Raw genomic sequence first — 56,554 nt, 5'->3', positions numbered from 1 at the left:
CCAGGCGTTGTCCAGCGGGCAGATGGCGTCGTAGCGGCCATGCACGATGATGCCCGGCAGGTGGGCGATCTTCGGCATGTCACGCAGCAACTGGTTGGGCTCCAGGAAGGCGTCGTTGACGAAGTAGTGGCACTCGATGCGGGCGATCGACAGCGCGCGCAGGCTCTCGGCGAAGCGCTCGACCACCTGGGGGTTTGGCCGCAGCGTGGCGGTACGCCCTTCCCAGCATGACCAGGCCTTGGCGGCGTGCATCTGGGCGATCTGGTCGGAGCCGGTCAGGCGCTTGTAGAACGCCTGCATGAGGTCGCCCTGCTCTTCGGCGGGAATCGGCGCCAGGTAGTCCTGCCAGTAATCGGGGAACAGCCGACTGGCGCCCTCCTGGTAGAACCATTTGAACTCCTGGGGGCGGCACAGGAAGATGCCGCGCAGAATCAGCGCATGCACGCGGTCCGGGTGTTTCTGCGCGTAGGCCAGCGACAGGGTCGAGCCCCAGGACCCACCGAACAGCACCCATTTGTCGATACCCAGGTGCTCGCGGATGCGCTCCATGTCGGCAACCAGATCCCAGGTGGTGTTGTTCTCCAGGCTGGCGTGGGGCGTGGAGCGTCCACAGCCGCGCTGGTCGAAAGTGACGATGCGATACAGGGTCGGGTCGAAGTAGCGGCGGCTGGCCGCATCGCAGCCGGCGCCGGGGCCACCATGCACGAACAGCACCGGCAGACCGTCCGCCGAGCCGCTTTCGTCCACGTAGAGAACGTGCGGCGCCTGAACCGCCAGTTCGTGGCGGGCGTAGGGTTTGATCTCCGGATACAGCGTCTGCATGGTGCCCTCCTGAGGAAGAATTGAGATAGGCTCGGGCCGCTCGCGCGTGGCGGGCTAATGCACTCGTTCGGGCATCATAACCATGAAAAGGAAATTCGGCATGCCGATACGGAAATTTGCCACGCCCCTGCTGCTGTTCGCCGTTCTGCTCAGCGGCTGCGGCGCCAAGGACGACCCGCAGGCCAGGCTGGAAGCCGCCGTGCAACAACTGCAGGAAAACCTCGAAGCGAAGAAGACTGCGGCGGTGATGGATCAACTGCACAGCGAGTTCCGCGCCCAGCAGGCCAACGACCGCGACTGGGCCAAGCGCACCATGACCTTACTGTTCCTGCGCCACAACAACGTCAAGGTGCTGGCCCTGAACAAGAACAGCCGCGTGGACGTGACCTACCGCGACAAGGGGTACACGGACGCACAGGTGGGCCTGACCGGAGCTGAAGGACTGATCCCCGATAGCGCCCGGCATTACGCCGTGAAGCTGGAATGGTGGCAGGACGACGGCGAGTGGAAACTCGCGCGGCTGGATTGGAAATAGAGTCCCGCGCGGCATTGGCCGAAACGCGGTGATGGATGACGCAGCACCTCACAACTGCATCGCCCGGCAGACGGCCGCCTGGCGCTGCTCTACCCATTAGGACGCGGTTAAACGTAGGGTGGGTGGAGGCATTAACGGTCTGAGGGAGTCTCTCGATCCCCGCCGCCGCAACCCACCATCTGCGCACGCCGAATGCTGATCGGCTACGCAATGGTGGGGCTCGCGGCCTCTACGAAATACGGCCGATCACTGCGCCGGCTTGGCGCCGTCGCGCCAGATCAGCTCGCTGGTGTCATAGCCCTGGGCGCGAGCCACGGCCAGCAGCTCGTCACGCACTTCGTTGGAAATGGTCGGAGTACGCGATAGCAGCCATAGGTATTTGTGGTTGGGGTGGCCGACCAATGCAGTCTGATAGTCGTCGTCCAGATCCAGCACCCAGTACTCGCCCTTGGTCACGCCGGGCAGCAGGCGGCTGAACCAGTTGTCGAAGGTCACCCACAACTTGTCGGTTTTGCCTTCGACCTGCGGCACGGCGCGGCCCTCGACCTGATTCCACTGGCCATCGACCTCGCGGCAACGGTTGGTCACCGCCACGCTGCCGTCATTCTGCAGGCGGTAGTGCGCCTCGGACTCCACACAATTGCGCTGGAAGAACATCGGCAGGCGCGCGATCTCGTACCAGGTGCCCTGGTAGCGCTCGAGATCGACCGAGTCGACGGTCTTCGGCGGCGCTATACCGGTGCCCGAATTGGCGCAGCCGGTCAGCAGCAACGCGCCCAGTGCCATGGCGCCTAGAATACGTTTGCTCATCACTTCAATCCTTTCGAAGAAAACATGATCACCTTGTCACCGGCGTACTGGACGCTGATGAAACTCACCTGGTCGCCCCAGGTGCAGCTGGACATGCCCAGCGCGCCCGAGCACTCGGTAGGCTTGCCGAGCAGGTTCTCGACCTCGGCCTTGTTCATGCCCGAATAGAGCTTGGCGTAGTTTTCCTGATTGACCTTGCCGCAGGCGGCCAGCATGACGCAGCCTGCCAGCAACGCAAAAACGCGCAGACGCATGGGATATCTCCAGTGTCCTGTGAGTGCCGGATGCCGGTTCGACGTCAGAAGCGTGAGCCCGGTTCCGCGAGAAAGCGCAACTCGTCTGCGCTGCTGACGCGCCCGAGAATCTCGTTGCGATGAGGAAAGCGACCGAAGCGCTCGATGACCTGCTGGTGACGCACGGCGTAGTCGAGAAAGCCGGCGAACAGCTCGCGTTCGGCCTCGCTGGCCTGCTTGGCGAGGTCGCCGAACAGCTGCACGGCGCGGGTCTGCTGCAGTGGATTCTCGGCATGTTCCAGCACCAGGTAGATGAACACCCGCTGCAACGGCGACAGTTCGCGATCCCAGCCCAAGGTGATGCCCTGCTCGACCAGCTCGCGTGCCCGCGCATCGCCGGCAAAGGCCAGCGGCGTGTCGCGGTGGATCATGCGCGGCAGTTGGTCGAGTAACAGCACCTGGGCGAGCCAGCCGTGGGGATCGGCCGACCAGCCCTGCAGCTCGCCGGTGATTGCCTGCTCGACCAGCAAGCCGAAGCGCTCAAGTGCTTCGGCATCCTGCGCGTCACGCTTGCCGAACCACAGCTTGTGCTTCTCGGCAGCGCTCTGCACAGCCGTACTCGCCGGGCCGAACCACCAGTCGAGCAACGGCTGCCAGGGCGTCATCGGTCAGCCCTTGTGGTAGCCGGTAACGCGCTCGACTTCTTCCTTGGAACCGAGGAACACCGGCACACGCTGGTGCAGGGAGTCGGGCTGGATGTCGAGGATGCGCTGCACGCCATCGGTGGCGGCGCCGCCAGCCTGCTCGATGATGAAGGACATCGGGTTGGCTTCGTACATCAGGCGCAGCTTGCCAGCCTTGTCCGGCTCACGGCTGTCACGCGGGTACATGAACAGGCCGCCGCGGGTCAGGATGCGGTGCACATCGGCGACCATCGAGGCGATCCAGCGCATGTTGTAGTTCTTGCCCAGCGGGCCTTCCTTGCCGGCCAGCAGTTCGTCCACATAGCGTTTGACCGGAGCTTCCCAGTGGCGCTGGTTGGACATGTTGATGGCGAATTCGGCGGTACTTTCCGGCACGCTGATGTTGTCGTGGGTGAGCACGAAGCTGCCCAGCTCGCGATCCAGGGTGAAGCCCTTGACGCCGTTGCCCAAGGTCAGGATCAGCATGGTCTGCGGGCCGTAGATGGCGTAACCGGCGGCAACCTGCTGGGTGCCCGGCTGCTGGAAGGCCTTTTCATTGAGGCTTTCATTCTGCGAGAGGTACTCGCTGGGGCAGCGCAGTACCGAGAAGATGGTGCCGACCGAGACGTTGACGTCGATGTTCGAGGAGCCGTCCAGCGGGTCGAATACCAGCAGGTAGGCACCCTTGGGGTACTTGCCGGGGATCTGGTAGGCGTTATCCATTTCCTCGGAAGCCATGCCGGCCAAGTGACCGCCCCACTCGTTGGCTTCGAGCAGGATGTCGTTGGAGATCACGTCGAGCTTCTTCTGCACTTCGCCCTGTACGTTCTCGGTGCCCATGCTGCCCAGCACGCCGCCCAGGGCGCCCTTGGAAACGGCATGGCTGATCTCCTTGCACGCACGCGCCACCACTTCGATCAGGAAGCGCAGATCGGCCGGGGTGTTTTGACTACGGGTCTGCTCGATGAGGTAACGGCTCAGGGTAACGCGGGACATGAAGGACTCCGGGAAGGAAGGTAATCGGAAGGAGTTTAACCCTTTCCAGAAACAGGCGCCTCAGCGGCGGAGGCCAACCGCGGCAGCGGGCTGCATACGCGGTTACGACCACGGCGTTTGGCTTCGTACAAGGCGGCGTCGGCAGCCTGCAGCAACTCGTCGAGCGCTCTGCCCTGCTCGGGCCACAGCGCCAGGCCAGCCGAGAGGGTCACGTGGCGCACGCCACTGCGGGTTTCGATCGATTTTTGCGCCAGTCCCTGGCAGATGGCCTCGAGGCGTTTGGTCGCTTCGCGGGCATCGGCACCGGGAAGAATGACAAGGAACTCCTCACCGCCGATACGAAAGACCGTATCGGAACTGCGCAAGTTCACCAGCAGATACTGGGCGACGCTCCTGAGCACATCGTCGCCATCCAGATGGCCGTATTGATCGTTGAGCTGCTTGAAATGATCCAGATCGATCAACGCCACTGCCAGCGGGGCGTTCTCACGACGCGCACGGGCCAGCTCACGACCGAACAGCTCGTCCAGATAACGCCGATTGTAAAGGCCGGTCAGCGGGTCGCAGAGTGCCTGTTCACGTAGTTGCTCGTGCAGACTGGTAATGGTGCGCAGGCGTTCCTCGCTCAGCGCGAGGGCTTCAGCGAGCTTGAGTTTGGCGCGTTGGCGCTGGGTCACGTCGCGCAGATAGAGCAACTGGCCAAGTACCAGAATGCCGTGGCGAGTCAGCCGCTCGATGGGGCGCGTGCGTACCTCGAAGTAATGCTCGGCATCGCTCTGGATCAGCAACGGCTCACGCAGCTCACCCTGTTCCACCAACTGCACCGCCAGCTCGCCGCCGAAACCCGGCCAGTCCTGCAGGCGACGCCCCTGCCAGTCGTTCTTCAACCCGCCAAGCTTGAGCGCCGCCTGGTTGGCCTCGATCACCCGCCACTGGGTGTCGACCACCATCACCGGATCGGGCAGCGCTTCGAGTAGCAGATGACGAGCCACCGGCACCATGTCGAACAGCCGTACGCCGAGGATCAGCCAGGAAAACGCCGCCAGGGTGAACACGAAACTGAAGGGCGTCGGGTCGACGCCGAACACCACGAAACCAAAGCCGACATAGGCGATGTTGGCCGACCAGGGCACCGCGGTGATCAGCACGAACGCCAGGTAATGGCGCCGGTGCACGCCATGGCTGATCAGCGCGGCGCGCAGCACCACCACCAGGCTGAAGCTCATGAACAGATAGACGTACACCGCCGCGGCATAGAACAGCGGGCCGTGGTCGAAGCGGATCGGCGCGCCCGGCTCGCCGGAAACCGGCCCCGTGGCGGCGCCATAGAACAGGCCGTGCCAGGGGTTGCTCAGCACCACCAGCCAGATCAGCAGCGGCATGAGGATCATGCCCAGCATCGAGCGGCGCCCCAGGGGCTGGCGCACGCTGCTCACGTACTGCCAGAGAAACACCGCCCAGAAGGTCGGCACGCTGATGATGCCCGGCCACGACATGGTGGCCCAGAGCATCTTGCACTCGGGCGCCACGGAGGCCACTTCCAGGCCGGCCATGAACATCCACCACATGCTCGCCAGGTGCATCAGGATGAAGGTGTCACGCCCCGGGAAATCGCGCTGATTGATCACCCAGCGTGCCAGCAGCACACCGCCGATACAGACCACTGCGGTGACCAGCACCGCGATGTCGAGGCGCCAGGCGTTGACCAGGCAGGAATTCATGCGTCTGCCCCGCCCGCCCGGCGGCAGAAAACGGCCGGGCACGACGCAGCGCGACGCGAGACACGGGCAAGCATGGAGGACGTATCCATTCCGACAGGCTCAGGATAGAGGCCAGCGCAAAGCGCCTGGCGACCTAAAATCCAGCCGAGCCGCGAGCCAATGAGGGCAGACAGGGAGGGCGGGAATTTTCGCCGCTACAATACTGCAATTCGCTGCATTCTCCGCAGCTTTTTATCGGACCAGTGCAGGGAAAAACGCCGAAGTGGAGCCGCCGGCCGGCAGATAATTGTTCACTATTTCCCCAACATGGCTATGATCGCGCGCCGCCAAACCATGCGAACCTCCCCGAGATGAAAAGCAACCTGATCGCCGCCGCGGAAATCGACCGCCTCGACACCTGGGCACGCTACACCGCCGACATGTGCCACAGCTGCATTTCCAGCTGCTGTCAGCTGCCGGTCGAAGTGCGTATCAATGACCTGATCCGTATCGGCGTGGTCGACGAATTCGAGCGTGGCGAACCGCCGCGCAACATCGCCAAGCGCCTGCAGAAAGACGGCCTGGTGGAGCGCTTCAACCAAAAGTCCGGAATCTTCACCCTGACACGCATGAGCAACAACGACTGCTATTACCTGGATCGCAAGACCCGGCTGTGCACCATCTATGACCGGCGCCCGGACACCTGCCGTAATCATCCCAAGATCGGCCCGCGCCCGGGCTACTGCGCCTGGCGGCCTAAGTAAGGCTGCAACGTCTGGTTACCCGGACGCCTGAACACCGCGCTTCGCTGATCCCTCGAATCCTCCACACCGGCCCGCACCGCCACCCGGAGGATTCCCATGCGCTCCCGCTTTCTTGCACACGCCCTGTTTGCTGCTCTCGCCGCTGCACTGGCAGGCACTGCAACGGGCGACAGCGCGCGGCCTGACTGGCAGCAGCCGCTGCTCGAACGCCTGCAGGCAATTACCGCCAAACAGAACGGCGAGCTGGGCGTCTACGTCAAGGATCTACACAGCAACCTGGCGGTCACCCTGCGTGCTGAAGAACGTTGGTATATGGCCTCCGGGATCAAGGTGCCGGTGGCCATTGCGGTGCTGCGCGGTGTCGAGCGCGGCGACTGGCAGCTCGACACACGCCTGTCGCTTGCAGCCAACGATTTTGTCGATGGTGCCGGCAGCACCAACCAATACGGGCCCGGCGAGCGCCTGAGCGTGCGCTTCCTGCTCGAGCAGATGATCATCTACAGCGACAACACCGCCACCGACCGGCTGATTCGCCTGGTCGGCCTGGATGCCGTAAACGGCTTGGTGCGCGAACTGGTGCCAGAGGGCTTCGAGCCGATCACCACCTTGGGTGACGTGCGCCGGCATATCTATGCCGAATTGCACCCGGCGGCGGCGAAGCTCGGTGGCCGCGACCTGCTGCGTCTGCGCCAGGCACGCCAGGACGACGCGCGCCTGAACCGCCTGGCCGAGCTACTCGGCGTCCCACGTTCGGCCCTGGCACCGATCAGCCTGGGCAGCGCTTACACCGCCTACTACCGCAGCAACCTCAACGCCGCCACGCTATCGGCCTATGGCGAGCTGCTCGAACGGCTGGCCACCGGCCAGGCATTGGGCAATGAGCAGACCGCCTACCTGCTGTCGGTGATGAGTCGGGTCAAGACCGGCAGCAAACGCCTGATCGCCGGCCTGCCAAAGGACGCCCGCCTCGCCCACAAGACCGGCACCCAGCGTGCGCGTATCTGTGACTCGGGGCTGATCGAAACACCTCAGCGTGGCGCCGCCGAGCCGGTACTGATCGTCGCCTGCGTGCAGGGCGAACTGTCCCTGAGCAAGGCCGAACGCACCTTGCGGCAGGTAGGCGAAGCCCTCACAGACTCTGGAGTGCTGAGCCGTGACGCAACCAACTGAGGGCCTGGCCATGAAGATCCTGTTCGCGGGCCTCGCCCTGCTTGGTTGTGCGGCGCTGTCTCTGTGGCTGTGGGCTGCCCCCCAACGAGACGCGCGTTTCGACGCTTTGGCCGAGCGGCTGCGCGAACTCGACGAGGCCTCGCCCGGTCAGTTGGGCGTCTATCTGCTGCGCACTGCTGACGGCAGCGAGCTGAGCCATCACGCCGAGCGCAGCTGGTACCTGGCCTCGGCGACCAAGGCGGCAATCGCCATCGCCGTGCTGCAGGAAGTCGACGACGGCAAGCTGCAGCTCGACCAGCCGATCACCCTCGAAGAAGGCGACCGGGTCGACGGCTCCGGTGGCCTGGTGTGGGAAGACGCCGGCGCCCGTTACAGCGTCGGCGAACTGCTGCGCGAGATGCTGCAGGAGAGCGATAACACCGCCGCCGACATGCTGATCCGCGCAGCCGGCCTGGAGCGCATCAACGAGCGTATCACTGCAGCCGCCGGCGGCGACTTCGGCAAGGTGACCCGTCTGCTGGACGTGCGCCGCGACCTGTACGGGCAGCTGCACTCCGACGCCCGCTCAATTGAAAATCGCCAGATCGTCGAAATCGCCGCGGCGCCGCTCGGCCCGCAGCGAGTCGAGGCGGTAGCCAATGCCCTGGACATGAAGCCCGAGCAGCTGGAAACCCGCGACATCGACCAGGCCTACCGGCGCTATTACGAGAGCGGCCTGAACAGCGCCACGCTGGTCGCCTACGGGCAGCTGCTCGGCAAGCTGGCCAAGGGCGAATTACTCTCCCAGCCCAGCACCGAACTGCTCTACGACATCATGGGCCTGGACAGCTACGAGGCCTATCGCCTGGAAGCCGGCCTGAGCGAACAGCTGCCCTTTATTCAGAAAACCGGCACCCAGCGCGGCCGCGCCTGCCACATGGGCATCGCCAACCCAGAGGGCGAAGACGCCCTGGTCATCCTCGCCTGCGCCGAGGCGCTCGATGAGGACGCCGAAGCCGGCAAGCTGTTCGAACGGGTCGGCGAGGCGATTCAGGAGCTGGTGCTGGACGCGCCTGCCGAAACGGCCTGAAAGCCCGCAGTATTAGCCGCAGGGGCGCTTGCGCTCAGGCGCGTCCGTTGGCCGCACGCAACACGCTGAGCGCCATCAGCACCAGTACGCCGACACCGATCAACAGCACGGCCCACAAACCGGCGCGCTTCCAGTCGAAGCCAGGTTCCGCCGGCAGGGCCGCAGGCTCCAACTCAACCTGCGCAATCCGGCCATCGATGACCGCCTGCCCCATGCCCGCCAGGCGCTGTGCATCGAAACCGGGCACCAGGGTGGTGACGGGCAGGCTCCCCGCCTGTGCATCCGTCCGGCCAAGGGCCAGCTGATAAGGCGGATTGCCGCGAACCAGAAACAGCAGCTCAGTCGCGCGCATGGCGACGTGCATCCGCGGCTCGCTCAATCCCAGGCCACCGCCACGGCCGTCGACCTGCAAGCGCAACTGGCTGACCGGCAGGGGCGGCAGCTCGATCTGATCCTGCACCAGCTCGTGACCATCACCAGGCAGTCGGTAAAGAACCGAGTTCGCCAGCGGCGCCCACGGCCCTTTGCTGTCGCGTCGCCCCTCCAGCATCACCGGAGCCAGGCTGTTGGCCTGCTCGATCTCGACGCGCACGCGCTCCAGTGGCAAGGCCAGCGGCAGGGTCCAAGTAACACCCTGCTCATCCACCTGCCCCTGCAGCGCAGCCGACCAGATAAGCTCAGCAGGTTCAGCCTTACTGCGTGTGCCGCTGACACTGGCAGCGCTGAGGTTGGCCGCCTGCTCCGGCGCCAGCCACAGCAGGCGCAGGTAGCGCGCCCGGATAGTCGGCAGCTCCACTTCGCTCTTGTCGATGCGTTCGCCATTGAAGCTCAGGCGGGCGACCTGCCCCTCGCCCACGGGCCGCCAATGATCCAGATCGTCACTGGCCTCGATGCTGAAGCGCTGGAAGCCTTCGCTCTCGGCCTGCCACTCCAGGTAGAGACGCTGCAGGGAAAAGTCGGTGGCGCAGGCGTCCAACAACCAGCCGCGCAACACCTCGGCAGTGGCGCTCGGCTCGGCAAGCTCGATGATCGAGCCATCATCGCCACGCTGCACACGCAAGGTCGGCACGGCATCGCGGCGTCCTGCCGGACCACGCAGCGGGAACAGCCGCAGATCGGCGCGCTGCTGGCTCTCGGCAAAGCGCTCGGCGCCGGGGATCAGGCTGTAGGCCAGGCGCTCGCCTTCGCCATTGAACAGGCGCAGGTCGCGAAAGTCGGCGTGGTGGGCAGCAAGCTGAGCTTCCATCGGCAACTGCATCCGATACCAGGGGCCCTCGCCACTGAGGGTCAGCGGTACGCTCACGGCATAGTCCAGGGGACGCTCGGAAAGCTCGGCCGCGGCCACCAGAGGCGTGCCCAGCGCAAGCAGCGCCAACGCGATATTCAGCTTCATGCCGGCACCTACGCTCTGGCTTCTCGGCGTGGCGGCAGCGGGGCGAAATAGCCCACCACCAGCAGGAGCACGCCGACGCCGATAAAGGAAATGATCCGCTCCAGGCTACCGCTGTTGCCCAGGTCGACGAAGAACAGCTTAACGACCACCACACCGATCAGCGCCGCGCCGACCATCCACAGATCACGCCGCACGCGCAGATGCCCGGTGATGGTCAGACCCAGAGCGATCAGCGTCCAGACGATGGACAGGCCGGCCTGCACCAGCTGCGATCCGACCAGTGCATCGGCCTGAAACGGCACCTGCCCCCAATGGAAGGCGGTACGACAGACCATCATGGTCAGCAGCGCGAACAGCGAAGCGCCGATCACTACCTGGGTAGCCTGGCGCATTTGCTCCGGTTTGATCGCCAAAATGGCCAGGCCATCCTGGGCCCAGCGCTGCACGGTGAAGAGCACGATCAGCATGCCCAGCTCCAGCGGGTTGATCAGCGGCACGTAGGGCAGCGGCTCGGCGGAGCCGTCACTGAACAGATTGACCAGCCAGAACCACGCCAGCAAAAGAACGGCGATTGGCAAGGCCGCATAGCTGCGGTACTCACGCGGATAGGCCGCAATTGGCCAAGGTAGCGCCCGACGCACGCTCATCAGCATCAGGAAGGCGCACGGCACCAGCACCCAGCCCAGCCAGCGCCAGGCGTTGTAGTGTTCGGCCAGGGCAGCGAACAGGAAGCGCAGCTCCAGCGCCACGACGCCGAGCAGCAACCAGCAACCAAGCACATGACTGCTGCGCACCAGCACCTCCGGCGCCAGCCCGACAACGCGCCGCAGCATCAGCAAATGCACGATGAACAGCGCCGGCCAGGCCAGCCAGCCAAGCTCAGCCGGCGGGTGATAGTCCAGATGCCAGGCGAACGGCAAGGTAGCAAAGCCCAATGGCACCAGCGCCAGGCTGAGCACCGCCAGTGCCGGCCAGCGCTGATGCAGAGCGAACAGGGTAGTGGCGGCCAGACTGATCACCGCGACCAGCAGGAATACGTGCGCCTGCAGTGGCTCCTGAACGAAGCGCGCTATCTCGCTGAACGCTGCCAGCAGCCACCAGGCGGCGAACCAGCACAGCGCCACATTGGATAGCTCCTGCAACGCCATAGACCGCAGGTCGGCACGGCTCAAGCGCCCGGCAAGGTGCAGGCGCCAGGCGCAGAACAGGCCCGCCAGCGCCAGCAGCACGGGCGCCCAGAACGACAGGTGGGCGAGCGGCCGTTGGGTTTCGTCTACCAACGCCTGGTAGAGACCATCACTGAAAATCAGGTAGATGATGCCGCCCAAGGCCTGCACCACTAAAGCGCCGGTCAGCAGGCTGCGCGCGCCCAGCGACAATCCGGCGAACAGTGTCGCGGCCCCTGCCACAGCCCAGGCAGCGGCCGTGGCGTAGGGCCCGAAACACAGCGGAGCGAGCAAATAGAGGAAGGCCAGGCCGCCATAGGCCAGGGCCGGCTGAAGCTTGCGCTCGCGATCCGTAACGGCATCTCCCGCGCCGCGCAGCTGCAGGAAGCTGAAAAGCAGCGCTACTCCGAGCATCAGCGCACCGAGTGCCGAGCCGGTGAGCAAGGTGTCGTAACCGAAGCGTACGTCCCACAGATAGGCCGCCACGGCAGCCACTTGCAGCAGCAGGGCGAACAGGCGCGCGAACAAACGCTGCTGACGCAATGCCAGCCAGTACAGGCCAGCGCCCTCGACCGCCCAGGCGGCGGAAGTCCAGCGGGCATCCAGCCCCAGCGGAATGGCCAGGGTGGCGAATATCACGCCCAGCGCCAGACAGGTTTCCATCAATAGCACGGCACGCCCCGGTGCACGGGCAACCAGCACCCGGGCCAGTACCATGTACAGCAGGCCCATGGCCAACGCGCTGAACGCCGGCCCCAAGGGCAGGTGCTGAACCACCGCGTACTGCAATCCGAAGCCCACCAGCGGTGTGCCGAACAGCACGCTGCCATCGACATAACCTGCCTGGCGCGCCGACCACTTGAGCAGGGCCTGGCGGGAGTCGTTCTCCGGCTCGCTCGGCGCCTCGAGCAGACGGCGACGGGCGAACAGCAGGCCGATGGCCACGTACATCAGGAAGAACAGCAGCAGGAACGCCTGGGTGCTGAGCCACAGATCCGGCGTGTAGGAACGCAGGCCCCAGGCCAGACCGATACCGAAGGTGCCGACGAAACCGATCAGGTTGAGCTCACGCCAGGCCTTGAACCAGACGATGGCGAAGATCCCGGCGTTGAGCAGAGCGAAATAGCTGAACAGCGCAACATGGCTGCCACCGCCGCTGGAGGCCAGGATCGGCGCCGCGAAGCCGCCAAGCGCGGCCGCTGCGGCCAGGCCATGCGCGTCCTGCAGGATAGCCAGCACGGCGGAGCAGAGCGTTACCATCACCAGCAGCACCATCGCGACCTGCGGCGAGAGCAAGGGGTGCAGGCGCATGGCCGCGAATACCGTCAGGTACAGCACGGCGATACCGCCGCCCTGCATCAGCAGGGCATAGGCCGGGCGCCGCCGGCGCAGCCACCAGCCCAGGGCCAGCAGCGCAATCGCCGCCAGCGCCACACCGGCGTAACGTAATTCGATGGCGACTACCACCCGCTCGGAGGCATAACGCAGCAGAAAGGCCAGCCCCAGAAAGAGCAGCACCAGGCCCACACGCAGCACGGTATTGCCGCCCAGCAGCCAGTCCCGCGCCGCGGTGATACCACGTTCCAGAAGGCCTGGCGCTGGCGGCTCGGTAACGCGCGCAGCTGCCGGGACAGGCGGCACGTCAGGAAGCTCCAAGACAGGCTCCGGGCTCGACTGTACCGCCGGCTCGCCAGGCGAGGCGGTGGGCAGTTCCAGCTCGAGCTCCCACTCAGGCTCCGCCGCTGGTTCTACCGGCGCCGCAGCAGCTTGCTCGACAGCAGGCTGCGCAAGTGGCTCTTCATGGGGCTCGACCGCGACATCGGTTTGTGGCGGCGCTTCCGTCTCCAGCCGCAGCAGGCGCTCATGCAGATCGCCCGTGCCCTGGTTGAAGCGTTCGATCAGCCCTGCCAGCGACTTGCGCAGCGCCTCGTGCTGAAGCCTCAGCGCCTGCAGCGCGATCGCCTGCCCTACCGCCAGCCCGACGAAAGCGCCCAACAGCGCGCCGGCCATCGCTTCGCCACTCACGGCGCCCAGCACCAGGGCACCGAGTACCAGCCCGATCAGCATGAAAATCCACTGCATGCGTTCGAATCCTTGAAGAGAAGATCATCCATGCCGGGCACTGGCCTGGCAGAGCGCGAATTATAGGGGCTGCGCGCACCGGTTGGATGATGCAGTCGATCACAAATGTGGCAGACGAACATCAGGCCGAACCCGGCGGCTCGCCTGCGCATCGGCACAGACAACACAGAAGCGGATTGTTCCTGGCAGCCGGCAAAAAATGCTCGATTTTGGCGACTCTGCCTGCATTGCCAGCACCCACAAAAAAGCCCCCGCCGGTTCACACCGGCGGGGGCTTGTTCAGTCAGCTAGAACGAGATCAGTTCTTGGCTTTCTTGGCAGCGCGGGTGCGCTCGCCTTCGTCGAGGATCTTCTTGCGCAGACGGATCGACTTCGGCGTCACTTCGCACAGCTCGTCGTCCTGGATGAATTCCAGAGCCTGCTCCAGGGTGAAGCGAACCGGCGGAACCAGGGCGATGGTTTCGTCCTTGCCCGAGGCGCGCATGTTGTCGAGCTTCTTGCCCTTGGTTGGGTTGACGCCCAGGTCGTTGTCGCGGCTGTTCAGGCCGATGATCTGACCGTTGTAGACTTCCTGGCCGTGCTCGACGAACAGCTTACCGCGCGCCTGCAGGGTTTCCAGGGAGTAGGTCAGCGCCTTGCCGGTATCGATCGACACCAGTACGCCGTTCTGGCGGCCGGACATGTGGCCCGACTTCATCACGTCGTAACGGTCGAAGATCGAGGTCAGGATGCCCGCACCGTTGGTCAGGGTCAGGAAGGCGTTACGGAAGCCGATCAGACCACGAGCCGGGATGTTGTATTCCAGGCGTACGCGACCTTTGCCGTCCGGCACCATGTTGCTCAGGTCGCCTTTACGCAGACCCATTTCTTCCATGACCTTGCCCTGAGATTCTTCCGGGATGTCGATGGTGACGTTTTCATACGGCTCGTGCTTGGCGCCGTCGACTTCACGGATGATCACTTCCGGACGGCCAACGCCCATCTCGAAGCCTTCGCGACGCATGTTCTCGATCAGTACCGACAGGTGCAGCTCACCGCGGCCGGAGACCTTGAACTTGTCGGCCGAGTCGCCTTCCTCGACGCGCAGGGCCACGTTGTACAGCAGTTCCTTGTCCAGACGCTCCTTGATGTTGCGGCTGGTGACGAACTTGCCTTCCTTGCCGCAGAACGGCGAATCGTTGACCTGGAAGGTCATGGAAACGGTCGGCTCGTCGACGGTCAGCGGCTTCATGGCCTCGACGTTGTTCTGGTCGCACAGGGTGTCGGAGATGAACAGCTCGTCCATGCCGCTGACGCAGACGATGTCGCCGGCAGTGGCTTCTTCGACGTCCACGCGGTGCAGACCGTGGTGGCCCATCAGCTTGAGGATACGGCCGTTACGCTTCTTGCCTTCGGTGTCGATGGCAGTGACCGGGGTGTTCGGCTTGACGCGACCACGGGCGATACGGCCAACACCGATGATGCCCAGGAAGCTGTTGTAGTCCAGTGCGGAGATCTGCATCTGGAACGGGCCGTCGATGTCGACGTTCGGCGCCGGGACGTGGTCGACGATGGCCTGGTACAGCGGGGTCAGGTCTTCGGCCATGTCGGTGTGGTCCAGACCGGCGATGCCGTTCAGGGCGCTGGCGTAGACGACCTGGAAATCCAGCTGCTCTTCGGTGGCGCCGAGGTTGTCGAACAGGTCGAAGATCTGGTCCATGACCCAGTCAGGGCGCGCGCCCGGACGGTCGATCTTGTTGATCACCACGATCGGACGCAGACCGGCTTCGAAGGCCTTCTTGGTCACGAAGCGGGTTTGCGGCATCGGGCCGTCCTGGGCGTCAACGACCAGCAGTACGGAGTCGACCATCGACATCACGCGCTCTACTTCACCGCCGAAGTCGGCGTGGCCGGGGGTGTCGACGATGTTGATGCGGTAGTCGTTCCACTTGATGGCGGTGTTCTTGGCCAGAATGGTGATGCCGCGCTCTTTTTCCTGATCGTTGCTGTCCATCACGCGCTCGTCGTTGAGCTCGCTGCGCTCCAGGGTACCGGACTGACGCAGCAGGGCGTCGACCAGGGTGGTCTTGCCATGGTCAACGTGGGCGATGATGGCGATGTTGCGTAGATTCTCGATCACAGTAGTGGTCTCGTAGGTTGGGTCGGGCTACCCGGCAGTTGCTTCAAGGGCCCAACGCGAAAAATCGGGATTAAGGGTAAAGGCAGTCTGTTAAGGCTGTGTGGCGGCAAACTCGCCACCAATCGGGTCGGGAGGGCGATGGCGGATGCTGCCGCCATTGAGCCCGGGCGTCTTATGCCGGACGATAAACGCGCACATTGGCATGCCCCTCGCTCAGCAGGTGATGGGCATGCAGGCGGCTCATGACGCCCCTGTCGCAATAAAGGAGGTACTGGCGATTCTCGTCCAGCTCCTTGAAACGGTTGTTGATGGCGTAGAACGGCAACGCCTGGACTTCCACGCCCTCGATTTCCAGCGGCTCGTCTTCGGCCTGGTCGGGGTGGCGAATGTCGATCACCACGTGGCCGGGCAGCGCCTCGGCGACTTCCTCGACCTGCACGTCCTGGCTCAGCTCCTCGATCACCCGATCGATGGCGATCAGGCGCGCACGCTCGAGGGCGCGCTCGAGCACCGCCATGTCGAACTGTTCTTCTTCATGGACGACGCGATGGGGCTTGGCCTTGGTGGTCGGGTTCACCGAAATCACGCCGCAATACTCGGGCATGTGACGGGCGAACTCGGCGGTACCGATGGTCTCGGCGGTGTCGATGATGTCCTGCTTGTGGCTGGTGATCAGCGGGCGCAGCACCAGCTTGTCGGTGACCGAGTCGATCACTGAGAGATTCGGTAGCGTCTGGCTGGACACCTGGCTGATCGCCTCGCCGGTCACCAGGGCATCGATCTGCAGACGCTCGGCCAGGCGGCTGGCGGCGCGCAGCATCATGCGTTTGAGGGTGACGCCCATGTAGCTGTTGTCGACCTTGCCGAGAATCTCGCCGAGCACTTCCTCGAACGGCACGCTAATGAACAGCACGCGCTGGCTGCTGCCGTACTTCTTCCACAGGTAGTGAGCGACCTCCATCACGCCCAGCTCGTGGGCACGGCCGCCTAAGTTGAAGAAGCAGAAGTGGCTCATCAGGCCGCGGCGCATGATCTGGTAGGCCGCCACAGTGGAGTCGAAGCCGCCGCTCATCAGCACCAGGGTCTGCTCCAGCGAGCCCAGAGGGTAGCCACCCAGGCCCGGGTGCTGGTGATGAATGACGTACAGGCGCTCGTTGCGGATCTCGATGCGTACTTCGACCTCGGGTTTCTTCAGGTCGATACCGACAGCGCCGCACTGCTGGCGCAGCTGGCTGCCGACGTAGCGCTCCACATCTATAGAGGAGAACGAATGGCGGCCACCGCGCTTGCAGCGCACCGAGAAGATCTTGCCGGCCAGTTGCTCGCCGTAATGAAGCTTGCACTTGGCGACGATGTCATCGAAGTCGCCCAGCGGGTATTCGTCGATCTGCAGGAAGTGCACGATGCCTGGCACGCAGCTCAGGCGCTCGACGATCTCCTGCTGGACCTTGGGCTCGGCCACCTCGGTTTTCACTTCCAGATTGTCCCAGACACCGGTGACCTGCAGCTGCGGGTCGAGATCACGCAACACCACGCGGATGTTCTTGGCCAGCTGCCGAATGAAGTTCTTGCGAACCGGCGGGCTCTTGATGGTGATTTCCGGGAAGACTTTGACGATCAGTTTCATGGGAGCAAATGTCGGGGGCCAGGGCCTGAAAAACAGGGGCGCGGATTATAAAGGAAATTGCTCAACCTTTGATCAAAAATCCGCAAACAATCTGACACCGCACCAAGATCGAACACAATGCCAATAAATTGCACCATTTAAGTGCTTAAGTGGTTCGTTTTGTAGCGCCACTAGCTGCTACAGCGCTGTGTTTCGGGGCATGCGTCCATCACGGGGCACTGGCATGCATATTGCTCCCTTGTGAGGCAGGGTGTCCTGGCCGACTATCGGGCCCGGCGTCACGAACTCAAAGAAGGGTCAACGAACGACCCTATCCACCTGGAGGACAACATGTCTAAGGCTGTTCAACTGATCAAAGAACACGACGTGAAGTGGGTAGACCTGCGCTTCACCGATACCAAAGGTAAGCAGCACCACGTGACCATGCCGGCCCGTGACGCCCTGGACGAAGACTTCTTCGAACACGGCAAGATGTTCGACGGCTCCTCCATCCACGGCTGGAAAGGCATCGAAGCCTCCGACATGATCCTGATGCCGGTTGACGATACCGCCGTACTGGATCCGTTCACCGAAGAGCCGACCCTGATCCTGGTCTGCGACATCATCGAGCCGAGCACCATGCAAGGCTACGACCGCGATCCACGCTCCATCGCCAAGCGCGCCGAAGAATTCCTCAAAGGCACCGGCCTGGGCGACACCGTATTCGTGGGCCCGGAGCCAGAGTTCTTCATCTTCGACGAAGTGAAGTTCAAGTCCGACATCTCCGGCTCGATGTTCAAGATCTACTCCGAGCAAGGCTCCTGGATGACCGACCAGGACGTGGAAGGCGGCAACAAAGGCCACCGTCCAGCCGTCAAAGGCGGTTACTTCCCGGTTCCGCCGTGCGACCACGACCACGAAATCCGTACTGCCATGTGTAATGCCATGGAAGAAATGGGCCTGGTCGTCGAAGTGCACCACCACGAAGTGGCCACCGCCGGCCAGAACGAAATCGGCGTGAAGTTCAACACCCTGGTCGCCAAGGCTGACGAAGTTCAGACCCTGAAGTACTGCGTACACAACGTGGCCGATGCCTACGGCAAAACCGCGACCTTCATGCCCAAGCCCCTGTACGGCGACAACGGTTCGGGTATGCACGTCCACATGTCGATCTCCAAAGACGGCAAGAACACCTTCGCAGGCGAAGGCTATGCCGGTCTGTCCGAGACCGCTCTGTACTTCATCGGCGGCATCATCAAGCACGGTAAGGCCCTGAACGGCTTCACCAACCCGTCGACCAACTCCTACAAGCGCCTGGTTCCGGGCTTCGAAGCGCCGGTCATGCTGGCCTACTCGGCTCGCAACCGTTCCGCTTCGATCCGTATCCCGTACGTGTCGAGCCCGAAAGCCCGCCGTATCGAAGCGCGCTTCCCGGATCCGGCTGCCAACCCGTACCTGGCCTTCGCTGCATTGCTGATGGCCGGTATCGACGGTATCCAGAACAAGATCCACCCTGGCGACGCAGCGGACAAGAACCTGTACGACCTGCCGCCGGAAGAAGGCAAGCTGATCCCGCAGGTTTGCGGCAGCCTGAAAGAAGCCTTGGAAGAGCTGGACAAGGGCCGCGCGTTCCTGACCAAGGGCGGCGTTTTCTCCGACGACTTCATCGATGCTTACATCGAGCTGAAATCGGAAGAAGAAATCAAGGTACGCACCTTCGTACACCCGCTGGAATACGACCTGTACTACAGCGTCTAAGCCGGCCACGCTGCCTGGCGGCGTAACGAAAACCTCCCCGGTTCTGCCGGGGAGGTTTTTTTATGCCCGCCACCTGCGAAACGTGGCAGGCGAGAGTGCAAATGGCCCCAGTCATTTTTTATGCCCGGCTATTTTTCGGCGCCAGTGCAAATCCTTGGAGCCGCGCGCTTGCCAGCACGCGATGGCGGTGCAAGGCTATCTCAATCACCCGACAGGAGAACGGCCCGATGCGCCGCACGCTCACTTGCCTGCTGCTGATCCTGGCCCTGCCGGTCAGCGCGCAGATCTACAAGTACACCGACGCCAACGGCAACACGGTGTTCACCAACCAGCCGCCGGAAGGCACCAAGGCCGAGAGCGTCGAGCTCAAGCCGATCAACACCAGCACCCCGGCGGCGGCGCCTGCTAACGACAGCAGCGAACCGCGCCTGAGCGAACTGCCGCAAAATCCCTACCAGATTCTCGAACTGCGCGACCTGCCCAGCGAGGAAGCGCTGCGCGCCAACAACGGCACCTTTTCCGTGGGTGTGACCATCGAGCCGCGCCTGGGTCCCGGCCATAGCCTGCGCCTGCTGCTCGACGGCAAACCTTATGGCCAGCCAAGCAACGTGCCGCGCCTGCAACTGACTGAAGTGGACCGCGGCGAGCACAGCATTGCCGTGGCGGTGATGCAGGGCGAGCGGATCGTTCAGCAGAGCGAGACGCGCACCTTCACGGTGCAGCGGGTCAGCACCAACAGCCCGGGTCGGGGTAACTGAAGGCCATGCGCGCGCTGCTTTTCGCCCTGTTGCTTGTCGCCCTGCCGAGCTTCGCCCAGGTCTACACCTACGTGGATGCCGAGGGTAACCGGGTGTTCACCGACAGCCCGCGCGATGGCAACGCCAAACAGGTGCAGATGGCGCCGTCCAACCGCATCGAGCAGCCAACCCGGCGCCTGTCACCCCCTCCCGCTCCTGCCGCCCCCGCCGGACCGATCCTCAGCTACGAGCTGCTGCGCATCACCATCCCGCAGCCTGACGCGACCATCAACGACAACGCCGGCAACCTGATCGTCACCGCCAATGCCGAGCCAGCCCTGTACCCGGGCCACCGCTATCGCCTGCTGCTCGATGGCCAGCCCTACGGCGAAGCCGGGCGCAGCCCGGTGTTCCCCTTGCAGAATATCGACCGCGGCACCCACCAGATTGCCGTGGAGATCATCACCGAAGGCGGCATCATCGTCGAACGCACGCCAAGCCAGCCCTTTCACATGAAGCGCGTGTCCCTGGCCCAGAAGCGCAAGGTTCGCCCCTGCGAAAAGGACGATTACGGCGTGCGCCCCGAGTGCCCGATCGAGGACAAGCCCAAGGAAGAGGACAAAGGCATCATCGGCATCCTGCCGTTCCTTTAACTTTCGGCTCGACTTCAGCGCTGTGCCTGCAGAGTGGCGGGCGGCGATCCGCTGTAGCTCCGAGCTCTTTGTCTGCCTTGATAAAGAACTCGAGGCTAAAGCCTCTCTCACAAAGCTCCGCGCCTGTCGTCCGCTTCTGCCTTGTAGCAGCCTCTTCCATCTCGCCTAAAAGATTGTGAGCAGACTCCGGGCTTATCCGCACGATATTTGCTTACACTCAGCTCGCACCATTAAGGTGCGCACTGGCGCACCGATTTCTATACTCGTCCCAAATTGGCACACGCCTACCAGCCTCACTGCGCCGAAAAGAGGCTAATTACGGGAGTTTTCTGCTGCCTGCGCTTCTTTGCAGGGCTTTGGTTTGCTTCTTGCATTTTCTCCCGCACTGCCGCGAGCCAGGGCAATTCGCTCTCACTCGCTGGCCCTTCTGCCCTACCGCACGAGGAACGACTTTTGGCTGGCCCACACCTGCAACGAGACTTGCCACGCTGCGCCACGTTGCCAGACAACGACCCGGCCGTGCTCCAGGCAAGCTGCACGCTGGCGGGCACAGAGCGATGATCATCAACGACTCGCTGCATCGCCTGCTGCTCGACAATCTGACCACAGCGACGCTGCTGCTCAACGCCGACCTGCGCCTGGAATACATGAACCCCGCCGCGGAGATGCTTCTGGCGGTCAGCGGCCAACGCAGCCATGGCCAGTTCATCAGCGAACTGTTCACCGAAACCCGCGAAGCCCTCGGCGCCTTGAGACAGGCGGTGGCCGAAGCCCACCCGTTCAACAAGCGCGAGGCGGTGCTAACCACCCAGACTGGCCAGAGCCTGACCGTCGACTACGCCGTGACGCCGGTACTCAGCCGCGGTGAAACCCTGCTGCTGCTCGAAGTGCACCCGCGCGACCGGCTGCTGCGCATCACCAAGGAAGAGGCTCAGCTGTCCAAGCAGGAAACCACCAAGCTATTGGTGCGCGGCCTGGCACACGAGATCAAGAACCCCCTGGGCGGCATTCGTGGCGCTGCCCAGCTGCTGGCCCGCGAGTTGCCCGAAGAGAGCCTCAAGGATTACACCAACGTGATCATCGAGGAGTCCGACCGCCTGCGTAACCTGGTCGACCGCATGCTCGGCTCCAACAAACTTCCGTCGCTGGCGATAACCAACGTGCACGAAGTGCTCGAGCGCGTCGCCAGCCTGGTGGAAGCGGAAAGCCAGGGCAGCGTGGTGCTGGTGCGCGATTACGACCCGAGCATCCCCGACCTGATCGTCGACCGCGAGCAGATGATCCAGGCGGTGCTCAACATCGTGCGTAACGCCATGCAGGCGCTGGCCGCCAAACCCGAGCTGCGTCCCGGCCGCATCACCCTGCGCACGCGCACCCTGCGGCAGTTCACCATCGGCTACATCCGCCACCGCCTGGTGACCAAGATCGAGATCATCGACAACGGCCCTGGCATTCCGCCAGAGCTGCAGGAAACCATCTTCTATCCCATGGTCAGCGGGCGTGCCGACGGCACCGGGCTGGGCCTGGCGATTACCCAGAACATCATCAGTCAGCATCAAGGCCTGATCGAATGCGAGAGCCACCCCGGGCAAACCGTGTTCTCGATCTTTCTGCCGCTGGAACAAGGAGCAACGCCGACATGAGCCGAAGTGAAACCGTATGGATCGTTGACGACGACCGCTCCATCCGCTGGGTCCTGGAAAAGGCCCTGCAACAGGAAGGCATGAGCACCCAGAGTTTCGACAGCGCCGATGGCGTGCTGGGCCGCCTCTCGCGTCAACAGCCGGACGTGATCATTTCCGATATCCGCATGCCCGGCTCCAGCGGCCTTGAGCTGCTGTCGAGCATCCGCGAAATGCATCCGCGCCTGCCGGTGATCATCATGACCGCCCATTCCGACCTGGACAGCGCCGTGGCGTCCTACCAGGGTGGCGCCTTCGAATACCTGCCCAAGCCCTTCGACGTCGACGAGGCGGTATCACTGGTCAAGCGTGCCAACCAGCACGCCAAGGAGCAGCAGGGCCTGCAGGTGCCGGCCGCCCAAGCGCGCACCCCGGAAATCATCGGTGAGGCCCCGGCGATGCAGGAGGTGTTCCGGGCCATCGGCCGCCTGAGCCACTCCAATATCACCGTGCTGATCAACGGCGAATCGGGTACGGGTAAGGAGCTGGTCGCCCACGCCCTGCACCGTCACAGCCCGCGCGCCGCCTCGCCGTTCATCGCCCTGAACATGGCGGCAATCCCCAAGGACCTGATGGAATCCGAGCTGTTCGGCCACGAGAAAGGTGCCTTCACCGGCGCGGCCAACCAGCGTCGCGGGCGCTTCGAGCAGGCCGACGGCGGCACCCTGTTCCTCGACGAAATCGGCGACATGCCGGCCGACACCCAGACCCGCCTGCTGCGCGTGCTGGCCGACGGCGAGTTCTACCGGGTGGGTGGCCATACGCCGGTCAAGGTCGACGTGCGCATCATCGCCGCCACCCACCAGAACCTGGAAAGCCTGGTCACCGCCGGCAAGTTTCGCGAAGACCTGTTCCACCGCCTCAACGTGATCCGCATCCATATCCCCCGGCTGTCGGATCGCCGCGAAGACATCCCCACTCTCGCCCGCCACTTCCTCGCCCGTGCAGCCACCGAGCTGGCAGTCGAGCCCAAGCTGCTGAAAAGCGAAACCGAGGATTACCTGCAGCAGCTGCAGTGGCCCGGCAACGTGCGCCAGTTGGAGAACACCTGCCGGTGGATCACCGTGATGGCCTCGGGGCGCGAAGTGCATGTCGACGACCTGCCGCCGGAGCTGCTGGTGCAGCCTCAGGACAACGCGCCGGTCAGCAACTGGGAGCAGGCGCTGCGCCAGTGGGCCGACCAGGCCCTGGGCCGCGGCCAGTCGAACCTGCTCGATAGCGCCGTGCCGGCCTTCGAACGGATCATGATCGAGACCGCCCTCAAGCACACCGCCGGTCGCCGCCGTGACGCCGCCCTGCTACTGGGCTGGGGTCGCAACACCCTGACCCGCAAGATCAAGGAGCTGGGCATGAACGTCGACGGCTCCGAAGACGACGACAGCGACGACAACTAAGCCGTACCTGCAAAGACAAGAACGCCGCGCCTCGAACAGGGCGCGGCGTTTTTTATGGGTATCGGTTTGGCAACATCGCGAATGTCCCGCAATACCGATGGGTTTCATCTACGCGGCCCGCACCTTCCTACCGACTGCAACGCGATACCAGAAAGCCCCAAGTGTCGCTGCGCTCGGCCCGAGCTACCGCGCTGAGTATGAGTGATGTGAGGCTAGGCTTTGTGGGAGCGGGCGGGGACGCCTAGTCCATGCCCGCGATGCAGACGCCGCCGATATAAGCTTGGACTAGCTCATCAAGACCTGCGTTGTCGATACCATCGCTTTCGCGCGCATGGCGCGCTCCCACATTTATGTGCGGGCAGGCTTCGTATCTCTGACAACCCAAGAATGCACGCCATCAGCGCACGGCAGGTGCATTCATGCACCCGAGCGGAACATTCGCGAAGCGGCACCAGGCGGATAAAAACCTGGCAATTACCGCTAAAGCCCAGCACCCACGTGCCCTGCAACGAATTCACGAAAACTGGCACGCCACCTGCAATGGTACTGACAACCCAGTTTCGGGGACCTTGGTACAGGCAGGCCGGGGATTCCCCTCTTTCTTTGGGAGCCTCGGTACAGGCAGGCCGGGACCTCCCTTCTTTCTTCGGGGACTCTGATACAGGCAGATCAGATAATCCCTCTTTTCTTCGGGAGCCCTGGTACAGGCAGGCCGGGAACTCCCTCTTTTCTTCCTAACGCGGCGCCAGACGAACCGTCAGGCGCCAGCGGCCCTCGACCTCTTCAGTATCCATCTCGGCGTGCAGCGGCCGAGCCGCCACCACCCGCACTTCCAGCTCACGCCCATCACGCACCACGCGCCAGTTGGCGGCGCGTCCGGCGATCTGCAGCTGGCCCTGGCGCTCGCGGCCCAGCCCTTCGAAACGCAGTGCAAAGGTGCCGTGAGCGTCGCTGACCTGCACGTGCGGCTCGACGTTGAACCACAGCAGCAGGCGGTCGTCCTGAACGTCGATGTCCTTGAGGTGCATGGCGTCCGGGTGGAACAGCCGGCCGATCATCAGGCCGACCAGGAAACCGAAAATCGCCAGCGAGCCGATCACCCGCACCCAGGGGCGCGGCCTTGGCGGCTTATCCGGCGTAGAATGGCGCCCGTCTTCTGGCCTGGAGCCGTGCATGTTTCATGTAATCCTTTTTCAACCGGAAATTCCGCCCAACACCGGCAACGTTATCAGGCTTTGCGCCAATAGCGGCTGCCACCTGCACCTGGTCGAGCCGCTGGGCTTCGAACTGGACGACAAGCGCCTGCGCCGCGCCGGGCTGGATTATCACGAATACGCGCCGCTCAAGCGCCACGCCAGCCTGGAGGCCTGCCTGGAAAGCCTCGGCCAGCCGCGGGTGTTCGCCTTCACCACCAAGGGCTCGCAGCCTTTCCACGAAGTGGCCTACCAGCCGGGCGATGCCTTTCTGTTCGGCCCGGAGAGCCGCGGCCTGCCGGCCGAGATTCGCGATGCCCTGCCCGAATCGCAACGCGTGCGCCTGCCGATGCGCGAAGGCTGCCGCAGCCTGAACCTGTCCAACACCGTGGCGGTGGCCGTCTACGAAGCCTGGCGCCAGCACGGCTTCGCCATGGACTGACGGTGCTTAGGAGACTGGCGTCGATCACAGCGATAGGCGCAACACCATCCCTGGGTATCGCTTCGCTCAACCGCAGGCTACGAATCTCAGCCAATAAAAAACGCCCCGAAGGGCGTTTTTTGCAGCGACCGATAACTCAGTTGGCCTGCTGACGCTGCAGCTCCTGGGCATACAGGGCGTCGAAGTTCACCGGGGCCAGCATCAGCGCCGGGAACGAGCCGCGTACCACCAGGCTATCCAGGGTCTCGCGGGCATACGGGAACAGGATGTTCGGGCAGAACGCACCGAGGGTGTGGCTCATGGAAGCGGCGTCCAGGCCCTTGATCAGGAAGATGCCGGCCTGCTGCACTTCGGCGATGAAGGCGGTTTCTTCACCATTCTTCACGGTCACCGACAGGGTCAGCACCACTTCGTGGAAGTCGCCTTCCAGGGCTTTCTGACGGGTGTTGAGGTCCATCGAGACGCTCGGCGTCCACTCCTGGCGGAAGATCTCGGGGCTCTTCGGCGCTTCGAAGGACAGGTCACGCACGTAGATGCGCTGCAGGGAGAACTGAGGAGTCTGTTCGCCTTGGGCGGCGCCGTTAGCTTGTTCGGTCATGGGGCAAAGCCTTCTGCTGTAGGACTTAAAGGGAAATCAGGCGTTGAGCAGTGCGTCGAGCTTGCCGGCCCGCTCCAGGGCAAACAGATCGTCGCAACCGCCCACATGGGTCTCACCGATCCATATCTGCGGCACCGAGGTGCGGCCGGCCTTGCGCGTCATCTCGGCGCGCACGTCGGGTTTGCCGTCGACACGGATCTCGTCGAACGACACGCTTTTACTGGTCAGCAGCTGCTTGGCGCGGATGCAGAACGGGCACCAGTCGCTGGAGTAGATGACGACCTGGGCCATGTCACTTCACCACAGGCAGGTTGTCGCCACGCCAGGTGGCGATGCCGCCGCCCAGGCGCGCGGCGGTGAAACCGGATTTCTGCAGTTCACGGGCGGCGGTGCCGGCCTGCTGGCCCAGGGCATCGACGACGATGATGGTCTTGGCCTTGTGCTTCTCCAACTCAGCCAGGCGCGAGGCCAGCTTGTCGTAAGGGATGTTCAGGGCACCGACGATGTGGCCGGTATCGAAATCCTTCTTGCTGCGGATATCGACCACCACGCCTTCGTCGCGGTTGATCAGCGCTGTCACTTCGCGGCTGCTCAGGCTTTTGCCGCCCTTGCTCATTTCGGTGAAGATCAGCAGCGCAAGAATGATGACGAACAGGCCAGCGAGGATGAAGTGGTTGGTAGCGAATTCAATGAGGTTGGCAAGCATCACGCGGTTCCGGGGCGGTAAAATGCCGGCCAGTATACACAGCAAGGTCAGTCCACCAAAGGCCGCACGGCGGTGACGGGATCTTTCCGGGGCCGTAGAATGTCTGACCGATTTCAGTGGGTCGCCTCCCGGGGCGACCGCCCCCGGATCGCCGCAGGCGAGCATAGGCTCGCTGCCGGCCTTCATAGCGTCCCAAGAAGAGCGAGCCCCGTATGAGCGCAGCGCCCAAACCCCTGGTTCTGGTCATTCTCGACGGCTTCGGCCACAGCGACACGCCCGAGCACAACGCCATTTTCGCCGCCAACACGCCGGTCTACGACCGCCTGCGTGCCACCCAGCCCCATGGGCTGATCTCCGGCAGCGGTATGGACGTCGGCCTGCCGGACGGGCAGATGGGCAACTCCGAGGTAGGCCACATGAACCTCGGCGCGGGCCGCGTGGTGTATCAGGACTTCACCCGGGTGACCAAGGCGATCCGTGACGGTGAGTTCTTCGAGAATCCGGCGATCACTGGTGCTGTAGACAAAGCAGTTGGCGCCGGCAAGGCCGTGCATATCCTCGGCCTGCTGTCCGACGGCGGCGTACACAGCCACCAGGATCACCTCGTGGCAATGGCCGAACTGGCCGCACGCCGCGGTGCCGACAAGATCTACCTGCACGCCTTTCTCGACGGTCGCGATACCGCGCCGAAAAGCGCCCAGAGTTCCATCGAGCTGCTCGACGCCACCTTCGCCAAGCTCGGCAAGGGCCGCATCGCCTCATTGATCGGCCGCTACTTCGCCATGGACCGCGACAACCGCTGGGACCGCGTGGCCCAGGCCTACAACCTGATCGTCGATGGCCAGAGCCAGTTCCAGGCGGACACCGCGGTGGCTGGCCTGCAAGCCGCCTATGCTCGCGACGAGAGCGACGAGTTCGTCAAAGCCACCCGCATCGGTGAGCCGGCGCCGGTCGAAGACGGCGACGCCGTAGTGTTCATGAACTTCCGCGCCGACCGCGCCCGCGAGCTGACCCGCGCCTTCGTCGAGCCAGGCTTCGATGCCTTCGAACGCGCCCGTGTACCGCAGACCGCCGGCTTCATCATGCTCACCCAGTACGCGGCGAGCATCGACACACCCAGCGCCTTCAAGCCCGAGGCCCTGACCAACGTGCTCGGCGAGTACCTGGCAAAAAACGGCAAGACCCAGCTGCGCATCGCCGAGACCGAGAAGTACGCCCACGTGACCTTCTTCTTCTCCGGTGGTCGTGAAGAGCCGTTCCCCGGTGAAGAACGCATCCTGATCCCGTCGCCGAACGTCACCACCTACGACCTGCAGCCGCAGATGAACGCCCCCGAAGTGACCGACAAGATCGTCGACGCCATCGAGAACCAGCGCTTCGATGTGATCGTGGTCAACTATGCCAACGGCGACATGGTTGGCCACACCGGCGTGTTCGAGGCGGCAGTTGCGGCGGTTGAATGCCTGGACACCTGCGTCGGTCGCATCGTCGAGGCGCTGGACAAGGTCGGTGGCGAAGCGCTGATCACCGCCGACCACGGCAACGTCGAGCAGATGCAGGACGAATGCACCGGCCAGGCACACACCGCACACACCTGTGAGCCGGTGCCGTTCATCTATGTCGGCAAGCGTGACGTGAGCATCCGCGAAGGCGGCGTGCTGGCCGACGTGGCACCCACCCTGCTGACCCTGATGGGCCTGCCAGTTCCCAAGGAAATGACCGGCACCAGTATCGTCACCCTCAACTGACGTTATCGGCCATCGGTCGACCGTGGCACGCCTTGGGTCGCAATCGCGAGCCAAGGCGTTCTTTTTAACCCGCGCCAAGGGCATACTAGGCGCGTTCCCCGCCAGGTACCGCCTGCACCATGCTCCGTGTCCTCACTTTCATCCTCATGACCAGCCTGCTGGCACCGGCTTTCGCCGATCAGAAAGCCGAAACGCAGAAGCAGCTGGAGGCGGCGCGTGCCGATGTCGCCGAACTGAAGAAACTGCTGGAACAACTGCAGCAGGAAAAATCCGGCGTGCAGAAGCAGCTCAAGACCACCGAAACCGAAATGGGCGAGCTGGAGAACCAGGTCAAGGGCCTACGCGAAGAGCTGCAGGAGAGCGAAGAAGAGCTCAAGCGCCTCGATCAGGAGAAAAAAAAACTCCAGGGCGCGCGCCTTGAACAGCAACGACTGATCGGTATCCAGGCCCGTGCGGCCTATCAGGGCGGGCGTCAGGAATACATCAAGCTGCTCCTGAACCAGCAGAACCCGGAGAAATTCTCCCGCACCCTGACCTACTACGATTACCTCGCCGAAGCGCGCATGGCCCAACTGACCGCGTTCAACGAAACGCTGCGCCAGTTGGCCAACGTCGAGAAGGACATCAGCCATCATCAGGAGCAGCTACAGGCGCAGAAAAGCGAGCTGGACAGCCGCAGCGCCAAGCTGGCAGAAGTACGCAAGGAACGTCAGCTGGCCCTGGCCAAGCTGAACAAGGATTTCAGCGCCCGCGACCAGCGCCTCAAGGCCCGCGAGCAGGAACAGGCCGAACTCGGCCGTGTGCTCAAGACCATCGAGGAAACCCTCGCCCGCCAGGCCCGTGAAGCCGAGGCCCAGCGCCAACGCGAACTGGCCGCCGCTCGCGAGAAGCCCAGCACACCATCGACCACCGGCAAACGCACCGAAAGCGGGCCGCTGGTCAGCTCCGGCGCCACTTACGGCGGCCCGTTCGCCAGCGCCAAGGGCAAGCTGCCGTGGCCGGTCAATGGCCGACTTGTTGCAAGATATGGAACCCCGCGGGGCGAAGACGCTCGGACTAAGTGGGATGGCGTGCTGATCGGCGCCGCCGCCGGCAGTCAGGTACGCGCCGTGCATGGTGGTCGGGTAGTTTTTGCAGACTGGTTGCGCGGTTCCGGGCTTCTGGTCATTCTCGACCATGGCAATGGTTACCTGACCCTGTACGGGCACAACCAAAGCCTGCTCAAGGACGCCGGAGACATCGTCAAGGCCGGGGAACCCATCGCCACCGTCGGTACCAGTGGCGGCCAGGACACCCCAGCACTGTATTTCGCGATTCGCCAGCAGGGCCGCGCCAGCGATCCGGCCCAATGGTGTCGGGCGCAAGGATAAGCGCCATCTCATTGTCGTAGGAGTTAGTTCGAATGCCGCATCTGTCCCGCCTCACCTCCCTGGCCCTGGCGATTGCCCTGCTCGGTGGCGCACCTGTGCTGCATGCCGACCAGGCTCCGATCACCCCGCCGCCGGCCGCCGACCAGAAAGCAGCCCCGCTGCCGCTGGACGAGCTGCGCACCTTCGCCGAGGTGATGGACCGCATCAAGGCCGCCTACGTCGAGCCGGTCACCGACAAGGAACTGCTGGAGAACGCCATCAAGGGCATGCTCAGCAACCTAGACCCGCATTCGGCCTACCTCGACCCGAAAGCCTTCGCCGAGTTGCAGGAAAGCACCAGCGGCGAGTTCGGCGGCCTGGGCATCGAAGTCGGCACCGAAGACGGCTTCATCAAGGTGGTGTCACCCATCGATGACACCCCGGCTTCCAAGGCCGGCATCCACCCCGGCGACCTGATCGTCAAGATCGACGGCAAGCCCACCAAGGGCCAGTCGATGATGGAAGCCGTGGAGAGGATGCGCGGCAAGGCCGGTAGCAAGATCGTCCTGACCCTGGTGCGTGAAGGCGGCAAGCCGTTCGACGTCGAGCTGACCCGCGCGGTGATCAAGGTCGCCAGCGTGCGCAGCCAAATGATCGATCCGGGCTACGGCTACATCCGCGTCACCCAGTTCCAGGTCAACACCGGTGAGGAAGTCGGCAAGGCACTGAACAAGCTGCGCAAGGAAAACGGCAAGAAGCTCAGCGGCCTGATACTCGACCTGCGCAACAACCCAGGCGGCGTGCTGCAGTCGGCCGTGGAAGTAGCCGACCACTTCCTCAAGAAGGGGCTGATCGTCTACACCAAGGGCCGCCTGCCCAACTCCGAGCTGCGCTTCTCGGCCGACCCGCTGGACGCCAGCGAAGGCGTACCGCTGGTGGTGCTGATCAATGGTGGCAGCGCCTCGGCCTCGGAGATCGTCGCTGGCGCCCTGCAGGATCACAAGCGTGGCATCGTCATGGGCACCGACAGCTTCGGTAAGGGCTCGGTGCAGACCGTGCTGCCTCTGAACAATGACCGTGCCCTGAAGCTCACCACCGCGCTGTACTTCACGCCCAATGGCCGCTCGATCCAGGCCCAGGGCATCGTCCCGGACGTGGAAGTGGCGCGCGCCAAGCTGACTCGCGAGAGCGACGACCCGAGCCTCAAGGAAGCCGATCTGCAGGGCCACTTGGGCAACGGCAACGGCGGCGCCGATCGCCAGACTCAGAGCGCCCCTGGCAAGCCGGCCCGCCCGCAGGATGACGACTACCAGCTTAGCCAGGCGCTGAACCTGCTCAAGGGCCTGAACGTCACTCGCGCCGACTGATCCTCGGCGGCAAACAGAAAGCCCCGGCGCAGGCAACTGCGCCGGGGCTTTTTATTAGCTGATTGAAATGCCCGCTCTCGGGGAGCGGGCAAACAAAAGCCCAGCTTGGTGCCGGGCTTTGTTGCCCGCATTGTTACAGGTAGTTGTTGGTCATCTCGTCGAGGAAGCCTTCGCTGCGCATCTCATCGAGGGCCTTCTGCAGGCGCTGTACCACCTCGTCCGGAGTGTCCTTGTTGAGTGCCAGATACAGCTCCGCCTCGTTGAAACGCAGCACGGTATTGAGCCCGGTGACGCCTTCCTGCTTGGCCAGGTAACGGCCGACCGGGTCGGTGGTGGCCCACAGGTCGATCTTGCCGCTGGTGAGCTTCTTGACGTTTTCCTGATCGCGCAGCGCGTTGACCGGCGCCAGGCCCTGGCTTTCCAGGTGCTGGCTCACCGCATCGTTCTTGTACGCGCCGATGGTGTACTGCCCGGCATCCTTGAGGCTTTTCACGGTCAGGTTGCTGCCAGGTGCCGCGAGCAGCACCCAGCCGGTCTTGGCCAGCGGACCGACCCACTTGAACAGCGGCTGGCGCTCGGGGGTGAAGGTGGTGGAGAACAGCCCGTAGTTGGGCTTGTCCTGGGTCAGCTTGTACAGACGATCCCAGGGGAAACGCAGGGTCAGGCTGTACTTGATGCCGGCACGTTTGAACATCTCGCGCACGATCTCGGCGTTGATGCCATCGATGCCGTCGTCACGGGCGAAGTTCTTGTCATCGACCGCCATGTTGAACGGCGGGAAATTTTCGGTCAGCAGCACCATCTTGTAGTCGGCGGGCAGTTCGGCCCTGGCCGTAAAGGCCATGAAACCCAGCCCGAGCAGTGCAATGGTCTTCAAAGTGCTCAACATCAGTCGTTCCCCGCCACATGGTTATGATTATGCTTGGCGGCCTCCTGCCGAACGTCGCACCACCACCGTCCTGGCAATGGCTGCCGTGCGCAAGGCACGCCAGTATGAACGCCGAATCATCGCCACGCCGGCGCCCCTCAGTGCCTTGGCGTGCCCATCAAACGTTCAGGGCTAAAGATAGCTGTTGAGGATACTGTCGACGATCCCCTCAGCGCGCATCTTGTCCAATTCCGACTGCAGCTTCTGTACCACCTCGTCAGGCACCTCCCTGTTCAGTGCCAGATAGAGCTGCGCGCTGTTGAAACGCAGCACGGTCTTCAAGCCGCTGACACCTTCCTGGCGCGCCAGGTAGCGGCCCGCTGGATCACCAGTGGCCCACAGGTCGATCTGCCCCGCCATCAGCTTCTTGGCGTTTTCCTGGTCGCGCAGCGAGGTCACCGGCTGCAGGCCTTCCTTCTCGAGGTGCTCGGCGATGGCATCCCCCTTGTAGGCGCCAATGCGGTACTGCTTGGCCTGCTGCAGGTTGTTGACCACCAACTTGCTGTCGCCGCGCGCCAGCAGCACCCAGTCGTCAGGGCCGATGGGGCCGACCCACTTGAACAGCGCCTCGCGCTCGGGCAGCCGCGCGGTCACGAACACACCGTAGTCGGGCTTTTCCAGTGCGAGCTTGTAGATGCGATCCCAGGGAAAACGCAGGGTCAGGCTGTACTTGATGCCGGCGCGCTTGAACATTTCGCGCACCACGTCGACGGCGATCCCGTCGATGTTGTCTTCCTGGGCGAAGTTCTTGCCGTTGATCGCCATGTTGTAGGGCGGGAAGTTTTCCGTCAGCAACACCACGTTGTAGTTCGGGTCGATTTCGGCGCGCGCCACCGACGCCATCACAAGCAGGGCTCCTGCCGCTGCCAACCACAGACGTTTGCACATGTACTGGACTACCTGTCATTCAATGCGTTGACGGGCGGCCGGAAAGGTAGCGCCCGGCGTGACCAGACGTTCAGGCAAAAATAGCAAGCTAGACGCTTTGGCTTGACCCGATGCTTGTCACACGGGTGCTAGCTTAGCGCCATTAGCGGGCACCCAAAAGGTCAATTGCACCAGATTGGGCGCACCGCTGACGAGGCGCGGCTCAGCGCACCACGATACCGCGGCTGGCCATGTAGGCTTTAGCTTCGGGCACGGTGTACTCGCCGAAGTGGAAGATACTCGCCGCCAGCACGGCGGCGGCCTTGCCTTCGATAATGCCGTCGGCCAAATGCTGCAGGTTGCCGACGCCGCCGGAAGCGATCACCGGGATGCCCACCGCTTCGCTGATGGCACGGGTCACGCCCAGGTCGTAGCCGCTCTTCACGCCGTCCTGATCCATGCTGGTGAGCAGGATCTCGCCGGCGCCCAGGCCTTCCATCTTCATCGCCCACTGCACGGCATCGAGGCCTGTCGGCTTGCGGCCGCCGTGGGTGAAGATTTCCCAGCGCGGCGCTTCGCCCGGGCCGGACACCCTCTTGGCGTCGATGGCGACGACGATGCACTGCGAGCCGAAGCGCGAGGCGGCTTCGCCGACGAACTCGGGGGTGAACACCGCTGCGGTGTTGATCGACACCTTGTCGGCACCGGCGTTGAGCAGGTTGCGGATATCCGCCACGCTGCGCACCCCACCGCCCACGGTTAGCGGGATGAACACCTGGCTGGCCATGCGCTCGACGGTGTGCAGCGTGGTATCGCGGCCATCGACGCTGGCGGTGATATCCAGAAAGGTGATCTCGTCGGCACCCTGCTCGTCGTAACGACGGGCGATCTCCACCGGATCGCCGGCATCGCGAATGTTCTCGAACTTGACGCCCTTGACCACGCGGCCGTTGTCCACGTCGAGGCAGGGGATGATGCGTTTAGCCAATGCCATACGGAGCTCCCGTAGGGTGGGTGCAACCCACCGATATAGATTGCGTCAGTTACGGCGGGTGTTACCCGCCCTACGGTTCAAACCTTGAAGTTGTCGCAGAACGCCTGCGCCTCAGCCACGCCCAGGGTGCCTTCGTAGATCGCACGGCCGGTGATGGCGCCGACGATGCCCGGCGAACGGGCCAGCAGCAGCTTCTCGATATCGCCCAGGTTGTGGATGCCGCCCGACGCGATCACCGGGATGCGGCTGGCGGCAGCCAGGGCGGCGGTGGCTTCGACGTTGCAGCCCTGCATCATGCCGTCCTTGGCGATGTCGGTGTAGACGATCGCCGAGACGCCATCGGCCTCGAAACGCCTGGCCAGATCGGTGGCCTGCACGCTGCTGACTTCTGCCCAGCCGTCGGTGGCGACGAAGCCGTCCTTGGCATCCAGGCCGACGATGACCTTGCCCGGGAAGGCCTTGCAGGCGTCGGTGACGAACTGCGGATCCTTCACGGCCTTGGTGCCGATGATCACGTAGCTGACGCCGGCCTTGACGTAGTGCTCGATGGTTTCCAGCGAGCGGATACCGCCGCCGATCTGAATCGGCAAGTTCGGGTAGCGCCTGGCGATGGCGGTAACCACTTCACCATTGACCGGCTGCCCCTCGAAGGCGCCGTTGAGGTCGACCAGGTGCAGGCGACGGCAGCCGCCCTCGACCCACTTGGCGGCCATGCTCACCGGGTCATCGGAGAACACCGTGGAATCTTCCATGCGGCCCTGGCGCAGGCGTACGCAGGCGCCGTCCTTGAGGTCGATAGCGGGGATAATCAGCATCTGCAGCACCTTGTCTAGTTCAGCCGGCCTGGGCCGGGATCAATCTTTCTCGAGCGCCCACAGGTCGACTTCGAAGCTCTCGAAGCGCTCGCGCAGCAAGCTGTGCGCATCGGTGATCGCTCGGTTGTAGTAATGCGGGGCGATGTCGCGCCCGAACAGCTCGAGCAGCTCCAGCACCTCGAAGGAGCCCAGCTCCAGCTCGAAACGGTCGCTCAGAAAGCGCTGCAGCTTGTGCACCGCATCGCTTTCCTGCTCGGGCGTGAGCGTCAGGATCGGGCTCTTGAGCCGCGCCATCTACCAGCGGCCATCCCAGGCGGCGAAGTTCTGCAGCAACTGCAGGCCATGGGTGTGGCTCTTCTCCGGGTGGAACTGCACGGCGAAGCGCGAACCGTCGGCCAGAGCCGCGGCGAAATCCTTGCCGTAGTGGCCACGGCCAACCACTTGCTGCGCCTTGGCCGCTTCGACATAGAAACTGTGCACGAAGTAGAAGCGCGCCTGCTCGGGTATGTTGTGCCACAGCGGATGCTTGACCGCCTGGCTCACCTCGTTCCAGCCCATGTGAGGGACTTTCAGCGGCTCACCGTCCTCGACCATGTCCTTGCCGAAGAAGCGTACCTGGCCGGGAAACAGGCCGATGCAGTCGACGCCGTCGTTCTCTTCACTGCGGTCGAGCAGCGCCTGCATGCCGACGCAGATGCCGAGAAAAGGACGGTCCTGGCTGACTTCGCGAACCAGTTCGTCGAAGCCCAGGCGGCGGATCTCGGCCATGCAGTCGCGGATCGCGCCAACGCCGGGAAACACCACACGGTCGGCCTCGCGGATCACCTGAGCATCGCTGGTCACCAGCACACGGCCGGCGCCCACATGTTCCAGCGCCTTGGACACCGAGTGCAGGTTGCCCATGCCGTAATCGATGACGGCTACCGTCTGCATCAGAGTACGCCCTTGGTCGATGGCATCTGCCCGGCCATGCGCGGGTCGAGCTCGACCGCCATGCGCAGAGCGCGGCCGAAGGCCTTGAATACGGTCTCGATCTGGTGGTGGGTGTTCACGCCACGCAGGTTGTCGATGTGCAGGCTGACCTGAGCATGGTTGACGAAGCCCTGGAAGAACTCCTGGAACAGGTCGACATCGAAGCCTCCGACCACCGCGCGGGTGAACGGCACGTGCATCTGCAGGCCCGGACGACCGGAGAAGTCGATCACCACGCGCGACAGCGCTTCATCCAGCGGCACGTAGGAGTGGCCGTAACGGGTCATGCCCTTCTTGTCGCCGACGGCCTTGGCGAAGGCCTGGCCAAGGGTGATGCCGACGTCTTCGACGGTGTGGTGATCGTCGATATGCAGGTCGCCCTTGCAGAAGATGTCCAGGTCGATCAGGCCATGACGGGCGATCTGGTCGAGCATGTGCTCGAAGAACGGCACGCCGGTATCGAAGGTGGCCTTGCCTGTGCCATCCAGATTGATCGAGACCTTGATCTGGGTCTCCAGGGTATTGCGCTCGACGGATGCCGTACGTTCGGCCATCACCTGCTCCACAAAATCGTTGGGCGAAAGGGCGAACATTATAGGCTGATAAGCGGCAAAGCTATAAAGCCGTCCGGCAAAAATGCCGCAAGGCGCGGCAGTCGGAATTCAGGGCTTATTAAAAGCCTCGCACAAAAAATCCCGCGGACGCACAAGGCGTCGGCGGGATTTTCACGATATCGCGAGCTAGAGCCCTGCTAGGCAAAACCAGGCGAGGAAGCGGAGTGTACTTTTGTACATGAGCATTCCGAGCCTGGTTTTAACGCCGCAGGGCCGACGCGCAGCAGATCGTGATTAGTGGAACAGGACTACGGTCTTCTGCAGGGTAATCCAAACACCCCAAGCCAGCGGGATACCCACGGCCAACCAGGCAGCGATCACCAGCGGCTTGCTCGACGGATCGGCGGCCCACTCCAGCTCGGCAGCGGACGGCTTGGATTTCTCGCCATGGGCGCGCTCGGCGGCCAGCTCTGCGTCGGTCATGAAATACTTCGGATCCACAGGGCGGACCAGCAGGTTGCAGATGAAGCCCAGCACCAGCAGACCAGCGAGGATGTACAGGGTGATGTCATAAGCGGCAGCGCGCTCGACGCCGATGCTCAGTTGATACTCACGCAGATAGTTCACCAGTACCGGACCCAGCACGCCAGCGAAGGCCCAGGCAGTCAGCAGACGACCGTGGATCGCACCGACCATCTGTGTACCGAACAGGTCAGCCAGGTAAGCCGGAACGGTCGCGAAGCCACCACCGTACATGGACAGGATCAGGCAGAAGGCGAACACGAACAGCGCGATGCTGCCCAGGTGACCGGTCCACGGAACCAGCGCGTACAGGGTGAAGCCCAGCGCGAAGAACACGAAGTAGGTCGCCTTGCGGCCGATCAGGTCGGAGAACGATGCCCAGAAGAAACGGCCACCGATGTTGAACAGACTGAGCAGGCCGGTAAAGCCGGCCGCGATAGCAGCGATCTGCCCAAGCTGCGCAGCGCTCAGTTCACTGAACGGCACGTTCAGGCCGATCAGTTTGCCGCCGAAGACTTCCTGCAGCATGGGCGAAGCCATGCCGATGATGCCGATACCAGCCGAGACGTTCAGGCACAGTACGGCCCAGACCAGCCAGAATTGCGGAGTTTTCCACGCGGTGTTCACGTGGACATGGCCCTTGGTGATCATCGCGTTGTTGGCCTTGGCAGCCGGAGCGACCCAGCCAGCAGGCTTCCAGCCGGTTGGCGGAACGCGGTAGGCCAGTGCGCCGCCGACCATGAAGATGAAGTAGATCACCGCCATGACCACGAAGCTCTGCCATACACCTACGCCAGTTTCATTGGCGAAGTGGCCCATCAGCGCCGCGGCCAGAGGTGCACCGACCATCGCGCCGCCACCGAAGCCCATGATGGCCATACCGGTAGCCATACCGCGCTTGTCCGGGAACCACTTGATCAGCGTCGATACCGGGGAGATGTAGCCCAGACCCAGACCGATACCACCGATCACGCCGGAACCGACCCACATCAGCCAGATCTGGTGGGTATAGATACCCAGCGCGGAGATCAGCAGACCGCCACACCAGCACACGGCCGAAACCAGACCTGCTTTACGCGGACCGGCATGCTCCAGCCAGCCGCCCCATACAGCAGCTGCGCAACCCAGGAACACGAAGAACAGGGTATAGATCCAGCCCAGCATGGAGATCTGCCAATCGCAGTTGCTGGCGAAGATCTGCTCGAAGAAACCAATTTCCGGCGCACACGCGACTGGCGCGGTGATACCAATGGCCTTGGACAACGGCAGCCAGAATACGGAGAACCCGTAGGCCATGCCGATACACAGGTGGATGGCGAGGGCAGCTGGCGGAACCAGCCAGCGGTTGAAACCGGGCTTAGCGATGATGCGTTCCTTGGACAGGAAAGCAGGCGTCGCCGAAGCACCGTTTTGCACGGTGGCGTCAGTCATGTTTTCTTCTCTGATTAGGTTGGCAAACAGGTAATTACTGGCGAAACATCGATAGAAGCATCGCCAAACAACAAGTAAGTATGGGGAGAGTCCATTCGTTCTAGCTGGTCGCTAGCTCCCCGTGGCATTGTGTCACATCGCCATGGTCGCATTGCAACCACCCAAACGATAGTTTTGCGGGTCTACAGCACCTTTTTAGGCATTGATTCTGGCTCTAATCGACAGCCGGTAGAAAACCGGCGCCAAAATACACGCCCTCCAATGTCCGGGCTAGGCGCGACAGTAGCGAGCCCGGATGACAGTTCGACTGCCAAAAGCAGGCACACCAAATCAATACCTGCGCCACAGCATAGCCAACCCTCGATTACGCACCGAAATTATTGCCCTGCACCGCGCATGAATACCCGTGCCTACAGTGCAAGCGGCAATTCTGCAGATTCAATGCCGCAAATCTTGGCTAGTAGTGGTCTACCAGCTCAGGTAATACGCCTCGCGTCGGCCAGTGCCTGCCAGCAGAGCTCACGCATACACGACTGCCTTTAACCGCGGGGACGCCTCGGGCGTTATACTCGCGGATTCCAATTTCTCGTCACTGCATAGGACTCGTCCATGAAAGCGCTCGGCAAAATCCTGGGTCTGTTCTTCCTCGGACTACTGCTGATCATCGTGGCGTTGGGCTTTGCCCTGACTCACCTGTTCGACCCCAACGACTACAAGGATGAAATCCGCCAACTGGCGCGGGACAAGGCCAACCTCGAGCTGACCCTCAACGGCGACATTGGCTGGAGCCTGTTCCCCTGGCTGGGCCTTGAGCTGACCGACGCCACCCTGGCCAGCGCCAGCACGCCGGACAAGCCGTTCGCCAATCTGCGCCTGCTCGGCCTGTCGGTGCGCGTGCTGCCGCTGCTGCGCAAGGAAGTGCAGATGAGCGACATCCGTGTAGACGGCCTGAATCTCGACCTGCAGCGTGACGAGAACGGCCACGGCAACTGGGAAGACGTCGGCCACCCGCCGGCCAAGCCAGGTGATGCGCCGGCCGAACAAACCGCAAGCAACGACGCGCCGCAATCAACAGACAAGCCGACGCAGGAAAGCAGCGGCCAGCCGATCAAGCTGGACATCGACAGCCTGATCGTCAACGGTGCCCGGGTGGACTACCGCGACGCCCAGAAGGGCCAGCAATTCAGCGCCGAGAGCATCCAGCTGACCACCGGCGCGATCCGCGAAGGTGCCGGTGTGCCGATCAAGCTCAGCGCATTCTTCGGCAGTAACCAGCCGGTGATGCGTGCGCGTACCGAACTGCAGGGCGAGCTGCGCTTCGACCGCGCCCTCAAACGCTACCAGCTCGAAGATGCGCGTCTGTCCGGCGAGGCGTCTGGCGAGCCATTCAATGGCCAGACCCTCACCTATGCAGCCCAGGGCCAGTTGCTGGTCGACCTGGCAGCACAAGTCGCCGAATGGAATGGCCTCAAATTGTCCGCCAACCAGCTGCGCGCCCTGGGTGAAGTGAAGGTGCGTGACCTGCAGAGCGAGCCGAAGCTGTCCGGCGGCCTGTCGGTAGCGCCGGTCAACCTGCGCGAGTTTCTCGCCAGCCTCGGTCAGAAATTGCCGCCGATGAACGACGAGAAAACCCTGTCGCAATTCGAGCTGGTCACCCAGCTGAACGGCACTGCCAACAGCCTGTCGCTGGACGAGCTGACCCTCAAGCTCGACGACAGCACCTTTACCGGCAAGCTCGCCGTGGCCGACTTCGCCAAGCAGGCGCTGCGCGTGCAGCTCAAGGGCGACAAGCTCGACCTCGACCGCTACCTGCCACCCGCTAGCAAGGACAAGAAGGACGCCGACTCGGCGCGCAAGGCCGAAGTGCGTGAAACCGTCGCCAACGCTGGCCAGGCCGGCACCACGCCAGTGCCCAACGCACCGACCCAGCAGGCCTGGAGCTCCAGCGAAGTGCTGCCGATCCCGGCCCTGCGCAAACTCGATATGCAGGCCAACCTGACCCTCGACCAGCTGACCCTACAGAAGCAGACACTCAGCGCCGTCAGCCTCAAGGCCCGCGGCCAAGGTGGCGCGCTGAGCCTGGAAGAGCTGCGCGGCAAACTTGGCAACGGCAGCTTCGCCATCAAGGCCGACGCCGACGTGCGCCCTGCCGTGCCGGTGCTCAGCCTGCATACCCAACTGAGCGGCATGCCGGTCGAGCCATTCCTCAAGGACGAACAGCGCCCCTCGCCACTCAAGGGCCTGCTCGACCTGAACAGCGACCTGACCACCAGCGGCAACAGCCAGAAAGCCTGGATCGACGCCCTCAACGGCACCGCCAGCTTCATGCTCAAAGACGGCGTGCTGGTCGACGCCAACCTGGAGCAGCAACTGTGCCGCGGCATCTCCACCCTCAACCGCAAACAGTTGAGCGGCGAGCCGCGCAGCAAGGACACGCCCTTCGAGCGCCTGCAAGGCAGCCTGAGTATCCGCAACGGCGTGGCCAGCAACCCCGACCTGCAGGCCCGTATCCCCGGCCTGAGCGTGGCCGGCAACGGTGATGTCGACCTGCGCGTACTGGGCATGGATTACCGCGTCGGCATCACCATCGAAGGCGATCAGCGCGAAATGCCGGACCCGGCCTGCGAGGTCAACCAGCGCTACGTCGGCATCGCCTGGCCGCTGCACTGCCGGGGCCCACTGGAGCTCGGCGCCAAGGCCTGCCGCCTGGATCAGGAAGGCATGGGCAAGGTCGCAGCCAAGCTGGCCGGCGATCGCATCAACGAAAAGCTCGAAGAGAAGCTCGGCGACAAGGTCAGCCCGGAACTGAAAGACGCACTCAAGGGCCTGTTCAAGCGATGACCCCCGAGCAATTCTCCAGCGCCGTGCTGCGCTGGTACGACGCGCACGGCCGCAAGGACCTGCCCTGGCAGCAGAACATCACGCCATACCGCGTGTGGGTCTCGGAGATCATGCTGCAGCAGACCCAGGTCAGCACCGTGCTCGGCTACTTCGACCGCTTCATGAGCGCGCTGCCCACCGTGCGCGATCTGGCCGAAGCGCCGGAAGACGAAGTGCTGCACCTGTGGACCGGCCTGGGTTATTACACCCGCGCCCGCAACCTGCAGAAGACCGCGCAGATCATCATGGCCGAGCACGGCGGCGAATTCCCGCGCAGCGTCGAAGCCCTCACCGAACTGCCCGGCATCGGCCGCTCGACGGCAGGCGCCATTGCCAGCCTGAGCATGGACCTGCGCGCGCCGATTCTCGACGGCAACGTCAAACGCGTGCTGGCCCGTTTCGTCGCCCAGGAAGGCTATCCGGGCGAGCCCAAGGTAGCCAAGCAGCTATGGGCCGTGGCCGAGCGCTTCCTGCCCGAGGAACGCGTCAATCATTACACCCAGGCGATGATGGACCTGGGCGCCACGCTCTGCACACGCAGCAAGCCCACCTGCCTGCTCTGCCCGGTACAAAGCGGCTGCGAAGCGCATCTGCTCGGCCTGGAGATCCGCTACCCGGTGGCCAAGCCGCGCAAGGAACTGCCGCAGAAACGCACCCTGATGCCCATGCTGGTCAGCCGTGACGGCGCCGTGCTGCTCTACCGGCGGCCGTCTACCGGCCTCTGGGGCGGCCTGTGGAGCCTGCCGGAACTCGATGACCTCGACGCCCTGAACAGCCTCGCCGACCAGCACCAACTACGCCTCGGCGAACGCCGCCAGCTTGACCAAATCACCCATACCTTCAGCCACTTCCAACTGGCCATCGCCCCCTGGCTGATCGAGGTCGACGGCGTGCCCGGCTACGTGGCCGAGGCCGACTGGCTCTGGTATAACCTCGCCACCCCGCCGCGCCTGGGCCTCGCCGCCCCGGTCAAAAAGCTGCTCAAACGCGCGGCCGACGCACTGCATACAGGAGAAATGGCATGACCCGCACCGTGATGTGCCGCAAGCACAAACAGGAACTCCCCGGCCTGGATCGCGCGCCCTACCCTGGCGCCAAAGGCGAAGACATCTTCCAGAACGTCTCCAAGCAAGCCTGGGACGAATGGCAGAAGCACCAGACCTTGCTGATCAACGAGCGTCGCCTGAACATGATGAACGCCGAAGACCGCAAATTCCTGCAGGCCGAGATGGACAAGTTCCTCTCCGGCGAGGATTACGCCCAGGCCGAAGGCTACGTGCCGCCCAGCGAATAAGCGGCCTGAGACGTAAGCGCCCGGAATATTTAAATATTTTCCAAAAAAGGTTTGACACCCCAAGGCTAAAACCGTTTAATACGCGCCGTTGCCCAGGTAGCTCAGTCGGTAGAGCAGGGGATTGAAAATCCCCGTGTCGGCGGTTCGATTCCGTCCCTGGGCACCACCTTCTACTCAGGTGGTGCATGTACCACCCGAGAATTAAAGAACCGGCCTAGTGCCGGTTTTTTAGTGCCTGAAATTTATTCCCTTCCCTGGCGCTTCAAGGCTGGAGCCGCGCGCATGAGCATTCGCCTGATCGGATTGTTGGTGCTCCTGCTGATACTGCCAATACTCGGCAATGCCGCCAATACGCCCTGCTCGGGTAGCAAGGGCGGCATCGCGCGTTGTGATGGCCCGCTGTTTCTTTGTAACGACGGATCGATCAGCGGCAGCAAGCGCGATTGCAGCGCCGAGCACCGAGGCTCTGCCACGACACTGCGAGCCACTGGCAACGTCGCCAGCGACTGTCCTTGTGGCAGCGGGACGCTATGTACCGGCCCGCGAGGCGGGCAATACTGCATGACCCGCAGCGGCACCAAGAGCTACAGGCGCAAGTAGTCGATACACCTCCGCCTGGCGGATACGCTGAACGCCCGCCCTCGCCACGCGCTCCACATGACATTGCCCGCCCCCACTACAGCGGGCCTTATGCAGCGGGAGCCAGCCATGCAAGTCAATATCGCCCTGAAGGCCGCTAACGACCCCAAACAGCCGCCGGTCGAGCCGAATGAGATACCAATCAACGATCCGGGTAACGAGGATCCGGGCTCTATCGTCGATGATCCGGATAGCCCGTTCAGCCCGCAGCGGCCTATCGAGGAGCCAGGGAAGCCTGCGCCGGAGAAGCACTGAATGAGTCTTAGCCCGGGTTGAGCGGAGCGATACCCGGGTTCGTATTCAGTTCGTTGGGATGCTTGATGAGTTACGGCGCTTGAAGGTGTGCGCCGGCCGTCAGATCAGGTTAGCGTCTTCAGCCGCCTACGTGCTGCACGAGCCAATTCGCAGGCATGGACTAGGCGTCCCCGCCCGTTCCCACAGAATCTGAGCGATGCCAATAGCTGTTTCGGGTCATGGTCGCGTAACTTGCGTTGAGCACAAGAGTAGCTGCAGGCCGCATCCCATAGGCGAAGGTGAGGCCGATTGGCGGGTTACGGCGCGGGAAGATGTGCGCCGGACGCCACAGAGGGTAGCGCCTTCCCCCCCCTACAGCCTATCCGTCCAGCCTGTGACCACCGTGGGAGCGGGCCATGCCCGCGAAATTCTTGGGTATGAACCAGACGTCCCGGCACGCCCCTCATCAGGTAGAAGCGGCCGGGTGTATCCCTCGCCTCAATCAAGCAGATGGGCAATCTGCGTGCTTAGGGTTTCCAGGGTAAAGGGCTTGCTCAGCAGTGGTGCCGAGTCGAGCAGGGCACTGCCGGTCTCGCGCACTTCGGCGGGGTGGCCGCTGATGAAGATCACCTTGATGTCCGGGCGCAGCAGCAATGCCGGCTCGGCGATGCGCACGCCGGAGACGCCGCCGGGCAGTCGGAAGTCAGTGATCAACAGGTCCAGGTGCGGCTTGGTGGCCAGGATGGCGAAGGCATCGGCGGCGCAGTCGGCCTGCAGCACGTAATAGCCCTCGCCCTCCAGATATTCGACCAGCAGCATGAGCAGCAGCGGATCGTCCTCGACGATCAGTACGCATCGTTTCACATCGTTCATTGCCCTGCTCCGCTCCTACCAATTTCTGCACCTTCGCTTCGACCCTGGCGCCGTGGTGAGTTCAACCTATCCGCCTATCTGCACGCGGGTGCCACGCGGCAGCCAGACGCTGAACAACGAGCCCTGCCCCAGGCTGCTCTGCACCTCGATATGCCCACCATGAGCCTTGACGATCTGGTCGGAGATAAAGAGACCAAGCCCCAACCCTGCTACCGACTCGCTGCCCACCGCGCGCTCGAACTGCTGGAAGATGCGATGCTGGTTTTCCAGGGAAATCCCGATGCCATGGTCGCGCACCTCGACGCGCACACCGCCTTCATCGGAGCGGGCGCGCACTTCGATGGGGCGCCCGGCGCCGTAGCGCAAGGCGTTACTAAGCAGGTTGCTGATCACCTGTTCGATGCGGAATTGGTCCCAGCTGCCGTGCAGCACTTCATCGATGTCCAGCTGCAGGTCGCAACCGGCTACGGTCATCTGCTGGGCGAAGTTCTCGGCGACGTTGCGCACGGTCTGCGCCAGGTCGAACTCCACCGGGCGAATGGACAGCTTGCCGGTGCGGATGCGCGACACGTCGAGCATATCCTCGATCAGGCGGATCAGACTGTGGATCTGCCGTTCGTCGCGGTCGAACATGGCGCCGAGCTTGTCTTCGCTGAATGCGGTGAGGTTGCCCTTGGCCAGGTGCATCTTGCGCAACTGGGTGTCGAGGATCAGCCCGTTGAGCGGCGTACGCAGCTCGTGGGAGACGATGGACATGAAGTCGTCACGCATGCGCACCGCATGCTGCAGCTCGCCCTGGGTCGAACGCAGCTCGGCGAGTAGCGCGTCCTGCTCCTGGCGGGCGCGCTCCAGCGCTTCCACCTGCTGAGCCATGACCTTGCGCTGGCGATACAGGTCGACGAACACCGCCACCTTGCTCTGCACCGCCTGGATATCCAGCGGTTTGTAGAGAAAGTCCACGGCGCCGCTCTCGTAGCCCTTGAACGCGTAGTTCATCTCACGCCCGGCGGCGCTGACGAAGACGATGGGGATGTGCTTGGTCTTCTCCGTGCCGCGCATCAGTTCGGCCAGTTCGAAGCCGTTCATGCCCGGCATCTGCACGTCGAGAATGGCCAGGGCGAACTCGTGCTCGAGTAGCAGCACCAGGGCATCGTCGGCGCATTGCGCCTTGTACACCTCACGATCATCGCGGCGGATCAATGCCTCCAGCGCCAGCAGGTTCTCCGGCAGGTCATCGACGATCAACAGTTTGCATCCGGTGCTACTCAACATGGGCGTGAGTCCAGTTCGGTTAGCAATGCGAGAATGCCCCGCAAAGGAAGAATGTAGTCGGGTTGGTGCAGCGCCAGGGCCGCTTCGGGCATGGTCGCAACCTGCGCCTCCTGCGGGTCCTGCACCACGGTCACTCCGCCCCGCTGTTTTATTGTGTACAACCCGGCGGCGCCGTCCTGGTTGGCGCCCGTGAGCAAGATGCCCAATAGCTGGCTGCCGTAAACATCGGCAGCCGAATCGAACAGGTAATCGATCGAGGGCCGGGAAAAATGCACCGGCTCCTCACGACTATAGGAAAAGCTGCCATCGGCCTCGATGCACAGGTGATAACCGGGGGCGGCGAAGTACAGCGTGCCCGGCTGCAGCACTTCCTTGTCTTGCGCCTCTTTTACCCGCAGCGCGAGGCGGCGGGCGAACAGATCCGGCAGCAGGCTTTCACGCCCGTCCGGCAGGTGCAGCACCACCACCACCGGTAAACCGTAGTCGCCCGGCAGCCCGACGAACAGGTTGAGCAGCGCTTCCACGCCACCGGCCGAGGCGCCGACCACCACCGCAGAGAGTTTGCGAAGGGGCGCTTTCATAGTTTACGGAACACCCGTTCCTGGCGATTCAGCGCCTCGAAACGCCCGGCGTAGGCTGAGAAGTCCAGGCTTTCCTTGCTGCCCAGGCCAAGGAAAGCGCGATGCCCGAGTGACTCGTGAAACAGGCCAAAGGCGCGGTCCTGCAGGGTCTTGTTGAAGTAGATCAGCACGTTGCGGCAGGAGATGAACTGGGTTTCCGAGAACACGCTGTCGGTGGCCAGGCTGTGGTCGGCGAAGGTCACGTTGGCGCACAAAAAGCGCTCGAACAGCGCACCTTCGTAGGCCGCCGTGTAGTAGTCGGCCAACGAACCCTTACCGCCGGCGCGCTGATAGTTCTCGCTATACAGCCGCATGTTGTCGATGGGGAAGATGCCACGCTTGGCCTTCTCCAGCGAGCGCGGGTTGATGTCGGTAGCGTAGATGATCGAGCGCTCCAGCAGCCCCTCCTCGTGCAGCAGGATGGCCAGGGAGTAGACCTCCTCACCCGTACTGCAGCCGGCCACCCACAACTTTAGCGACGGGTAGGTGCGCAGAAACGGCACCACCTCCTGGCGCAGCGCCAGGAAGTAGCTCGGATCGCGGAACATCTCGCTGACCGGGATGGTGAGGAACTGCAGCAGCTGCATGAACGCCGCCGAGTCATGGATGATCCGCGCCTGCAGCTCGGAGATGCTCGCGCACTCGAACTGGCGCATGGCGTGCACGATCCGGCGCTTGAGCGAAGAGCCGGAGTAGTCGCGAAAATCGTAGCTGTACTGCAGGTAGATCGCCTCGATCAGCAGCCGCAGCTCGATATCCTGGGTACGGTCGGACATGTCAGATGCGTTCCAGCTTCGGCAGCCATACGCGGACCAGCGAGAACAGCCGATCCAGGTCAATGGGTTTGGCCAAGTAGTCGTTGGCACCGGCCTTCATGCAGAGGTCCTGATCATCCTTCATGGCTTTGGCAGTCACCGCGATGATCGGCAGCTTGCGCCAGCGCGGGTTCTCACGGATGCGCCGGGTGGCTTCGTAGCCGTCCATCTCCGGCATCATCACATCCATCAGCACCAGGTCGATGTCGCCCACCGCTTCCAGTTTCTCGATGGCCTCGCGGCCGTTGCGCGCCACCTCGACCTGGGCCCCCTTGTGCTCCAGGGCACTGGTGAGGGCGAAGATGTTGCGCACATCGTCATCGACCAGCAGCAGACGCCGACCTTCGAACACACGGTCGCGGCTGCGCGCGGTCTTGAGCATGTGCTGGCGCTCGCTGGACAGCTCCGACTCGACCATATGCAGGAACAGGGTCACTTCGTCGAGCAGGCGCTCAGGCGAGCGCGCGCCCTTGATGATGATCGAGCGCGAGTACTTGAGCAGCTCTGCCTCTTCGGCACGGGTCAGATTGCGACCGGTATAGACGATCACCGGCGGGAAGGAACGAATCTCCTCGCTGCCCATGCGCGCCAGCAGCTCGTCGCCCTGCATGTCTGGCAGTTTCAGGTCGATGATCATGCAGTCGAAGATGTGGTGACGCAGCTGCTCCAGCGCCTGCTCACCGAACTCGACGGCGACGATCTCGATGTCGTCGTCGCCGATCAGGCGGGCGATGCTGTCGCGCTGCAGCTTGTCGTCCTCGACCACCAGCACGCGGCGCATCTTCTGAGTCAGGCGCGCTTCGAGCTTGCCGAACACGCCCTTGAGCTGGTCGCGCGTGGCAGGCTTGAGTGCATAGCCGACGGCGCCCATATGCAGGGCGGCCTCGGCCATGTCCTCGACGGAAATCACGTGCACCGGAATGTGCCGGGTACCAGGGTTTTCCTTCAGACGCTGCAGCACCGACAGCCCGGAGCCGTCCGGCAGACGCATGTCCAGCAGGATGGCGTCGGGGTGATGCGAGGTGGCCAGCTCCAGGCCGTCCTCGGCGCTGTGGGCGACCAGGCAGCGGTAATCCAGCTCGTGGGCCAGGTCATAGAGGATATGGGCGAACTGCGGCTCGTCCTCGATGACCAGCACGCAGCGCCCGCCCAGTACCGACATGCCGCGGTCATCCGGGAAAGTAGGCACGTTGCGCGCTACCTCGCTCTGGGCCGGCACAGCCACGGCATGCGCAACGCTGGGCACCACCGGAGCCGACTCGCCGGCTGGCAGCAAGAGGTCCTCTTCGCCCGGCGAGAAAGTCAGCGGCAGCACCAGAGTGAACACGCTACCTTCGCCCGGCGTACTGGAGACGCTGATCGAGCCGCCGAGCAGCGTGGCCAGGTCGCGGGAAATCGAGAGGCCCAACCCGGTGCCGCCGAAGCGCCGGTTGGTGGTGCCATCGGCCTGGCGGAAGGCCTCGAAGATGTACTCCTGCTGTTCCTTGGCGATGCCGATACCGCTGTCGCGTACGGCGAACGAAACGCCCTCCTCGACCCGGCTGACGCTCAGGCTGACCTGACCCTGTTCAGTGAACTTGAAGGCGTTGGACAAGAGGTTCTTGAGGATCTGCTCGACACGCAGGCGGTCGGTGTACAGCGAGCGCGGCAGGTCGTCGGCAATGTCGACGTTGAAGGCCAATTGTTTCTCGCCGGCCACCGGCTGGAAGGTGGTTTCAAGGCTCTGGGCCAGGCGCACGACATTGGTGTTTTCCGGGCGCAGATCAAGCTTGCCGGCCTCGACCTTGGAGATGTCGAGGATATCGTTGATCAGGTTGAGCAGGTCGTTGCCGGCCGAATAGATCGAGTCGGCAAACTTCACCTGCTCCGCATCCAGGTTGCCCTTGGGGTTGTCGGCCAGGAGCTTGGCAAGAATCAGCGAGCTGTTGAGCGGCGTGCGCAGCTCATGGGACATGTTGGCCAGGAATTCGGACTTGTAGCGGCTGGCACGCTGCAGCTCCTCGGCACGTTCCTCAAGCTGCTGCTGGGCTTCGCGCAGGGCCGTGTTGCGATCATCCAGAGCGTCGCGCTGCATCGATAGCTGCTCGTTGCTCTGCTCCAGTTCCGCCTGCTGGGTTTCAAGATGCGCCTGGGACTCCTTGAGCGCCCGGGATTGCTCCTCAAGCTCCTCGTTGGCGGTTTTCAGCTCCTCCTGCTGCACCTGCAGCTCTTCGTTGAGCTGCTGTGTCTCGGCGAGTATTTCCTGCAGACGATGGCGGTAACGGGCCGCCTCCATCGACGCGCCGATGCTCGGTGCGATCTGTTCCAGAAACTCGCTGTCACGCTCGCTCAAGGGGCGCAGGAAGCCCAGCTCGACCACGCCGTTGATATCGCCATCGTTGCTGACCGGCAGCAGTGCGACTACCAAAGGCTTGCCCTCGCCCAGGCCGGAGCTGACTTTCAGGTAGTCGCCCGGCAGGTTGTCGAGAACCAGCAAGCGGCGGTCATGGGCCACGCGGCCAACCATGCCTTCAGCGCTGTAGAACGACTGCTCGGCATTCTCATGCTCGCGGGAAAAGCCATAAGTCGCAACGCGGCGCAGGTTGCCATGCTCCTCGCGCACGTACAGCGCGCCCACTGCGGCATCCAGATGGCTGGCTAGGAACTCCAGGGTGTTGCGACCCAGCACCGGTAGTGCCTGCTGGCCGATCAGCCGCTCGGCCATCTGGTTCTGGCCGTTGCGCAGCCAGGCCTGGGCCTGCATACGCTCGTTGTGCTCTTCCTGTTTCTTGAGGATGGCGCCGTAGGTGCCCGTCAGACGCAGCAGCTCACGGCGGCCAAAAATCGCCAGGCCGCCGCTGAAAATAAGAGTGAACAGCAGGAACAGGGCGATGGTGGTGATCGCGGTGTTGCTGGCGGCGTTGTTACGTTCCTCGCGCAGACGCTGTTCCATGGCGATGAAGGCGCCGTATTCATCACGGATGGCATCGGTCAGTTGCTTGCCGCGGCCGTCGCGCACCGGGTCAAGAAAGTTGCCACCGTCGCGCTTGGCGGCGATCGCTCCTTGGGCGAAGGCGGTCCATTCGTCCTGCAGGGCGGCGATACTGCGCAAGCGCTCGACCTGCAGCGGGTTGTCGGCCACCAGCTCGTTAAGGGTCTGCATCTCGGCGCGGATACGCGGCTTGGCGACCTCGTAAGGCTGCAGGAAGCGCACGTCGCCAGACAGCAGATAGCCGCGAAAGCCAGTCTCCTGGTCGATAGACAACTTCAGGGATTCGCTGGCGTTGTTGAGCACTCGGTCGGTGTGCTGCACCCAGCCCAGTACGCTGAGCAGGTAACCAATCAGGGTTACGAAGAACACTGCGCTGATCACGCCCACGCCAAGCGGCAGGGCGACGTTGCGCCGCAGAATTCGCTTGAAGCTGTTCTCATCAATCGTACTGTTGGGCATCGCAGGTCCCTGACTGGCCGTGTTGGGCTGTTATAGGAAGAGGTATGGAACAAACGGCGGATGGTAATGCGCCATCATCGGTTAATCCAATGCCGGCGCTTGGTCGTCCGCGCGGTTGGATCATGGCAAGGTGCCAAGGGTTCGAGTTATTTCTTCAACATGTTGCAAAACCGCCTTTGGTCACCCGCGGCAACCATCGAATGCGCGATTTTCAGCCGGGCGGCATGCTCGCAATGCAGCCCACGCACCAGATTCGTGCCATGCTAGGCGGCCTGCCGCCAACGCGGTTTCGAAACATGCAGCGTCGGCAGGCCAACCGCCCGCCAGGACGCTCTGCGGTTTCACCATCCTTTATCAGAGGTAACGCCGTTGTCAGACCTAGCTCCAGGCGCATCAACCGCCGGCCAGAGCATCCTGCTCGTGGAAGATTCCGAAGTGGTGCGCATGCTTACGGTGGAAGTGCTCGAAGAGCTCGATTACCGCGTGACCGAAGCAGGCGAAGCCCAGCAGGCGCTGCAGATCCTGCGCAGCGACGAACACATCGACCTGCTGATGACCGACATAGGTCTGCCCGGTATGAGCGGCCAGGAACTGGCGGTTGCTGCGCGCCAACTGCGTCCCGATCTCAAGGTGCTGTACGCCAGCGGTTACGCAGAAAGCGTGGAGATCGACAAGAGCGAGCCGGCCAACCGCACCTCGATCATCGGCAAACCCTTCTCGCTCGATGCACTGCGCGACAAGGTGCAGAGCATGCTCGGCAACTGACAGGCTTGGCTCCAGATCGGCCAATTCGCTGGCTGGCACTGGAATTGCGAGGCGGATATCAGTAGGGTGCGCGTCTTTTTCATCCTGCAGCCTGCTTGCCCGTCTTTTTTGCGGCGTGGCGACAACAGCCTGCGATGATGCGACACCCCTGCGACCGTGACGGCAACGGGCCAGTAACGACCTTGGCGCCCCCTGGGGCCTATGCTAGGTTTGCTGCCCACAGCCCCGCCGAACACGGATTCCATCCGCACAAGAATTAAGAGGACTGCTTGATGGCTGAGGCCACGCCCGCGCTGGAAATCCGCAATCTGCACAAACGCTATGGCGACCTCGAAGTGCTCAAAGGCATTTCTCTCACGGCACGCGACGGTGACGTGATCTCCATTCTCGGCTCGTCCGGCTCAGGCAAATCGACCTTCCTGCGCTGCATCAACCTGCTGGAAAATCCCCATCAGGGCCAGATCCTCGTGGCCGGCGAAGAGCTCAAGCTCAAGGCACAGAAGAACGGCGAACTGATCGCCGCCGACAACCGCCAGATCAATCGCCTGCGCAGCGAAATCGGCTTCGTGTTCCAGAATTTCAATCTCTGGCCACACATGACCGTGCTGGACAACATCACCGAAGCACCGCGCCGCGTGCTCGGCAAGAGCAAGGCAGAGGCCCGCGAAATCGCCGAGGGGCTGCTGGCCAAGGTCGGCATCGCCGACAAGCGCCACGTCTACCCCAATCAGCTTTCCGGTGGCCAGCAGCAGCGTGCGGCCATCGCCCGCACCCTGGCGATGCAGCCCAAGGTAATCCTGTTCGACGAACCGACTTCGGCCCTCGACCCGGAAATGGTACAAGAAGTGCTTACTGTGATCCGCGCACTCGCCGAAGAAGGCCGGACCATGCTGCTGGTGACCCACGAGATGAGCTTCGCTCGCCAGGTTTCCAGCCAGGTGGTATTCCTGCACCAGGGTGTGGTCGAGGAACAGGGCACGCCCGATCAGGTGTTCGACAACCCGACGTCGGCGCGCTGCAAACAATTCATGTCCAGCAATCGTTAAACACGGAGCAATCACGCATGCATAGCTATAAGAAGATTCTGCTGGCAGCTGCCGCCACTCTGGCTTTCGGCACCAGTGCCGTCGCTGCTGACAAACTGAAGATCGGCACCGAAGGCGCCTACCCACCCTTCAACCTCATCGACGCCAGCGGCCAGGTCGGCGGCTTCGACGTGGAAATCGGCCAGGCCCTGTGCGCCAAGATGAAAGCCGAGTGCGAAGTGGTCACCTCCGACTGGGACGGCATCATCCCGGCTCTGAACGCCAAGAAGTTCGACTTCCTGATCGCCTCCATGTCGATCACCGACGAGCGCAAGCAGGCCGTGGACTTCACCAATCCGTACTACACCAACAAGCTGCAGTTCATCGCCCCGAAAAGCGCTGACTTCAAGACCGACAAGGCCAGCCTGAAAGGCAAGGTCATCGGCGCCCAGCGCGCGACCATCGCCGGCACCTGGCTGGAAGACAACATGGGCGGCGTGGTGGACGTGAAACTCTACGACACCCAGGAAAACGCTTACCTGGACCTGGCCTCCGGCCGCGTCGACGGCGTGCTGGCCGACACCTTCGTGAACTGGGAATGGCTCAAGAGCGACGCCGGCAAGGACTTCGAATTCAAGGGCGACCCGGTATTCGACAACGACAAGATCGGCATCGCCGTGCGCAAGGGCGACGCCCTGCGCGAGCGCCTGAACAAGGCCCTCGAGGAAATCGTTGCCGACGGCACCTACAAGAAGATCAACGACAAGTACTTCCCCTTCAGCATCTACTAAGCAGCCTGCCCGCGTCGCCACTGGCGGCGCGGGCCTTTGAGTTTCCATGAATTTCGATCTTTCCGGATTCGGCCCGGCCCTGGCCGCCGGCACCCTGATGACCGTGCAACTGGCGCTCAGCGCCCTGTGCGTCGGCCTGGTGCTCGGCCTGCTCGGCGCCTTCGCCAAGACTTCGCCCTACAAGCCACTGCAGTGGCTTGGCGGCACCTACTCGACCCTGGTTCGCGGCGTGCCCGAACTGCTCTGGGTACTGCTCATCTATTTCGGCACCGTGGGGCTGATGCGTGGCCTCGCCGAACTACTCGGCGTCGAGAGCCTCGAGCTGTCGCCCTTCGCTGCCGGCGTCATCGCCCTGGGTCTGTGCTTCGGCGCCTACGCCACTGAAGTGTTTCGCGGCGCGATCCTGGCCATCCCCAAGGGCCACCGTGAAGCCGGCCAGGCCCTGGGCCTGTCCAAGGGCCGCATTCTATGGCGCGTGGTGATGCCACAGATGTGGCGCATCGCCCTGCCCGGCCTGGGCAACCTGTTCATGATCCTGATGAAGGACACCGCCCTGGTATCGGTCATCGGCCTCAACGAGCTGATGCGCCGGTCGCAGATCGCCGTGACCGCCAGCAAGGAGCCCTTCACCTTTTACATGGTCGCCGCGTTCATCTACCTAGGCCTGACCATCATTGCCATGATTGGCCTGCACTTCCTCGAGAAGCGTGCGAGCCGCGGCTTCAAGCGGAGTGAGGCATGAACTGGGACGTCATCATCACCTGGCTGCCGCGCCTAGCCCAAGGCGCTGTGCTGACCATCGAGCTGGTCGCCGTGGCGGTCGTCACTGGCCTGATCCTGGCCATCCCCATGGGCATCGCTCGCGCCTCGCGTCACTGGTACGTGCGCGCCATGCCCTACGGCTACATCTTCTTCTTCCGCGGCACGCCGCTGCTGGTACAGCTGTTCCTGGTCTACTACGGCCTGGCGCAGTTCGACGCCGTGCGCCAGGGCCCGCTGTGGCCGTACCTGCGCGACCCGTACTGGTGCGCGGTGATCACCATGACCCTGCACACCACCGCCTATATCGCCGAGATTCTGCGTGGTGCCATCCAGTCCGTACCGCCGGGTGAAATTGAAGCGGCACGGGCGCTGGGCATGTCGCGGGCGCAGGCCATGCTGCACATCGTGCTGCCACGGGCGGCGCGCATTGGCCTGCCGGCGTACAGCAACGAAGTGATCCTAATGCTCAAGGCCAGCGCCCTGGCCAGCACCGTGACACTGCTGGAACTGACCGGTATGGCGCGCACCATGAACGCGCGCACCTACCTACCGGTCGAGGGCTTCTTCGCTGCCGGGGTGTTCTATCTGCTGATCACCTTCGTGCTGATCAACGCCTTCAAGCTGCTGGAACGCTGGCTGCGCGTCGACGCCTGCCAGGGCCGCTAGGGTGACGACAGGGCGCAAGCCCCGTCGCAGTCGCTTATGACAACCGAATCTATCCCGCCCCTCAGTGGCGTCGAGCTGCTCCAGCGCTTCCAGGCGCTGGACAAGTTTCTCGTCGCCCACCAGGCGCTGTGGAAACCCCGGCCGTTCACGCATCAGACGCTGCCCTGGGAACAGCAATACCCCGAGCTGGCCGCCTGGCTGCGCAGCCGTACCCTGGAGCAGGCAGAAGCCAGCCACAACCAGCCGACGGCACTGAGCGACGCACCGGCGCCCTTCCCCGAACTGGCCTGGCAGGCCGAGCACCTGAGCCAAGTCGGCGACCTGCCCCAGCAGCCTTCGGCTGACCTGCCACCGCGCTTCTCGGTGGACGTTCCCGGTCGCAAGTGGCAGCAGATACGCGCATTCGGCAGCAGCCTGGGCTTCGCCCAACAACCGCAGCACTGGCTGGACTGGTGCGCCGGCAAAGGCCACCTCGGCCGCGTACTCGCCCACGGCGGCCAGCAGCTGACCTGCCTGGAATACGACCAGGCATTGGTAACCAGCGGCGCCGAACTGAGCCTGCGCCTGGGGATAACCGCCCAACATATCGAGCAGGACGTACTCGCCGAGAGCGCCGCAGCCCAACTGCACGCCGAGCAAACCCCCGTCGCCCTGCACGCCTGCGGCGACCTGCACGTACGCCTGATGCAGCTGGCCAGCGCTGCGGGCTGTCGCCAGCTGGCCATCGCGCCCTGCTGCTACAACCGCGTAGCGGCAGCCGGCTACCAGCCGTTATCCACAACCGCACTGGGTTCGCCGCTGCGCCTCTCGCTGGACGACCTGGCCCTGCCCATGAGCGAAACCGTGACCGCCGGCAACCGAGTACGCCAGCAGCGCGACCAGTCCATGGCCTGGCGCCTGGCCTTCAACCTGCTGCAGCGCGGGCTGCGCGGCGTCGACACCTACCTGCCCACGCCCTCGCTGCCGCCCGCCTGGCTGAAGAAACCTTTCTCCGATTACTGCCGCGACCTCGCAGAACTCAAGCAACTGCCCGCTGTTGGCGAACACGACTGGCAACGCCTGGAAGCAGCCGGCTGGCAACGCCTGGCCAAGGTGCGCAATCTGGAGTTGGTACGCGACCTGTTCCGCCGCCCCCTGGAACTCTGGTTGGTACTCGACCGCGCCCTGTATCTGCAGGAGCAGGGCTATGCCGTACGTTTCGGCCAGTTCTGCGCCGCGCACCTGACCCCACGTAACCTGCTGCTGCTCGCCGAGCGCCCCTGAGTTGCGCACACAATCTGTGGATAACTCTGTTCACAGAAGCTGAGCAAACCACGCCAGCCCGCCACCCATAACGCGCGGCCAAAGCTGACCACTTTTTAATCACCAATAAAAAGCTATACAGAACAGTCACTTGCCAAAACTGTGAAAGGCTGCGTAGAAATTCTCTAAAAAGCCTCTATCCGCTGCCCATTTGTGTATAAGCCCCAGCCAGAGCGGCTGGAACGGCCGTAAAAAAGCTGCCTCGCGCCGCTTTACTCGTGCAAACGAATGGATATAATGGCGCCCCTCAAAGCCGGTATAGCTCAGCTGGTAGAGCAACTGACTTGTAATCAGTAGGTCCCGGGTTCGACTCCTGGTGCCGGCACCATACAACACAAGGCCTCGCAGAAATGCGGGGCCTTGTCGTTTCTGAAGTCGGCATATTGCTCATCTTCCCCTCGCTTAATCACCCTATCGCACCCGCCGTCGAACCGACTACGCTACGTCCATCACCAAACGGAGCCACCATGGCAGATAACCCGCTCGGCGCCGGTCTACGGCTGCCTGATGATGTGCCGCTCGTGCGCAAGCTGGGCCATGAGCTGATCGAGTTTCTGCCGGTTGGGGTTTACCTCTGCAACGCGGCGGGGCAGCTGACGACCTATAACTCCAAGGCGGCAGAGATCTGGGGTGAGGCGCCGGATATCAGCCAGGGGCAGGTCAGGTACACAGGCGCCTATCGCCTGCGTAGCGAGGACGGCGCCCATATGCCGCTTGAGCAGTCACCGCTGGCGGCGGTGCTGCTCAGCAAGAAGCCGATCACCAACCTGCGCATGATTGTCGAGCAGCGCGACGGCAGTCAGGTTCCGATTCTCGCCAACATCGTTCCCCTGCTCGACAAGGACGGGGCCATGGTCGGCTTTATGAACAGCATCCAGGATCTGCGCCAGCAGGCGGCTCAGGTGCAGATGCAGAGCAACCTGCACAACGCCTTGCTGCAGGCCCAGAAGATGGAGCAGATCGGCAAGGTCGGCGGCGGTGTCGTCCACGAGTTCACCAATCAGCTGACCAGCCTGTCGATGAGCCTGGCGCTGATGGAGAAGGAGATCCGCGACGTCGGTTCGGAGCAATTGCAGGCGCGCTACGCACTGTGCCGGGAGGCCACCGACAAGGTCACGGAGCTGGCCGAAGGTTTGCTGCTGTTCGCTCGCACACGGCCTAGAACGCTGGAGCGTATCGATCCCAACCAGTTGCTACTGGGCATGAGCACGCTGGTCGGCAACGAGGTAGGCCAGGCGATCAGCTGCCAATTCAGCCTGGCCACCGACAGCAGCTTCCTGCGCGCCAATCGTCAGCACCTGGAAAGCGCCATCATCAACTTGGTGGCC

52 protein-coding genes and 2 tRNA genes (2 of these 54 only partly in view) are annotated in these 56,554 nt (G+C 63.3%); 27 read left to right on the top strand and 27 right to left on the bottom strand.

Going from position 1 to position 56,554, the window contains the following annotated elements; genetic code table 11:
- Positions 1–822: the 5' portion of a prolyl aminopeptidase gene (gene pip / locus PVA39_RS03610; protein ID WP_093500027.1), read on the bottom strand. The gene continues 150 nt to the left of window position 1, outside the view; only the first 822 of its 972 coding nucleotides appear in the window; it begins with the start codon at positions 820–822; its stop codon lies off the left edge, out of view.
- Positions 823–922: 100 nt separating this feature from the next.
- Here pip and PVA39_RS03605 point away from each other — a divergent pair, with 100 nt between their 5' ends.
- Entirely contained in the window at positions 923–1,357 is a 435-nt protein-coding gene (locus PVA39_RS03605; RefSeq protein WP_274122863.1) for a hypothetical protein, read from the top strand.
- Positions 1,358–1,603: 246 nt separating this feature from the next.
- On the opposite strand, the gene PVA39_RS03600 is transcribed toward PVA39_RS03605, so the two are convergent.
- Genes PVA39_RS03600 through PVA39_RS03580 form a run of 5 tightly spaced genes read right to left on the bottom strand, consistent with a single transcriptional unit; the run spans position 1,604 to position 5,800 of the window.
- On the bottom strand, positions 1,604–2,167 hold the full coding sequence (locus PVA39_RS03600; protein WP_274122862.1) for a lipocalin family protein: 564 nt from the start codon (positions 2,165–2,167) through the stop codon (positions 1,604–1,606).
- Positions 2,167–2,421, bottom strand: a complete 255-nt coding sequence (bamE, locus tag PVA39_RS03595; protein ID WP_274122861.1) for an outer membrane protein assembly factor BamE domain-containing protein — start codon at positions 2,419–2,421, stop codon at positions 2,167–2,169. Before bamE ends, PVA39_RS03600 begins: the two co-directional genes overlap by 1 nt.
- A gap of 44 nt (positions 2,422–2,465) precedes the next feature.
- Positions 2,466–3,065 (bottom strand): DUF924 family protein, encoded by a 600-nt coding sequence (locus tag PVA39_RS03590; protein ID WP_274122860.1) that lies wholly within the window; start codon positions 3,063–3,065, stop codon positions 2,466–2,468.
- Between the two features lie 3 nt (positions 3,066–3,068).
- Positions 3,069–4,079, bottom strand: a complete 1,011-nt coding sequence (locus PVA39_RS03585) for a class 1 fructose-bisphosphatase (protein WP_013792956.1) — start codon at positions 4,077–4,079, stop codon at positions 3,069–3,071.
- Positions 4,080–4,114: 35 nt separating this feature from the next.
- Positions 4,115–5,800, bottom strand: coding sequence for a histidine kinase N-terminal 7TM domain-containing diguanylate cyclase (locus PVA39_RS03580; RefSeq protein WP_274122859.1), 1,686 nt, complete (start codon positions 5,798–5,800; stop codon positions 4,115–4,117).
- A gap of 350 nt (positions 5,801–6,150) precedes the next feature.
- Here PVA39_RS03580 and PVA39_RS03575 point away from each other — a divergent pair, with 350 nt between their 5' ends.
- The 3 genes from PVA39_RS03575 to PVA39_RS03565 all read left to right on the top strand — a co-directional run bounded on the left by PVA39_RS03575 (position 6,151) and on the right by PVA39_RS03565 (position 8,782).
- Positions 6,151–6,543, top strand: coding sequence for a YkgJ family cysteine cluster protein (locus PVA39_RS03575; RefSeq protein WP_093500035.1), 393 nt, complete (start codon positions 6,151–6,153; stop codon positions 6,541–6,543).
- 96 nt (positions 6,544–6,639) lie between these two features.
- On the top strand, positions 6,640–7,713 hold the full coding sequence (locus tag PVA39_RS03570) for a serine hydrolase (protein WP_274122858.1): 1,074 nt from the start codon (positions 6,640–6,642) through the stop codon (positions 7,711–7,713).
- Positions 7,697–8,782: a serine hydrolase gene (locus tag PVA39_RS03565; RefSeq protein WP_274122857.1), complete on the top strand. Its 1,086-nt coding sequence runs from the start codon at positions 7,697–7,699 to the stop codon at positions 8,780–8,782. Before PVA39_RS03570 ends, PVA39_RS03565 begins: the two co-directional genes overlap by 17 nt.
- 34 nt (positions 8,783–8,816) lie before the next feature.
- Here the strand turns inward: PVA39_RS03565 and PVA39_RS03560 are convergent, their stop codons facing one another.
- From PVA39_RS03560 to thiI, 4 genes are all read right to left on the bottom strand, one after another.
- Positions 8,817–10,175 (bottom strand): DUF3999 domain-containing protein, encoded by a 1,359-nt coding sequence (locus PVA39_RS03560; protein ID WP_274122856.1) that lies wholly within the window; start codon positions 10,173–10,175, stop codon positions 8,817–8,819.
- Between the two features lie 8 nt (positions 10,176–10,183).
- Positions 10,184–13,423, bottom strand: a complete 3,240-nt coding sequence (locus PVA39_RS03555) for a DUF2339 domain-containing protein (RefSeq protein ID WP_274122855.1) — start codon at positions 13,421–13,423, stop codon at positions 10,184–10,186.
- A 298-nt stretch (positions 13,424–13,721) separates the two neighbouring features.
- Positions 13,722–15,542 carry a translational GTPase TypA gene (gene typA, locus PVA39_RS03550; RefSeq protein WP_093500047.1) on the bottom strand — a complete coding sequence of 607 codons (1,821 nt, stop codon included), beginning with the start codon at positions 15,540–15,542 and terminating at the stop codon, positions 13,722–13,724.
- 172 nt (positions 15,543–15,714) lie between these two features.
- Positions 15,715–17,169, bottom strand: a complete 1,455-nt coding sequence (thiI, locus tag PVA39_RS03545; RefSeq protein ID WP_274122854.1) for a tRNA uracil 4-sulfurtransferase ThiI — start codon at positions 17,167–17,169, stop codon at positions 15,715–15,717.
- A gap of 330 nt (positions 17,170–17,499) precedes the next feature.
- On the opposite strand from thiI, the gene glnA reads away from it, so the two are divergent.
- The 5 genes from glnA to ntrC all read left to right on the top strand — a co-directional run bounded on the left by glnA (position 17,500) and on the right by ntrC (position 23,372).
- Complete coding sequence (glnA, locus tag PVA39_RS03540; protein WP_093500051.1) at positions 17,500–18,906, top strand: glutamate--ammonia ligase; 1,407 nt, start codon at positions 17,500–17,502, stop codon at positions 18,904–18,906.
- Positions 18,907–19,133: 227 nt separating this feature from the next.
- A complete protein-coding gene (locus PVA39_RS03535; protein ID WP_274122853.1) occupies positions 19,134–19,664 on the top strand; it encodes a DUF4124 domain-containing protein in 531 nt (176 codons plus the stop codon).
- Positions 19,665–19,669: 5 nt separating this feature from the next.
- Positions 19,670–20,296: a DUF4124 domain-containing protein gene (locus PVA39_RS03530; RefSeq protein ID WP_147175658.1), complete on the top strand. Its 627-nt coding sequence runs from the start codon at positions 19,670–19,672 to the stop codon at positions 20,294–20,296.
- 557 nt (positions 20,297–20,853) lie between these two features.
- Entirely contained in the window at positions 20,854–21,939 is a 1,086-nt protein-coding gene (gene glnL / locus PVA39_RS03525) for a nitrogen regulation protein NR(II) (RefSeq protein WP_013792978.1), read from the top strand.
- A complete protein-coding gene (ntrC, locus tag PVA39_RS03520) occupies positions 21,936–23,372 on the top strand; it encodes a nitrogen regulation protein NR(I) (protein ID WP_274122852.1) in 1,437 nt (478 codons plus the stop codon). Before glnL ends, ntrC begins: the two co-directional genes overlap by 4 nt.
- 734 nt (positions 23,373–24,106) lie before the next feature.
- On the opposite strand, the gene PVA39_RS03515 is transcribed toward ntrC, so the two are convergent.
- Complete coding sequence (locus PVA39_RS03515) at positions 24,107–24,547, bottom strand: hypothetical protein (protein WP_093500059.1); 441 nt, start codon at positions 24,545–24,547, stop codon at positions 24,107–24,109.
- Here PVA39_RS03515 and trmL point away from each other — a divergent pair.
- Positions 24,546–25,007 carry a tRNA (uridine(34)/cytosine(34)/5-carboxymethylaminomethyluridine(34)-2'-O)-methyltransferase TrmL gene (trmL, locus tag PVA39_RS03510; RefSeq protein ID WP_147175656.1) on the top strand — a complete coding sequence of 154 codons (462 nt, stop codon included), beginning with the start codon at positions 24,546–24,548 and terminating at the stop codon, positions 25,005–25,007. The two genes, PVA39_RS03515 and trmL, sit on opposite strands and share 2 nt — an antisense overlap.
- A gap of 136 nt (positions 25,008–25,143) precedes the next feature.
- Here trmL and secB read toward each other — a convergent pair whose 3' ends face one another.
- From secB to PVA39_RS03495, 3 genes are read right to left on the bottom strand one after another with little or no spacing between them, the layout of a single operon-like run.
- Positions 25,144–25,605, bottom strand: coding sequence for a protein-export chaperone SecB (secB, locus tag PVA39_RS03505; RefSeq protein ID WP_013792982.1), 462 nt, complete (start codon positions 25,603–25,605; stop codon positions 25,144–25,146).
- 36 nt (positions 25,606–25,641) lie between these two features.
- Complete coding sequence (gene grxC / locus PVA39_RS03500; RefSeq protein WP_093500062.1) at positions 25,642–25,896, bottom strand: glutaredoxin 3; 255 nt, start codon at positions 25,894–25,896, stop codon at positions 25,642–25,644.
- Position 25,897: 1 nt separating this feature from the next.
- Positions 25,898–26,311, bottom strand: a complete 414-nt coding sequence (locus PVA39_RS03495) for a rhodanese-like domain-containing protein (protein WP_274122851.1) — start codon at positions 26,309–26,311, stop codon at positions 25,898–25,900.
- A 212-nt stretch (positions 26,312–26,523) separates the two neighbouring features.
- On the opposite strand from PVA39_RS03495, the gene gpmI reads away from it, so the two are divergent.
- The 3 genes from gpmI (at position 26,524) to PVA39_RS03480 (ending at position 30,775) form a co-directional block, all read left to right on the top strand.
- Complete coding sequence (gpmI, locus tag PVA39_RS03490) at positions 26,524–28,059, top strand: 2,3-bisphosphoglycerate-independent phosphoglycerate mutase (RefSeq protein WP_274122850.1); 1,536 nt, start codon at positions 26,524–26,526, stop codon at positions 28,057–28,059.
- A 119-nt stretch (positions 28,060–28,178) separates the two neighbouring features.
- Complete coding sequence (locus PVA39_RS03485) at positions 28,179–29,429, top strand: murein hydrolase activator EnvC family protein (RefSeq protein WP_274122849.1); 1,251 nt, start codon at positions 28,179–28,181, stop codon at positions 29,427–29,429.
- A gap of 32 nt (positions 29,430–29,461) precedes the next feature.
- Positions 29,462–30,775 carry a S41 family peptidase gene (locus tag PVA39_RS03480; protein WP_274122848.1) on the top strand — a complete coding sequence of 438 codons (1,314 nt, stop codon included), beginning with the start codon at positions 29,462–29,464 and terminating at the stop codon, positions 30,773–30,775.
- Positions 30,776–30,908: 133 nt separating this feature from the next.
- On the opposite strand, the gene PVA39_RS03475 is transcribed toward PVA39_RS03480, so the two are convergent.
- The 8 genes from PVA39_RS03475 to PVA39_RS03440 all read right to left on the bottom strand — a co-directional run bounded on the left by PVA39_RS03475 (position 30,909) and on the right by PVA39_RS03440 (position 37,858).
- Complete coding sequence (locus PVA39_RS03475; RefSeq protein ID WP_027903746.1) at positions 30,909–31,664, bottom strand: substrate-binding periplasmic protein; 756 nt, start codon at positions 31,662–31,664, stop codon at positions 30,909–30,911.
- 171 nt (positions 31,665–31,835) lie between these two features.
- Positions 31,836–32,591: a substrate-binding periplasmic protein gene (locus tag PVA39_RS03470; protein ID WP_274122846.1), complete on the bottom strand. Its 756-nt coding sequence runs from the start codon at positions 32,589–32,591 to the stop codon at positions 31,836–31,838.
- 202 nt (positions 32,592–32,793) lie between these two features.
- On the bottom strand, positions 32,794–33,564 hold the full coding sequence (gene hisF, locus PVA39_RS03465) for an imidazole glycerol phosphate synthase subunit HisF (RefSeq protein WP_093500070.1): 771 nt from the start codon (positions 33,562–33,564) through the stop codon (positions 32,794–32,796).
- 77 nt (positions 33,565–33,641) lie between these two features.
- On the bottom strand, positions 33,642–34,379 hold the full coding sequence (gene hisA / locus PVA39_RS03460) for a 1-(5-phosphoribosyl)-5-[(5-phosphoribosylamino)methylideneamino]imidazole-4-carboxamide isomerase (protein ID WP_274122844.1): 738 nt from the start codon (positions 34,377–34,379) through the stop codon (positions 33,642–33,644).
- Positions 34,380–34,418: 39 nt separating this feature from the next.
- Entirely contained in the window at positions 34,419–34,673 is a 255-nt protein-coding gene (locus tag PVA39_RS03455) for a DUF2164 domain-containing protein (protein WP_274122842.1), read from the bottom strand.
- Complete coding sequence (gene hisH / locus PVA39_RS03450) at positions 34,674–35,312, bottom strand: imidazole glycerol phosphate synthase subunit HisH (protein ID WP_147175650.1); 639 nt, start codon at positions 35,310–35,312, stop codon at positions 34,674–34,676.
- The gene (gene hisB, locus PVA39_RS03445; RefSeq protein WP_013793001.1) at positions 35,312–35,905 is read right to left on the bottom strand and encodes an imidazoleglycerol-phosphate dehydratase HisB; all 594 of its coding nucleotides are present in this window, start codon (positions 35,903–35,905) and stop codon (positions 35,312–35,314) included. The genes hisH and hisB overlap by 1 nt, the downstream gene beginning before the upstream one ends.
- Positions 35,906–36,199: 294 nt before the next feature.
- Positions 36,200–37,858 (bottom strand): OFA family MFS transporter, encoded by a 1,659-nt coding sequence (locus PVA39_RS03440; RefSeq protein WP_093500078.1) that lies wholly within the window; start codon positions 37,856–37,858, stop codon positions 36,200–36,202.
- A 609-nt stretch (positions 37,859–38,467) separates the two neighbouring features.
- Here PVA39_RS03440 and PVA39_RS03435 point away from each other — a divergent pair.
- From PVA39_RS03435 to PVA39_RS03410, 6 genes are all read left to right on the top strand, one after another.
- A complete protein-coding gene (locus PVA39_RS03435; protein ID WP_274122841.1) occupies positions 38,468–40,699 on the top strand; it encodes an AsmA family protein in 2,232 nt (743 codons plus the stop codon).
- A complete protein-coding gene (gene mutY / locus PVA39_RS03430; protein ID WP_274122840.1) occupies positions 40,696–41,763 on the top strand; it encodes an A/G-specific adenine glycosylase in 1,068 nt (355 codons plus the stop codon). Before PVA39_RS03435 ends, mutY begins: the two co-directional genes overlap by 4 nt.
- The gene (locus tag PVA39_RS03425; RefSeq protein ID WP_073262556.1) at positions 41,760–42,032 is read left to right on the top strand and encodes an oxidative damage protection protein; all 273 of its coding nucleotides are present in this window, start codon (positions 41,760–41,762) and stop codon (positions 42,030–42,032) included. Before mutY ends, PVA39_RS03425 begins: the two co-directional genes overlap by 4 nt.
- A gap of 90 nt (positions 42,033–42,122) precedes the next feature.
- Positions 42,123–42,198 (top strand) — tRNA-Phe (locus tag PVA39_RS03420).
- A gap of 116 nt (positions 42,199–42,314) precedes the next feature.
- Positions 42,315–42,632 carry a hypothetical protein gene (locus tag PVA39_RS03415; RefSeq protein WP_274122839.1) on the top strand — a complete coding sequence of 106 codons (318 nt, stop codon included), beginning with the start codon at positions 42,315–42,317 and terminating at the stop codon, positions 42,630–42,632.
- A gap of 108 nt (positions 42,633–42,740) precedes the next feature.
- Complete coding sequence (locus tag PVA39_RS03410; RefSeq protein WP_274122838.1) at positions 42,741–42,926, top strand: hypothetical protein; 186 nt, start codon at positions 42,741–42,743, stop codon at positions 42,924–42,926.
- 477 nt (positions 42,927–43,403) lie between these two features.
- Here the strand turns inward: PVA39_RS03410 and PVA39_RS03405 are convergent, their stop codons facing one another.
- The 5 genes from PVA39_RS03405 to PVA39_RS03385 form a co-directional block, all read right to left on the bottom strand.
- Entirely contained in the window at positions 43,404–43,778 is a 375-nt protein-coding gene (locus PVA39_RS03405; protein ID WP_274122837.1) for a response regulator, read from the bottom strand.
- A 66-nt stretch (positions 43,779–43,844) separates the two neighbouring features.
- Positions 43,845–45,050, bottom strand: coding sequence for a hybrid sensor histidine kinase/response regulator (locus tag PVA39_RS03400; RefSeq protein WP_274122836.1), 1,206 nt, complete (start codon positions 45,048–45,050; stop codon positions 43,845–43,847).
- On the bottom strand, positions 45,044–45,631 hold the full coding sequence (locus PVA39_RS03395) for a chemotaxis protein CheB (protein WP_093500090.1): 588 nt from the start codon (positions 45,629–45,631) through the stop codon (positions 45,044–45,046). Before PVA39_RS03395 ends, PVA39_RS03400 begins: the two co-directional genes overlap by 7 nt.
- Complete coding sequence (locus PVA39_RS03390) at positions 45,628–46,446, bottom strand: CheR family methyltransferase (protein ID WP_093500092.1); 819 nt, start codon at positions 46,444–46,446, stop codon at positions 45,628–45,630. Before PVA39_RS03390 ends, PVA39_RS03395 begins: the two co-directional genes overlap by 4 nt.
- Position 46,447: 1 nt before the next feature.
- Positions 46,448–49,915, bottom strand: a complete 3,468-nt coding sequence (locus tag PVA39_RS03385) for a response regulator (RefSeq protein WP_274122835.1) — start codon at positions 49,913–49,915, stop codon at positions 46,448–46,450.
- Between the two features lie 420 nt (positions 49,916–50,335).
- On the opposite strand from PVA39_RS03385, the gene PVA39_RS03380 reads away from it, so the two are divergent.
- The 8 genes from PVA39_RS03380 to PVA39_RS03345 form a co-directional block, all read left to right on the top strand.
- Complete coding sequence (locus PVA39_RS03380; protein ID WP_279626485.1) at positions 50,336–50,680, top strand: response regulator; 345 nt, start codon at positions 50,336–50,338, stop codon at positions 50,678–50,680.
- A 272-nt stretch (positions 50,681–50,952) separates the two neighbouring features.
- Complete coding sequence (locus PVA39_RS03375; protein ID WP_274122834.1) at positions 50,953–51,726, top strand: ABC transporter ATP-binding protein; 774 nt, start codon at positions 50,953–50,955, stop codon at positions 51,724–51,726.
- A 17-nt stretch (positions 51,727–51,743) separates the two neighbouring features.
- Positions 51,744–52,496, top strand: a complete 753-nt coding sequence (locus PVA39_RS03370) for an ABC transporter substrate-binding protein (protein ID WP_093500100.1) — start codon at positions 51,744–51,746, stop codon at positions 52,494–52,496.
- 46 nt (positions 52,497–52,542) lie between these two features.
- On the top strand, positions 52,543–53,238 hold the full coding sequence (locus PVA39_RS03365) for an ABC transporter permease (protein WP_274122833.1): 696 nt from the start codon (positions 52,543–52,545) through the stop codon (positions 53,236–53,238).
- Positions 53,235–53,924: an ABC transporter permease gene (locus tag PVA39_RS03360; RefSeq protein WP_274122832.1), complete on the top strand. Its 690-nt coding sequence runs from the start codon at positions 53,235–53,237 to the stop codon at positions 53,922–53,924. The genes PVA39_RS03365 and PVA39_RS03360 overlap by 4 nt, the downstream gene beginning before the upstream one ends.
- A 36-nt stretch (positions 53,925–53,960) precedes the next feature.
- Entirely contained in the window at positions 53,961–55,187 is a 1,227-nt protein-coding gene (locus PVA39_RS03355) for a methyltransferase (RefSeq protein WP_274122831.1), read from the top strand.
- Between the two features lie 291 nt (positions 55,188–55,478).
- A tRNA-Thr gene (locus tag PVA39_RS03350) sits at positions 55,479–55,554 on the top strand.
- Positions 55,555–55,693: 139 nt separating this feature from the next.
- Positions 55,694–56,554: the 5' portion of a two-component system sensor histidine kinase NtrB gene (locus PVA39_RS03345; protein WP_274122830.1), read on the top strand. 384 nt of this gene lie beyond the right edge of the window; only the first 861 of its 1,245 coding nucleotides appear in the window; it begins with the start codon at positions 55,694–55,696; its stop codon lies off the right edge, out of view.

This window comes from Pseudomonas sp. CNPSo 3701 (assembly GCF_028674975.1).
Lineage (GTDB): Bacteria > Pseudomonadota > Gammaproteobacteria > Pseudomonadales > Pseudomonadaceae > Aquipseudomonas > Aquipseudomonas straminea.
The sequence above is the reverse complement of the archived record's forward strand: the minus strand, read 5'-3'. Positions and strand labels throughout refer to the sequence as shown.

Excerpts from the sequence above, each read along its gene's own strand:
- PVA39_RS03555 (WP_274122855.1), bottom strand. The coding sequence starts at position 13,423 with ATGCAGTGGATTTTCATGCTGATCGGGCTGGTACTCGGTGCCCTGGTG.
- PVA39_RS03605 (WP_274122863.1), top strand. The coding sequence starts at position 923 with ATGCCGATACGGAAATTTGCCACGCCCCTGCTGCTGTTCGCCGTTCTG.
- PVA39_RS03455 (WP_274122842.1), bottom strand. The coding sequence starts at position 34,673 with ATGGCGCGGCTCAAGAGCCCGATCCTGACGCTCACGCCCGAGCAGGAA.
- PVA39_RS03475 (WP_027903746.1), bottom strand. The coding sequence starts at position 31,664 with ATGTTGAGCACTTTGAAGACCATTGCACTGCTCGGGCTGGGTTTCATG.
- hisH (WP_147175650.1), bottom strand. The coding sequence starts at position 35,312 with ATGCAGACGGTAGCCGTCATCGATTACGGCATGGGCAACCTGCACTCG.
- PVA39_RS03425 (WP_073262556.1), top strand. The coding sequence starts at position 41,760 with ATGACCCGCACCGTGATGTGCCGCAAGCACAAACAGGAACTCCCCGGC.
- PVA39_RS03355 (WP_274122831.1), top strand. The coding sequence starts at position 53,961 with ATGACAACCGAATCTATCCCGCCCCTCAGTGGCGTCGAGCTGCTCCAG.
- PVA39_RS03360 (WP_274122832.1), top strand. The coding sequence starts at position 53,235 with ATGAACTGGGACGTCATCATCACCTGGCTGCCGCGCCTAGCCCAAGGC.
- grxC (WP_093500062.1), bottom strand. The coding sequence starts at position 25,896 with ATGGCCCAGGTCGTCATCTACTCCAGCGACTGGTGCCCGTTCTGCATC.
- hisA (WP_274122844.1), bottom strand. The coding sequence starts at position 34,379 with ATGCTGATTATCCCCGCTATCGACCTCAAGGACGGCGCCTGCGTACGC.
- mutY (WP_274122840.1), top strand. The coding sequence starts at position 40,696 with ATGACCCCCGAGCAATTCTCCAGCGCCGTGCTGCGCTGGTACGACGCG.
- PVA39_RS03400 (WP_274122836.1), bottom strand. The coding sequence starts at position 45,050 with ATGTTGAGTAGCACCGGATGCAAACTGTTGATCGTCGATGACCTGCCG.
- PVA39_RS03405 (WP_274122837.1), bottom strand. The coding sequence starts at position 43,778 with ATGAACGATGTGAAACGATGCGTACTGATCGTCGAGGACGATCCGCTG.
- PVA39_RS03440 (WP_093500078.1), bottom strand. The coding sequence starts at position 37,858 with ATGACTGACGCCACCGTGCAAAACGGTGCTTCGGCGACGCCTGCTTTC.
- PVA39_RS03495 (WP_274122851.1), bottom strand. The coding sequence starts at position 26,311 with ATGCTTGCCAACCTCATTGAATTCGCTACCAACCACTTCATCCTCGCT.
- hisF (WP_093500070.1), bottom strand. The coding sequence starts at position 33,564 with ATGGCATTGGCTAAACGCATCATCCCCTGCCTCGACGTGGACAACGGC.
- PVA39_RS03370 (WP_093500100.1), top strand. The coding sequence starts at position 51,744 with ATGCATAGCTATAAGAAGATTCTGCTGGCAGCTGCCGCCACTCTGGCT.
- PVA39_RS03515 (WP_093500059.1), bottom strand. The coding sequence starts at position 24,547 with ATGCACGGCTCCAGGCCAGAAGACGGGCGCCATTCTACGCCGGATAAG.
- PVA39_RS03600 (WP_274122862.1), bottom strand. The coding sequence starts at position 2,167 with ATGAGCAAACGTATTCTAGGCGCCATGGCACTGGGCGCGTTGCTGCTG.
- PVA39_RS03585 (WP_013792956.1), bottom strand. The coding sequence starts at position 4,079 with ATGTCCCGCGTTACCCTGAGCCGTTACCTCATCGAGCAGACCCGTAGT.
- PVA39_RS03590 (WP_274122860.1), bottom strand. The coding sequence starts at position 3,065 with ATGACGCCCTGGCAGCCGTTGCTCGACTGGTGGTTCGGCCCGGCGAGT.
- PVA39_RS03470 (WP_274122846.1), bottom strand. The coding sequence starts at position 32,591 with ATGTGCAAACGTCTGTGGTTGGCAGCGGCAGGAGCCCTGCTTGTGATG.
- PVA39_RS03575 (WP_093500035.1), top strand. The coding sequence starts at position 6,151 with ATGAAAAGCAACCTGATCGCCGCCGCGGAAATCGACCGCCTCGACACC.
- gpmI (WP_274122850.1), top strand. The coding sequence starts at position 26,524 with ATGAGCGCAGCGCCCAAACCCCTGGTTCTGGTCATTCTCGACGGCTTC.
- PVA39_RS03365 (WP_274122833.1), top strand. The coding sequence starts at position 52,543 with ATGAATTTCGATCTTTCCGGATTCGGCCCGGCCCTGGCCGCCGGCACC.
- PVA39_RS03485 (WP_274122849.1), top strand. The coding sequence starts at position 28,179 with ATGCTCCGTGTCCTCACTTTCATCCTCATGACCAGCCTGCTGGCACCG.
- PVA39_RS03560 (WP_274122856.1), bottom strand. The coding sequence starts at position 10,175 with ATGAAGCTGAATATCGCGTTGGCGCTGCTTGCGCTGGGCACGCCTCTG.
- PVA39_RS03385 (WP_274122835.1), bottom strand. The coding sequence starts at position 49,915 with ATGCCCAACAGTACGATTGATGAGAACAGCTTCAAGCGAATTCTGCGG.
- glnA (WP_093500051.1), top strand. The coding sequence starts at position 17,500 with ATGTCTAAGGCTGTTCAACTGATCAAAGAACACGACGTGAAGTGGGTA.
- PVA39_RS03395 (WP_093500090.1), bottom strand. The coding sequence starts at position 45,631 with ATGAAAGCGCCCCTTCGCAAACTCTCTGCGGTGGTGGTCGGCGCCTCG.
- hisB (WP_013793001.1), bottom strand. The coding sequence starts at position 35,905 with ATGGCCGAACGTACGGCATCCGTCGAGCGCAATACCCTGGAGACCCAG.
- PVA39_RS03415 (WP_274122839.1), top strand. The coding sequence starts at position 42,315 with ATGAGCATTCGCCTGATCGGATTGTTGGTGCTCCTGCTGATACTGCCA.
- PVA39_RS03390 (WP_093500092.1), bottom strand. The coding sequence starts at position 46,446 with ATGTCCGACCGTACCCAGGATATCGAGCTGCGGCTGCTGATCGAGGCG.
- trmL (WP_147175656.1), top strand. The coding sequence starts at position 24,546 with ATGTTTCATGTAATCCTTTTTCAACCGGAAATTCCGCCCAACACCGGC.
- PVA39_RS03535 (WP_274122853.1), top strand. The coding sequence starts at position 19,134 with ATGCGCCGCACGCTCACTTGCCTGCTGCTGATCCTGGCCCTGCCGGTC.
- secB (WP_013792982.1), bottom strand. The coding sequence starts at position 25,605 with ATGACCGAACAAGCTAACGGCGCCGCCCAAGGCGAACAGACTCCTCAG.
- ntrC (WP_274122852.1), top strand. The coding sequence starts at position 21,936 with ATGAGCCGAAGTGAAACCGTATGGATCGTTGACGACGACCGCTCCATC.
- thiI (WP_274122854.1), bottom strand. The coding sequence starts at position 17,169 with ATGAAACTGATCGTCAAAGTCTTCCCGGAAATCACCATCAAGAGCCCG.
- PVA39_RS03530 (WP_147175658.1), top strand. The coding sequence starts at position 19,670 with ATGCGCGCGCTGCTTTTCGCCCTGTTGCTTGTCGCCCTGCCGAGCTTC.
- PVA39_RS03480 (WP_274122848.1), top strand. The coding sequence starts at position 29,462 with ATGCCGCATCTGTCCCGCCTCACCTCCCTGGCCCTGGCGATTGCCCTG.
- PVA39_RS03375 (WP_274122834.1), top strand. The coding sequence starts at position 50,953 with ATGGCTGAGGCCACGCCCGCGCTGGAAATCCGCAATCTGCACAAACGC.
- PVA39_RS03580 (WP_274122859.1), bottom strand. The coding sequence starts at position 5,800 with ATGAATTCCTGCCTGGTCAACGCCTGGCGCCTCGACATCGCGGTGCTG.
- PVA39_RS03410 (WP_274122838.1), top strand. The coding sequence starts at position 42,741 with ATGCAAGTCAATATCGCCCTGAAGGCCGCTAACGACCCCAAACAGCCG.
- bamE (WP_274122861.1), bottom strand. The coding sequence starts at position 2,421 with ATGCGTCTGCGCGTTTTTGCGTTGCTGGCAGGCTGCGTCATGCTGGCC.
- PVA39_RS03570 (WP_274122858.1), top strand. The coding sequence starts at position 6,640 with ATGCGCTCCCGCTTTCTTGCACACGCCCTGTTTGCTGCTCTCGCCGCT.
- glnL (WP_013792978.1), top strand. The coding sequence starts at position 20,854 with ATGATCATCAACGACTCGCTGCATCGCCTGCTGCTCGACAATCTGACC.
- PVA39_RS03435 (WP_274122841.1), top strand. The coding sequence starts at position 38,468 with ATGAAAGCGCTCGGCAAAATCCTGGGTCTGTTCTTCCTCGGACTACTG.